Source organism: Demequina pelophila (assembly GCF_000971175.1).
Lineage (GTDB): Bacteria > Actinomycetota > Actinomycetes > Actinomycetales > Demequinaceae > Demequina > Demequina pelophila.
Genome location: NZ_BBLY01000001.1, coordinates 1 through 56,566 on the forward strand (window position 1 = coordinate 1; position 56,566 = coordinate 56,566).

A 56,566-nucleotide genomic window follows, 5' to 3' on the forward strand; every position below is an offset into this window, starting at 1 on the left:
GGGGCCTGCCTCATCGGCGGCGTCGTTGCGCTGTTCAACGGGCGCTGGGTCGACATGATCGTGGCGTTGGTCGTGGCGATGCGTGCGGGCTTCATCGGCAACTGGGCTGTCAAGGCGCAGGAGGGCATCAGCGAGTCGGGGCGCGAGACACTCCCGGACATCGACCGCGCGATCGACTGGCTGCACGCGGGCGAGTTCCAGTCCGCAAATGTGGCGGCGCGCGGCGCCGCAACTCGTTCCGTCTTGGTGGCGACAAGGGGCTGCTGGCCGTAGCGCTGACGATCCAGTCGGTGACATTGGCCGCGACGCTCGACACCTCCGGTGCGCGGAAAGCGCTGGACGAGGCCATGCGGCTGCTTGCAGCTGCCCCCCCCGCCGGATGCCGGTCGGAATCGAGCGGTTGGAGGACTTTCACAGCCTCATTCAGCGAGAACTCATTCGCGGGTTGCCCAGCCCTGAGCGCCTGGTGTCGGAGTTCCTCGCGCAGAACGAAGAGTAGGAGGTCGCGCGACAGGTCAGGCGGAGTCGACAGGGCTCGAGCCAACTAGGCTCGCGTCTCCGAGACGAGCCTGTCGCGTTCGCCTCTGCACTGCTCAAGCTCGATCGTCGCGAGGGACAGGCTCTCCTCGACCCAGTCGTCCGACTTCGCTGCGGTCTTGGACCGAGCGGCGGTGTCGTCCCCGCTCAACTGCGTGGTCAGCTCGAGCCAGACCGGGAGGGCCCCGAGGTCTGCGACCAATCCGACCAGTCGCAACTCGAGCGCGAGCGCATCCTGTACCCGCTTGGGCAGCGAGGCGAAGCGGATCCGCGCGCCGGCGGCGGGTGCGAGGACCGTAAGCGCGGGCTCCACGATCGTGTTGTGCAATTCGCGGCCTAGGGCCATCGCGTCCTGGACCGCCCTGAGCTGGCGATCCTCCCACCCGTAGGCCTTGGCATAGGCGCGCTGAAGCTCCTGCAACTGTGCCTGCTTCTGGTCGAGGCGCTCCGACTCCTCCGCAGCCTCCTCGCGATACTTGCGGCCCTTGAAGGCCAGCACCGAGCCCGTCGCGAGCAGTACCGGAAGCGCGGCCACAGAACCGAGCACGATCGTGCCGCCCGCGATGCCGGCGCCGCCGACCGCCAATGAGCCTCCTCCGAGCCAGGCCAGGGTGGCGCTCGTGGCTGCGGCGCCTGAGAGCCCCGCGATGGCGGTGCCAGTCGACGCCGTCGCCGCGGCGGAAACGGCGGTGAAGAGGCCGGCCGCTGCACCAGCGCCAAGGCCTGCTCCCGCTACCGCGCCCGCGGCGCCCTCGGCGAGGGTGCGCTTGACGAAGGAGTTGGTCTCAGCGCGGTGGGTCCCGATGCGTGATGCGGTCGTGTCGCCGACCGCCGCGTGATCGGCGCTGCCGACTCCTGGCAGGGTTGCCGGCCAATCGACTCGGGCCGCGGCCTCGACGAAGGGCTCGACCAGGCGCACGACCGCGCGGTCGAACACCGTGCTGACATTCTCGAGCTCGAGACGCACCTGTTCGCTCATAGCCTGCGCCGTCTTCTCGAGTTGCATCCGACGCACCTCGTTCTCGACGTGGACCTCTCCGGCGAGCAGGCGGAGGGCCGTGTTGCCCTTGATGTTGGACACGACCTTCGCCTCGGTCGCCTTCTCGAGTGCCTCTTCGGTCTTGCCCAGCGCCTTCAGGAGCATGGACCGGTGGGGGCCGCTCGGATTGGACTTGCCGCTTTCGATTCTCGAGATCGCAACGCCTGCGCTCTTGGGGCTGGTCGCGCTGCCATAGCCGGCCCTCAGGCCCAGTTGCTCCTGCTTGAGATTGCGCTCCAGGCGCCAAGACTTGAGTACTGCGCCCTGGGCGATGAGTCGCGGATCCCGACTCGTGCGTTCGGTCATGTTGACTCCATCTCGCTTAGGGGCTAACTTGATGTTAAGTCGATGTTGGATCGACCCGCGGGGTAGCCCTCGCATATCAGTGAGCATAACAGGAGGCTTGTCATGTCCGTTGTTGCATTCCCGATCGACCCGTCCAACTTCGAGCCGCAGGCCGACCGCGCCGAGGGGGCAGAGCGCCACGCCCGCAAGCACGCCGGCAACGACGGTCGCTTCGCCGAGTTCGTGGACGCGGTGCGGACCATGGTCGCGATGCTCCGCGACTACCGGGCGGGGAAGTTCACGATGTCGTGGACCGAGGTTGTCATCGTGATCGGCGCCCTCGCGTACGTCGCAAACCCGTTCGACGCGGTGCCGGAGGCCCTTCTCGGCCCCGCAGGCCTCGGCGACGACGTCGCCGCCGTCCTCGCCGCGGTGGGCGCGCTGGGAGCGGCGATCCAGCGCTACATGACCTCGAAGCGCTGAAACCGCCAGCCGCCAACCCGCCTACAGAAACGGAGCATGCCATGACCACCACGAACGCCCGCACCGCGGCGCCGGCAGGCGCAGCCCACAAGTCCCTCACGTTGCTCGACGCCGCCATCGAGACCCAGCGTCCTCTGGTCGCGCGCCACATCGCGGCGCTCCGCAGGCGGAAGCCCAGCGCCACCCCCTCCGAGGTGGTCCGCGGGCTCGAGAAGGCCTACATCGCGTCGCTCTCCGCCTCTGGCGCCGCGATCGGCGGCACCGCGGCCGCGCCTGGCGTCGGAACGAGCGTGGCGGTGGCCCTGACCGCCGGGGAAACCGTCGTCGCGCTTGAGCAGGGCGTCCTGCTGGCGCTTGCGATCGCTGAGGTCCACGGCATCAGCATCAGTGACGTCGAGCGACGGCGCACGCTGGTCATGTCCGTGCTTCTGGGGAGGGGCGGGCCTGCCGTCATGGCCCGCGCGTCCGAGCGCATCGGCAAGCATTGGGGACGGCAGATTGCCCAGTCCGTCCCGCTCGAACTCATCAAGGAGCTCAACAAGGTCCTCGGCCGCCACTTCGTCACCCGCTATGGAACGAAGCAGGGCATCGTCGTCATCGGCCGGCTCGCGCCCTTCGGAGTCGGAGCAGCGGTCGGGGGCGCTGGGAATGCGGCCATGGCGTGGGGTGTGGTGCAGGGTGCGAGGCGCGCGTTCGGAGCCCCGCCGCGCGCCTGGTCCGTCCCCGTCTACCGGCGCGGTTCCGCGACCCCCGCGACCTCCGCCTTCGGGTTCAGCGCGGCGTGACCACGAACACCGCGCCGGCGTCGTCGTGGGGAAGGCTGGGGCTTGGATTTCAGCCGAGGGGGAATCGGCGCCCACCGACGCCGAGCGCCGCCTGGACTCCGCGCTCGATCATGCGCTCGCGGATTTGTCCTCGGGCGGAGCCTGCGACTTCAGCGCTTTCGGCGGCCTCCGACGCGGCGCTCATCGACCGCGTCCCGGACTCTCGACCTATTGGACCTACCGAAATGAGATTCGCCTAGGCCTCCACGGCCACCGGCGGCCGCACCTGGCCGGCGACCTCGACGATCGCGCCGAGCGTCACGTCGCGCACGCTCACGTCGAAGCCGATGCGGCGGCTCACCGCGGCGCCGATCGCGTCCAGATCGACCCGAAGCTCGAACTCCTCGGACGAGAGCGGCCGAGACGTGAGCGCGTGCTCCGGCAGCGATGCCGCGTCTCTCACGGTCGCCAGCTTCTCGGCCACCCCGTCGGCGAACCGGTCCGTGGGGATGTGCGGGTGCCACAGGAGTTCAACCTTCGCCACGAGCCTGGCGGTGAGGATTCCCCGGTGCGTACGCGTCTCGCGCACCACCGCGAGCACGGGCAAGGTCAGGTCGAGCGGCGGGAAGGCGCGCTTCAGCGCATGGTCGAACGCGACCTCGACCTCGTCGGCGGAGTTCACCCGCAGGTCCTTGACGTCCGACTTCTCGAGCAGGAACGTGCGCAGCTCCTCGATGGAGAACTCGATCCTCATCGCGCGGCCTCCTCGGCGATCACGAGCCCCTCCTCGACCGCCAGCCGCCCCTCCGCGGTCGCCCACGCGAGCACGCCCTCGAGCCGGCCGCGCACCCGCGCGGTGAGCCGGCTGAAGTCGAAGACGCGCGCCGTCTCGCGCATGAGTTCCTCCGCCTCGATGCCGTGCGCGCTCCGGGCGACGGACGCCATCGCGTTGGCGAGCTCGTGCGGGGAGACCTCGTCCAGCGGGCGGTCCACCCCGTCCGGTGTGGGCCGGAAGCCCGCGTAGGACTCCGGAGTGACCCCCTCGGGCCACACGAAGGTGCCCAGCGGGGTGCGCTCGCGGCGCTCGCGCGGCAGCGCGGCGAGGATCGCATCGATCCGGGTGCGCCGCACCGTGCCCAGCCCGCAGCGGTTGGCGACGATGCGCGCCAGGCGCGCCTCCTCGACCGGACCTTCGATCTCCACGACCGCGAAAGCGGCCTCCCTCACCCGGGCGGTCGCCGACCGGGAGGGCAGTTCGTCGAGGATCGACACGTCGAGGCCGGGCTGAGGCTCGTCCGAGGCGGGCACGAACCCGGCGTCCGGCGAGTCCTCGTGGACAGGGGGAGCGGAGGCGGCGGCGGGAGCGGGAGCCGCGACGTGGGCTCGGATCGGGGCGTCCGCCGATGCGTCCAGCGCAGCGTCGCCGGCGGCGGCCTCAGCGGACTGCGCACCGGACTCACCGGCACCGGCGTCTCCGGCGCCGGCGTCACCGGCACCGGCGTCACTCGTCGGGCCGGCCGCATCCGCATCCGCCTCCGCAGCGGCCTCGGCCTCGCGCGCGTCCTCGTCCCGCGCGGCCGCCTGGGCGGCCGCGACGAGCCGCGCGAGCACGTCCTCGCGGGCGTGGAGCCACGTGGGCAGGTAGACGCGCTCGACGCGCCGCCAACCCATCCGCCCCACCAGCACGGCCTGGGGGAGCGCGTCGCGGTCGCCCACCGTGCGGCGCGCGCGCCATCCGGGCCCGTCGAGCAGCACGGCCACCCACGGCGAGCCGGCGTCCACCCGCATCGCGAGGTCCACCGTGAACGAGGACAGGCCCACGTGCTCGCGCACCTCGAGCCCTCGCTCGCGCAGGGCGTCCCGCACCTCGTCGCGGTGCAGGTCGGACGCGCCCAGCGCGCCCAGTCGCGCCTGGTCCGAGCCCGCCTCCTTGGCCCGCGCCAGGTAGTCCTTGAGGTCCAGGAGGGCGGCGGCGGAGGTGCGGCGCTCGTCGATGTCGTGCGGCTCGAAGGACGCGAACATCACCACCTCGCGACGCGCGCGCGTGATGGCGACGTTGAGCCGCCGCTCGCCGCCGGCCCGGTTGAGCGGGCCGAAGTTGAGCGGGAGCCTGCCAGTCTCCGGATCCACGGAGAACGCGAGCGAGAACATCACCACGTCGCGCTCGTCGCCCTGGACGTTCTCGAGGTTCTTCACGAACAGCGCATCGGCCTCGTCCTCGCGCTCCAGCGCGGCGGCCACGCGCGGGTCGCCGCACTCCTCGAGCCGGGTCAGCAGCAGGTCCGCCTGCTGCGCGTTGAACGTGACCACGCCGATCGAGGCGTCCGGGTCGTCGGCGAGGCGCGCGCGGATGTCGGCGACGATCGCATCGGCCTCGATCGCGTTGGTGCGCGTGCGGCCGCGGTCGAACACACCGTCCACGCGGCGGAAGGACACGCCCATGCCGGCGCGGCGCCCGGGCGGGCCGGGGAAGCTCGACAGGCGGCCGTCGTAGTAGCGCTCGTTGGAGAACGCGATCAGGGACTCGTCCTCGGAGCGGTAGTGCCACGTGAGCCACAGGCGCGGCATCCGCACCTCGACCGCCTCGGACAGGATGGACTCCTGGTCCGGCGGCGCGAGCACGTCCGCGGCAGGCTCGAAGCCGGCGTCCGGATCGTCGATGTTGACCTGGGCGAAGGACGTGGGCGGCATCTGCCGCGAGTCGCCCACCACGATGACCGAGGCGCCGCGGCCCATCGCGCCCACCGCGTCCGCGACGCGGATCTGCGAGGCCTCGTCGAAGATCACCACGTCGACGTCGAGCGCGCCGTGCGGCAGGAAGCGCGCCACCGAGTGCGGGCTCATCAGCAGGCAGGGCGTGACCTCGCCGATCACGGAGCCGTACTTCTCGAACATGCCGCGGATGGTGAGGCCGCCGCGCTTGCGCGACGCCTCGCGGTCGAGCTCGCCCACGCGGCCGCGGAACCGGCCCGGCTCGAACGAGCGGGCGGCGACGATGCGCGCCGGGAGCTCGGCCAGCAGCTGCTTGCGCACGTCCTCCCCCGAGGACAGGAAACGCTGGGCGAGGCTCGCGCGCCGGGCGGCGTCGAAACCGGCCAGCCCGGTGGTGTCGAGCCGCTCCTCGAGCGCGGCGCGGGCGATCGCGAGGCGCGCGAGGCGGTCTAACTCCTCGGCCTCGACCTCGCCCGCGAGGACCGCGTCCGCGAACGCGCCCAGGTGGCACGCCCGCAGTCCCGCGCACGCGTCCATGAGGCTCACCCAGCGGGTGAGGCGCACGAACGAGGCGCCCGCCGCATCGGCCTTCCAATCGCCCAGATCCGCCTCGAGCGCGGCCAGCAGCGTGCGGTCCCCCTGCCAGCGGGCGATGGCGGCGTCGTCGGCGCCCACCAGGGTGGTCAGGCGGTCCCACGCGTGGGCGAGGCGGGCCAGGACGGCGCCGCCGGCGGCGGTGGGGGCGGGGGCCGATGCGGGGGCAGCGGCGGAGCCCGCCGCGCCCGGGCCGTCGAGGCTCGGCAGGGTCGCGAGCGGGGCCGGGGCCGCGGGCATGCCGGTGCGCGCGGCGAGGAAGCGTTCGGCCTCCTGGGCCACATGGTCGCCCGCGTGCGCGAGCGTCGCCGCGGCGTGCAGCGTGCGTGCACGGTCGTGGGGGAGCGAGGCGGTGGCGGGGTCGAGCGGGTTGAAGTCGCCGGGCAGGCCGAGTCCCGGCACCTCGAGCACCTGCCGGGCCGCGGCGCGGGCCACGGACTGCGCGTCGAGCGCGGCCCGCAGCATCGCGGTCAGGCCGGCCAGATCCGGCTGGGCACCCTCGGCGAGCACCGCCCGCAGCGACTCGACCACGGCGCGCCGCCGCCGCTTCTTGAACAGCTTGCCGTCGGCCTCCTGGGCCGCGGCGAGCGGGCCCTCGAGGTCGAAGCCGAACACGCCGGGAGTGAAGGCGGCGAGGGGCTCGCCCGCGTGGGCATGAGCCGCTGCCAGCGCACGCTCCGCCTCGCCGAGCAGGCGGCTCCACTCGTGGGTGACCAGCGGCCGCGCCTCGCGGGGCGTGGGAACGGGGCCGCGGGCGAGCGCGTCGAGCCAGGTGACCAGCGCGCCCCATTCCTGCGACGTCCTCAACTGGCGCACGATGTCCGCACACGCATCGGCGGCGAGCGCCGCAGCGGCCGCGGCCACCTCGTGGACGCAGGCCTCGAGGTCCTCGGCGTTCCCGCGCACGTCGACCCCGCCGCCCGCGAGGGCCCACCGGTGCCGCGCGGGGTTCTCGGCCAGAATCTGCAGCGCCTCCGCGGCCGTGGGCGCGGCCGCCCTCGCCGCCGCGGCGGCCTCCGCATCGTGCGCGACGGCCGGGTCCGCGGCGGGTCCGCGCGCCTCCTCGCCGAACGCGCCGAGCGCGAGGATGGTCTGCCGCGCGGTCCACGCCGAGTCGCCCGCGGGGCCCTCCGCGTGCAGCGCGTCGGGGTACTGCGTGAGACCGGAGACCAGCGACGCGTACTGCGACCGCAGCGCCTCCCAGGCGGCCGGGTTGGACTCGGCCGTCGCGTTGAGGGCCTCGCGCAGCTGACGGCGCACCTCCGCGGGGGTCTGCGTGCGGCCGTGGACGTCGAGCGCGAACGCGCCGATCCCGCTGGACTCGAGGCGCCGCTTCACCACGCTCAGCGCCGCCTGCTTCTCCGCGATGAAGAGCACGCGCTTCCCGGTCGCGAGGAGGTGGGCGATCATGTTGGTGATGGTCTGCGACTTGCCCGTGCCGGGCGGTCCCTCGAGCACGAACGAGCGGCCCTCCGCGGCCCACTGGATCGCCTCGAGCTGCGAGCCGTCCGCCGGGATGGGCAGGAACGCCTCCGATTCGAGGGACGCGTCGAACGCCGCCTCGTCGACGCCGTCCCCGAACGAGTCCGTGGGCGTCTCGATCATGTGCCGGACCACGGGGTTGGCGGCGAAGGCCTCCCAGTTGGCGCTGAGGTCCTGCCACATCTGCAGCGTGGAGAACTGGATGATCGCGAGGCGCGCGACCTCGTCGACCCGGAAGTCGAGGCGCGCGTCGAGCAGCGCGAGCCGGATCTGCTGGAGGGCGTCCGGCAGGTCGATGCCCGAGGCATCGGTCTGCGGCTCCTCGTACGCCGGGATGGTGAGGTTGAACGTGAGCCGCAGCTTCTCCAGCAGGCACTGGTTGGGCACCGCGTACGCGCCCTCCTCGATCTGCAGCGAGAAGCCGCGGGTGCGGGAGCCCACCAGGCGCACGGGCAGCAGGAACAGCGGCGCGTCGACGCGCTCGCGCGAGCCGTCCGTCCAGTTGAGGCTGCCGAGCGTGAGGAACAGGTTGTTCGCGCCCGTCTCCTCCTCGACGGTGCGCGCGCGGCGCTGCAGGTTGGTCAGCTTCGTGGGATACGCGTCCTGCGTGACCGAGCAGTAGGCGGCGCGCTCGTCGCTCAGGATGCGCGCGAGCTCCTCCGCGCTAACGTCCCGCGCCGACCGCGCGCCCTGCGCCCGGTGCACGTCCGCGATCTTGTCCTGCGGCACCAGCCGGTACTGCGCGCCCGCGGCGATCCCGTCCTCGAACGAGGGCAGCGAGCCGCTGGGGATGTGCAGGTCCAGCCCGGACGTGCGCGTGCGCAGGTTGAGCAGGGGGTTGCGGAAACTGAGGTCCAGCAGCGCGTTGCGCCACTTGTCCACGCGGGGCGGGTAGGTCTCGGCGGCGCGCTCGCCCGGTGTGGGCTGGGGGCGCTCGGGCTCGTCCGGCCGGCGCAGGACGGAGGCGGGCGCGCGCGGGGGAGCCGCGGGCGTCTCCGGGAGGTCGCGGACCTCGACGGGGGCCGATGCGCCGGGCAGCGGCCGGATGCGGCGATGGGCCGCGCGCACGTCGAGCAGGTAGCGCAGGTCGTCGAAGCGCCTGGACGTCCACTCGCGTGTCCTGGCCCGCGCGGTGTCGAACGAGCGGGGCGTGTCGCTCGCGGTGGTGTCCGTGGTCTCGACCGCGATGAGCGAGCCCGAGTCGACCAGGTTCGCGATGGTGTTGGCGTGGGTTGCCACGGGCAGCGCCAGCTCGTCGAGCTGGCCCTCGTCGGCCAGGAAGCCCGCGAACGCGTGGCCCTTCGCGAGCACCAGGACGGGGTTGAGGCCGATGAACTCGAGCGCCGCGGCATACGTGGTCGCCAGGTCGAGGCAGGTGCCGAACCGGCCCTCGAGTACCTCCGAGTGGTCGCGGATCTTCTGCCCGGTGCCCTCGAAGGACGGCGGCGGATCGATGTAGCGGATCCGGCGCGCCACCATCGCGTGGAACACGGCCCGCGCCTCCTCCACCGCACGGGTGGAGCCGCCCTGGTAGCCCAGGAAGGAGGGGTTCTGGGTGCGCTCGGCCAGGAGGTCGGACGCCTCGCCGGCGAGGTGCGCGATCACCGGGTCGCCGGGGCGCACGAAGGCAGCCAGCGCATCGTGCACGCTCGCCGCCCACCACTCGTTCCACGCGAGCACCGTCACCGGTGCCGTGCCGTGCAGGCGTCCGCGCGAGGTGTGGACGGTGAGGGAGAGGCTCGACGCCGGCAGCGCCTCGGCGACCGCGGCGAACCCGCGCGCCTTGAGGCGCATCGCGAGCTGGGTACGCTGGGCCGTGATGCCCCTGCCCGGCTCGAGCATCGCCTGGCCCAGACGCACCGGGTCCGCCAGTGCATCGTCCACCGGCGCGACCAGGTCGATCTCGATCGAGGTGACCTCGACGGGCTCGTCCGAGACGTTGCCCACCGACAGCCCGAGCAGCGGGCTCACGCGGTTGTGCGCCAGCGCGAAGTTCACGGCGTCCTGGTGGGCGAGCTGAACCTCGACGCCGAAGCCCTCGAGGGTCAGGGCCGCGGGGGTGAAGGCGCCCTGGTGCACGCCCGCGGGCTGGTGGCGCACCTGCACGGCGGGGGTCGAGGGGTGGGCATCGGCGGACTGCGCAGGCGTGGGCTTTCCGGGCGCCGACGCCGTGGGCGGCACCTCGTCCAGCAACGAGGCGAGGCCGCGGATCGCGACCGCGGCTTCGACCGCGCCCGTCCCGTGTACCAGCAGCGCGGCCGTGTCGACGCCACGGCGGGCCGACTGCCGGTCGAGTGGCTCCCGGTGCGCCCACTTGTTGCCCAGCGTGCGCAACTCCGACGCCCAGGCGAACGCCTCGTCGGGCACCTTTCCGCGAAATACGACGCGGTTCTCGGTGAGCACGCGTAGTAGGAAGCGAGGGTCCTGGGGTGAGTGATGAACGGGCTTGCCCCGCTGCGCCTCGTCGCGCGCTTCAAGGAGTGCGACCCAGTCCTTGCCCGGCGCCGATGCGGCCATGACCTGCTCGACGAAGGCGCCGACGGGCTCGATGATCGCATCGAGCGTGCGTCCGACGATGTCGACGGGTGTGGTCACGTCTGCCCCCAAAGGTTGGCCGGCTCGCCCCTCGCTCGCCCTTGTCCGGCAGGGTAGTGGGGGTGCCTGACAAGGGGCAAAGTGCCGACCTCGCGGGCCCGTCCAGGCCCAGTTAGAGTCCCGTCATGAGCATGCGTGCAGGGGGTGTGGAGTCCCGCTGGCAGGGCGCGTTGACGCTTGGCGACATCCTTGGCGCGGCGGGCTTGGACGAGGCGGACTCCGCCCTGGTGATTCGTCACACCTTCAAGGAGGAGGGGCTTCAGACGCCCAGTGACGCGACGCCCGAGGGCGTCCTCGAGTACACACGACGACAGTGGGTTGCGACACTCAAGTTTCCGAAGGACCCGCCGCGATGGTGGCTCGTGTTCCTCGCAGACGGGCGACGCCGGTCCCGGTTCTACCGCGCGTACGAGAACCGCGGTGAGACACACAGGGATCATGAGTATCGCTGGTTCGACCTCGGCGAGGCGGACCTGCTTGGCTCGCTCGCCGGGCGGCTCGTGATCGACTGGTCGAAGGACACCATCAACTGGGCGAAGCGTGGATCGCGCGCTGAGGGCTTCCCCGTGATCGAGATCTCCGATCCGGAGACGGTGCCGTTCCCCGGTTTCGATCGGATCGAGCTCTCGTACGCCCGGTTGCGCGAGGTCATGGAGGACTCGCGATACGCGTCATGGCGCACCGCACTGGGGGCCGTCCAGGGGATCTACCTCATCGCGGACCGTCGCACCGGCAGGCTCTACGTGGGCAAAGCGGAGGGAGCCGAGCGGCTCCTGGGGCGCTGGCGAACGTACGCGCAGACCGGTCACGGCGGCAACGCCGCGCTGAGGGACGCGCTCGGGGTGGACCCGGAGCACGCGCAGCACTTCACCTGGAGCATCCTGCGCGTGTTCGGCACCAACACCACGCCGGACGAGGTCGACGCGGCGGAGTCGCACTTCAAGCGCACGCTCCTGTCCCGGGAGTTCGGCTACAACCGCAACTAGCGGCTGCGCCCGTGGCCACGTCCGCACCCCCGGACCAAAGTCCCTTTCATCCCTTTCCTCGAGTCGTAGCGTCGAACGAGGAGGCGTGTCATGGACGACATCCGGGTGCTCGAACCGTCAGGCCTCGACGCCCTCATCGCGGAGCTCCGCAATCGGGGCTTCCGCGTCGTCGGGCCGACCGTCCGCGGAGACGCGATCGTCACGGCAGACCTCACCACCGCCGAAGACCTGCCGCGCGGCATCGGCGACGAACAGGAAGCCGGCAAGTACCGGCTGAGGCGCCGCGACGACGACGCCTACTTCGGCTTCGCCGACCCCGCCCAGTCGACCAAGCCGGTGTTCTTCCCTGCCGAGGAGGTCGTCTGGCGCGGTCGGCGCGAGACCGGCGAAGGCGAGGGCGACGCCGGCCACTTCACCGTCGAGCGCGACACCCCCGAGCAGCGGCCCGTCGCGCTCCTGGGCGTCCGCAGTTGCGACCTCCGCGCCGTCCAGATCCACGACAAGGTCCTCGCGAACCGCACGTTCCGCGACGCCCACTACGAGGCCCGCCGCGCTGGCACCTTCACCGTCGCCGTCGCCTGCGGCGAGCCCGCCGCCACCTGCTTCTGCACCTCGATGGGCACCGGCCCGCGCCCGGCCACGACCAGCCCCGAGACCGGTGAGCCCGCCTACGACCTGCTGCTCACCGAGGTGCTCGAGCCCGAGCACCGCTTCATCATGGAGATCGGCACGGAGCAGGGCAGAAGCGTCGCCGATGCGATCGCCGCCGCCCCCGGCGCCGCCGAGGACAAGCGCGCGGCCCTGGAGGTCACCGACGCGGCCGCCGCCCGCCAGACCCGGGCCATCGACACCGGCACCATCCACGACGTCCTCCGCGCATCGGCCGAGAGCCCCCGCTGGGACGACGTCGCCAGCCGCTGCCTCGCCTGCACCAACTGCACGCTCGTGTGCCCCACCTGCTTCTGCACCACCATCCAGGACACCAGCGACCTGGCCGGCGCCAGCGCCGAGCGCCACCGCGTGTGGGACTCGTGCTTCTCCGAGAACTTCAGTTACATCCACGGCGGCCCGCTCCGCGGCGACGTCAAGGCCCGCTACCGCCAATGGATCACCCACAAGCTGTCCAGCTGGCAGGACCAGTTCGGCATGCTCGGCTGCGTGGGCTGCGGGCGGTGCATCGCCTGGTGCCCTGTGGGCATCGACATCACCGAGGAGGCCGCGGCGCTGGGGAGGATGGCTGTCGCGAGCGCGTGAGCGAGGCCCCCGATGCGCTAGTGCGACTGCAGCTCGGCGGCGCGGATGCGCGAGGACTCGTACAGCGGCACGAACTCGGAGACAAAGAGGTCCCAGTTCTCGAGTAGTTCCTCGCACCCGACATTCGGGCGCTTGTACGACGGCTCGGTGCCGCGGATCCGGCTGAGCAGGTCGCGAAGGCGGCCCACCTCGTCGGCCAGGCCCAGGTCGCCCATGAATCCCACGTACATCTCGATCGCGTTGTTCGTGGGATACCAGGTGATGAGGTTCGCCGTCGGTGCTGTCACGTAGCGCCTCGACTTGGCGGCCTCCTGAATATCCCAGCCGCGTCGGCCTGCCAGCGCGTGGAGGAGGTCGCCCACCCTCTGCGTGGCTGGGCTGGAACGTCGTACGTGCTCGCTCAGCGGAAGGTCGTCCTTGCCCTTGACTGCGTCGGCTGCCGTGGTCTTGCCGATCACTGTCGGCGCGATCACGTGCGCCGAGCCCGACGAGTGACGACGGATCGCGATGCCCAGGACCTCGGTGTCCTGCATCTGCTCGTTGAGGAACTCGATGATGCGGGCCAGTTCGCGGGGAATCTCATCCGCCACGAACAGTAGCCGGAGCCTGCCCGCCTTGAGATTGCGGTCGACTCTGCGCCAGAAGTCCTCGGCCACCGCTGCGGACTTCTCCGCCGGCACCTGCAGGAGTTCCGCAATGCGCCTCGCGGCGGCTTCCTCTCCATCGTGCTGCTCGGCAAGCCACCCGCGAAGTCGCGACACCGGCCAATAGCGCACGCTGTTCGCCGCGTAGTCGAACATCTGGCCGACCACCTCGCGGCGGATCCTGGTGTCCGAGCTGCGCTTGACCTCCACGATCGTGGGAATGCCGTCCTGGTCGACAAACAGATGGTCGACGCAAAACCGGTCGGGCTCCCCATGCCCCGTCGCGAGCCCCGGCTCCCGGGCGATCGGCAGCCACCTCCGCGGGTCCTCCGGGTCGAGCAGGGCGCCCGGAATCAGGTCGGGGTATCGGGCGATCAGTGACTGAAGCTCGTCCTCGTTCACGTAGGCACCCGGGGACATCTCGCGCAGTTCGCCGTCATCGATCAGGAACATGCCTTCGGTCATCGTCGAACCCCCTCGCGGACACCGTAGTGGGTGCGGACGGGCTGCCGATACGTGGGCCTGCTCAGGGCTCAGAGGCGACCTTCGGGCGATCGTCCACGGCCGCCTGAAGCGGTCCGAGCGCCTTGCGAAGTGCCGTGATCTCCTCGCGGAGGAGTTCAACCTGAGCGCGTGTCGCGGCCTGCTCCGCCTCGTTCTCGGCCGCGACGCGCTCGACCAGCCACGAAGCAATCGACGCAGTGACGACACCGAGCACCGCGATGCCGCCGATCATCAGGGCGATCGCTACCGCCTGTCCAGTACCGGTGACGGGCACGGAATCGCCGTAACCGACGGTCGTGATCGTGGCGATGGCCCACCACAGGCCATCGCCGAAGCCCGAGATGGTCGCGTCGTTCGCGCCGCGCTCGGCATCCGTCACGGCGAGAGCCGCGACGAAGACGAGAAGCACGGTGCCGCCGACGACGTACGTCACCACCCGGCCGCGCAACGAGTTGGCGCCCGCCCGGGAGAGGATGGTGACGAGGGCGATGAGGCGGAGCAGGCGGAGGGGTCGGAGGACCGGAAGGACGATCGCGAGCAGGTCGACGACGTTCGAGCGAACGAACCGCCAGCGGTGCTCGGAAAGGAGGAGGCGAACCACGTAGTCGACGCCGAACCAGACCCATGTAGCGGTGACGACCAGCTCGCATGCCTGGGCGGCAACCGGGTCGATCTGGGGCCACATGATTGGAATCGCGTAGGCCGCCAGGAACACGAGTGCGGCGCCCGCGAGCGGCCATTCCATGCGCCGCTCCCACGTCTGGAGTCTCGACATCGGGCGATTGTCCCAGCGAGGGGTCGCGCACAGGCGGGACCTTGGCCGTCGACCGAGGTGCCGCTACCTCTCGACCGCGCGCCGCAGGTCCTTGACCAGCGCCACCAGGTGCATCGGATCCGACGGGCTGGATATGAAGCCCGGGAGGGCGCGCAGGTAGAAGGCGCGCGCCGCATCGTCCTCCGCGTGGACCAGCAGGCCGCGGTAGCCGATGCGCATCGACACCTCGACCGTGCGCAGCACCACGTCCGCCAGCAGCGCGTGCCCGAGCCCCCGCCGCTCGTGGTCGATGTCGACCGCGAGGCGGGCGAGCAGGGCGAACGGCTGGGGATGCCGCCCGGCGCCGCGCGCGGCCCGCGCCGGGACGTCGGCGAATGCCACGCTCGCCATGGCCCAGGCGTAGTACGCGACCACCTCCGACGAACCCGCCGGGGTCACCACCATGGTGTGCGCCGTGCGCGCCGCATGGGCCTGGCGCGCGTGGTCGCGCAGCCACCCGGTCTGCTCCTCCGACCGCGACGTGAAGCCGTCGAGCACGTCGTCCGGGCGGAGCGTGCGAGGCCGGAGATACACGGCGGTCAGTCGACGAACGGTGAGGGGCGGTCCAGCAGCGCGCGCAACCCGGCAAGGTCGCGCGGCGGACGTGACAACAGCTCCTCCCACGCCTCGGTCTCGACGGCGGACAGCGTGAACTGCGTGCGGTCGGCGAGCGCACGCTGCGCCGCGAGCCTGAGGTTGGTCGTGGCGAAGGTTGACAGGTCCGTGCCTGCGGCGGCCGCGGCGCGCGCGAAGAGCTCGCGGTCGACCGCGGACACCCGGAACTCGACGCGCTGGTCCTTCCGGGGTGCGGTGGCGGTCATGGTGACTCCTGGATCTCGCTGTACGGACAGTGTACGGCGACCAGCGCAGGGCGAGGAGGGGCTGTGGAGGCACGCCGCGAGCGCGCGCCCGGATGCCCGACCGGCCCCGGACCAAGGTCCCTTTCGTCCGAATCCTCACGACGTAGCGTCGGACGAGGAGGCATGTCATGGGCGACATCCGAACACTCGCGGGGACGTCCCCGGCGACCACAGCATCGGCCCTGGTTCCCGGCCCGGACCCCATGGTCCCGCGCCGCTACGTCATCACCCGCGTCCGCCAGGACACCCGCGACACCTTCACGCTCCTGCTCGACCCCGCCGACGGCGCACCGCCGCTCGAGTTCGCGGCCGGCCAGTTCACCATGCTCCACGCGTTCGGCGTGGGGGAGGTGCCCATCAGCATCTCCGGCGCCCCGCTCGAGCACACCATCCGCAACGTCGGCGCCGTCACCCGCGCCCTGGTCGAGGCGGCGCCCGGCACGGAGATCGGGGTGCGCGGCCCCTTCGGGACCACCTGGGCGGTGGACGATGCACGGGGCCACGACGTCGTCTTCGTCACCGGCGGCATCGGGCTGGCGCCGCTGCGGCCGGCGATCCTCGACGTCCTCGCCGAGCGCGACGCCTACGGCAAGGTGCTGCTGCTGTACGGCTCGCGAACGCCCGACGACATCCTCTACGGCGACCAGATGCGCCGCTGGGCCGACCTCAACGGCGTCAACGTCCAGATGACCGTCGACAACGCCCCCTACGGCTACAAGGGCCGGGTGGGGTTCGTGACGGAGCTCATCGCCAAGGCCGGCTTCGACCCGCGGAACGCCTGGGCGTTCGTGTGCGGGCCGGAGGTGATGATGCGGTCCGCCGCGCAGTCGCTGGTCGCCCGCGGGGTGCCCAAGGCGCGGGTGCGGCTCAGCATGGAGCGGTCCATGAAGTGCGGGATCGGGCTGTGCGGGCACTGCCAGCTGCGCGAGCTGTTCATCTGCGTGGACGGGCCGGTGCTGCCGTGGGAGCGGCTCGAGCCGCTCATGAGCGTGAGGGAGCTGTGACATGGCCGAGCACACGCACGAGCACGGCCACGAGCACGGCCACGAGCACGCGGCCGTCGCCACCGACACCCGCCCCAAGCTCGCCGTGTGGAAGTTCGCCTCCTGCGACGGCTGCCAGCTGAGCATCCTCAACTGCGAGGACGAGCTCCTCCAGATCGCCGAGTCCGTCCACATCGCCTACTTTCCCGAGGCCACCCGCGCGGTGGTGGAGGGGCCGTACGACCTCTCCCTGGTGGAGGGGTCGATCACCACCCCGGGCGACGTGGAGCGCATCCACGAGATCCGCGCGCAGTCGGGCACGCTGGTGACCATCGGCGCGTGCGCGACCGCCGGCGGCATCCAGGCGCTGAGGAACTGGGCGGACGTCGACGAGTTTCGGTCGATCGTCTACGCCCACCCCGAGTACCTCTCCACCCTGGACACCTCCACCCCGATCGCCAGCCACGTGGACGTCGACTACGAGCTGCGCGGCTGCCCGGTCGACAAGACCCAGCTGGTCGAGGTGCTCGCCGCCTTCCTCAACGGCCGCAAGCCCCGCATCCCCACCTACTCGGTGTGCGTCGAGTGCAAGCTCAAGGGCAACGTGTGCGTGCCCGTCGCCACGGGCACGCCCTGCCTGGGCCCCGTGACGCAGGCGGGCTGCGGCGCGCTGTGCCCGTCGTACGGCCGCGGCTGCTACGGCTGCTTCGGCCCGCAGGACAGCCCCAACACGGAGGCGATGACCCGCCAGCTCGCGGAGCTGGGCATGACCAACGCGGACATCGTCCGCGTCTACCGGACCTTCAACGCGGGCTCGCCCGAATTCGCGGCCGCGAGCGACAAGGCGGCGGCGGTCGGGGACGCGGCCGCCGCATCGTCCCCCGGAGGTGCGCCATGACCCACCAGCTCAAGGACGGCGGGCAGGTGATGCACGTGGGCATGCTCGCGCGCGTCGAGGGCGAGGGCGGCATGCACATCGAGTTCGAGGACGGCCGCGTCAAGGACGTGAAGCTCAACATCTTCGAGCCGCCGCGCTTCTACGAGGGCTTCCTGCGCGGCCGCAAGTTCACGGAGCCGCCGGACATCACCGCACGCATCTGCGGCATCTGCCCGGTCGCGTACCAGAGCGCGTCCACGGAGGCGATGGAGGCCATCTGCGGCGTCACCACCACCCCCGAGATCCAGCTGATGCGCCGCCTGCTCTACTGCGGCGAGTGGATCGAGTCGCACGCGCTGCACATCTTCATGCTCCACGCGCCGGACTTCCTGGGCTACGAGAGCGTCCTCGAGATGGCCAAGGACCACCCCGACGTGGTCCAGATGGCCCTGCGGCTCAAGAAGGCCGGCAACGACCTCATGACCGTGGTGGGCGGCCGCGCGATCCACCCCGTCAACGTCAAGGTGGGCGGCTTCTACCGGATGCCCACGGTCGCCGAGCTGCAGCGGCTCCGGCCCGACCTCGAGCGCGGACGGGACGATGCGCTGGCCGCCGTCGCCCTGGTCGCGGGCTTCGACTTCCCGGACATGGAGCAGGACTACACCTACGTGGCGCTGCGCCACCCGGACTGGTACCCGCTCGAGCGCGGCACCGAGGTGGTCGCGACCAGCGGGGTGCGGTTCCCTGTCGCGGAGATCCCCGACCACGTCGAGGAGTTCCACGTCGCGCACTCCAACGCGCTGCACGCCCGCTTCGACGGCGGCACGTATTTTGTGGGGCCGCTCGCGCGGTACACGCTGTGCTTCGACCAGCTCTCGCCCGCCACGCAGGAGGCGGCGCTGGCCGCCGGGCTGGGAGAGACGTGCCGCAACCCGTTCAAGTCGATCATCGTGCGCGCGGTCGAGCTCGCGTACGCCTTCGAGGAGGCGCTGCGCATCGTCGACGGCTGGCGCGACGGGCTCGCGGCCTCGGTGCCGGTGGCGCCGCGGGCGGGCGAGGGCGTGGGCGCGTCGGAGGCGCCGCGCGGGCTCATCTGGCACCGCTACCGGATCTCCGAGGACGGGATCATCGAGGACGCCCAGATCGTCCCGCCCACCTCCCAGAACCAGGCCTCCATCGAGGCGGACCTGCGCACCGCCGCGGAGAAGTGGACCCACCTGGACGACCACGCCCTCACGCACCGGTGCGAGGAGGCCATCCGCAACTACGACCCGTGCATCTCCTGCGCGACGCACTTCCTGGACCTGAGGGTGAAGCGATCATGACCGACAAGAACGTGCTGGTGGTCGGGCTCGGCAGCCCCGACCGGGGGGACGATGCGGTGGGCGCCGCCGTCGCGGCCCGCCTCGAGGAGATGGCCCTGGACCGCGTCGACGTGGTGACGCGCGAGGACCCCACGCAGCTGGTCCAGCTGTGGGAGGGGCACGGCGCGGCGCTCGTGATCGACGCGGTGATGTCCGGTCGGCCGCCGGGGACGCTGCACATCCGCGAGGTGGGCGACGCGGGCGAGCCCCTGCCCACCCACGCGTTCACGGCCGCGGGCCGCGGCGGCAGCCACGCCTTCGGGCTGGCGGGCGCCGTCGAGCTGGCCCGCACCCTGGGCACCCTGCCCACGCACGTCACCGTCGTGGGCGTCGAGGCCGGCACCTTCGACCACGGGCCCATGTCCCCGGAGGTGGAGGCCAAGCTCGACGACGCCGTCAAGACCGCCGCCGCCGAGCTCCTCGAGCTCAGGAAGGAGCTGGAGTGATGTGCCTGGGAAGCATCGCCAGGGTGGTCGAGGCGCGCGACGACGGCCGGCTCGTGGTACTTGAAGGCGGCAGGCTTGAGCGCGGCGGGCTCGAGCGCGGCGGGGTCGAGGGCGGCGGGGGCGAGGGCGGCGCGCGTCGCGAGGTCCTCGCCATGACCCTGGCCGGGGACGATTCGGTGGGCGGCCCGGGCGGCGCGCCGGCCGGCCCCTGCCGGCCCGGCGACTGGGTGGTGATCCAGTCGGGCTTCGCGCTCGAGCGGGTCTCCGAGGCGGAGGCGCTCGAGGCGCTGCGGATCAGGGGGCATGAGATCCGGGGGCTGGACCCGGTGAAGGCTCACGAGGAGGTGGCGCCATGATGACGACCCGTTCGCGCGGCATCGCGCTCGCCGGCGGCACGGCCGCCATCAGCGGCGTGGCCGTCTACGTCAACGGCTTCGGGGTGGCGGCGTACGGCGACGCCACCGCGTACACGACCGCCAAGAACGCCATGGCGGCCCTGGTGATCGGTCTGGCGTTCGTGGCGGCCCGCGGGATGGCGGGCGCGCGGTCCGTGGCGCTGACCCGGCCCGCCCGGCCCGGCCACTGGTGGGGGCTCGCGTCCGTCGCGATCCTGGGCGGCGCGGTGCCGTTCGTGCTGTTCTTCGAGGGTCTCGCCTCCACCGCCTCGACGCAGGCGGCGTTCCTGCACAAGACGCTGGTGATCTGGGTCGCGCTGCTCGCCGTGGTGGTGCTGAGGGAGCGGCTCACGTGGTGGCACCTGGGGGCCATCGGCCTGCTGGTGCTCGCGCAGTGGGGGCTCGCGGGCGAGGTGAGCCTGATCGCGGATCCGGGCCTCGCGCTCATCGCCGCCGCCACGCTGATGTGGGCGGTCGAGGTCGCGATCTCCAAGCGGCTGCTGCGCGATGTGACGCCGTGGACCGTGTCCGTGACGCGCATGGGCGGCGGCACGCTCGCGCTGCTGGCGTGGTGCGCGGGGACCGGCCGCGCCGGGGCGGTGCTGCCCGCGACGGCCGCGCAGCTGGGCTGGGTGCTGCTCACCGGCGTGCTGCTGGCGGGGTACGTGCTCACGTGGCACCAGGCGCTCGCGCGGGCGCAGGCCGTGGACGTCACCGCGGTGCTGGTGCTCGGCGCTCTCGTCACGGCGGCGCTCGCGGGCGCGCTCGACGGCGTCCCGCTCGCGGCCAAGGCGCCGTGGCTGGTCCTGCTCGCCGCCGGCGGTGCGATGATCTGGCTCGCGCCGCGCTCGCGCACGGCGGGCGGCCCCGCCCGGGGCGCCGCGGGCGCCCTGCCCGCTGGGACCCCGCGCGGGAGGCGAGGGACGTGATGACCCGGCCGGGGCATCGTCCACCGTCAGGCGAGACCGACGGTGCGGTGCTCTTCGGCCGGTACGCCTTCCCGCCCAACGACCTGGGCTATTGCGGGCCCGACCGCGCGGGCGAGCTGCTCGAGCGCGTCGGCGCCGGAGCGTCCGGCCGGGCGCTCGAGGAGGTCGCGCGCGGCTTCGAGGGCGCGTGGCCGTACCTCGAGCTCATCTCGGAGTGCCTGGGGCGTGCCCCGCTGGACCCCGCGGTGGTCGAGGCCTACTGGCTGGGCGGACCCGAGCTCGCGCGGTGCGGCGGGGCGGCCTTCGCCGGGTCCCTGGAGACCCGCTTCCGGCCGCGGCTGACGCGCCTCGAGTACGAGCGGCTCGCCGAGGCCGTCGCGCGGGGCGCGACCCCGCATCACAGCTTCCACGTGTTCGGGGTCTACCCCTGGGTGGGCCTGCTGAGGGGAGGGCGGGTCGAGGAGCCGCTCGAGGTGCTGGACCGCTGCCGGATCCGCTGGGGTCGGGTCGCGGACGTTGAGGGAGACGTGGCGCTGGTGGAGACCCGGCGCCTGGCGTGGGACGGACGGGCGCTGAGCCTGGGACCGCCCGCCGCCGAGACCGCGCGGTTCCGCCGCGACGGTCACGCCCTCGCCCGGCCGTTCAGGCGCGGCGACCTCGTGTCGCTGCACTGGGACTGGGTGTGCGACCGCATCGGGCCCACGGGGCTGGCCCGGCTGCGGACCACGACGCTCGCGGAGCTGCGGGCCGTCAACGCGTGCACGTACTCGGCGCCGGCGACGGTGCTCGCCTGAAAGGAGAGGGCCATGCACATCCCCGATGGAGTTCTGGATCCTGGAGTGCTGGCGGTGTCCGGCGTCGCGGCCGCGGGCGCGGTCGTCGCGGCCGGCTGGACGATGCGACGGGGACTGTCCGGTGCGCGCGGCCGGGTCGGGCTGGCGCTCGCCGGCGGGGCCGGCGTGCTGGTGGCGCACCTGGTCGACGTGTCGCTGGGCGGGGCGCAGACCGCGCACCTCATGGGCGGCGCGCTGCTCGCGATCGCGCTGGGCCCGTCGCTCGGGCTGGCCGTGATGACGGCCGTGCTGGCGCTCGAGGCGCTCGCGTGGGGCGACGGGGGAGTCGCGGCGCTGGGTGCGAACGTGCTGATCATGGGTGTGGCCGGCGTGTGGGGCGGCTGGTTCGCGTACCGCGGGGTGCTGCGGGCGGTGGCGCGGATGCGGGGCTCCGGCGCGCTGCGTGGCGGCGCGCCCGGCGACCGGTGGCGCGTGGCGGCGGCCGCGGCGGGCGGCCTCGCGAGCGTGCTCGCGTCGACCGTCACGCTGGTGGCGGTGAACGCCGCGAGCGGGCTCGCGGTGGGCGCGGTGCTGCCGCACCATCTCGCGTGGGCCGTCCTGGAGGCCGCCGTGACCGCCGCGGTGGTGGCGCTCGCGCTCGGGTGGGCGGCGCATCGTTCCCGGGCACGCGAGGTGGTGCACCGGCACGTCCACGTGCTCGACGGAGACCTGGAGGCGTTGGGGTAGAGCCGGCGTGCCCGCAGCCTGCGCCGCGGTGTCGGACCCATCCGGGACAATGGCGATCGTGTCCGCGACCGCCCGCGCCCTGCGCCTCCTTCAACGACTGGAGGAGGACGCCGCCTGGCGCCTGCTGCGCGCGGACAACGCCCCCATCGTCGCGGCGCTGCTCAAGGAGCACCTCGACGGGGACGCGACCCGCCTCGACGCGGAGGACCTGTACGAGCGCCTCGACGCGGACCTCGAGGACCTGCGCACCCACGGGCTGAGCCTGCCGCAGACGGCTCAGGCGTACGTCAAGCAGTGGCGCGACGCCGGCTTCCTGGTGCGTCGCGCCGCCGGGGACACGCGCGTCGAGACCCTCGAGCTCTCCGGCGCCGGCGTCGCGGCGCTGCGCTTCCTCGAATCCCGCGACGCCCCGCGCCGCTCGCTCACCGAGTCCCGCCTCGCGAGCCTGTCGACTCAGCTGCGTCAGCTGGCGATCGACACGGACCCGTCCTCCGCGCGGCGCCTCGAGCGCCTGCTCGAGGAGCGCGACGCGCTCGACGCCCGCATCGCCGCCATCCAGGAGGGAAGGGACGATGCCCTGGCGGGGGAGCGCGCGATCGAGCGGGTTCAGGACCTGCTCGCCCAGGCGGCCGAGGTGCCCGACGACTTCGCGCGCGTCAGAACCGAGTTCGAGGAGCTCAACGGGCTGCTGCGCCGCCGCATCCTCGAGTCGGGGGAGTCGCAGCGGGCGGTGCTCGACGACGTGTTCCGGGGCGTCGACCTGATCGGCGAGTCCGACGCTGGGCGTTCGTTCGCGGGCTTCAGCGCGCTGGTGCTGGACCCGTCGCTCGGTGCGGCCTTCGAGGAGGACGTGCGTCAGGTGCTCGAGCGCGACTTCGCCCGCTCGCTCACGGTGGCCGAGCGGCGGGCGCTGCGCGAGTTCCTCACCACCCTCAAGGATCGCAGCGCGGAGATCCACGACGTCATCACCCAGTTCGCGCGCGGGCTGCGGCGCTACGTGCGCTCCCAGGATTACCAGCGTGATCGCGTCCTGCGGGGGCTCATTCAGGAGGCGCTCGGCTCGGCCCGCGAGGTCGCAGACTCGATCAAGCCGTGGGCGCCGCTGGGCATCGACCAGCCGCTCACGCACGTCGCGCTGCGCAGCGTGGGCGCGCTCGCGTTGCACGACCCCTCCGAGTTCCATGCGGCGCGCGAGATCGAGACCCACGACGGCGAGGTCGCGAGTCTCGAGGACCTGCGCGCGCTCGCCCGCGCCACCGAGGTCGACTTCGATGAACTCACCGCCAACGTCAACACGGTCCTGACCGCGGCCCGCGCCCGGGGCGACGCCCGTGCATCGGTCACCGTGGGCGACGTGCTCGCCGCGCACCCGGCCACCCAGGGCGTCGCCAGCATCGTCGGGCTGCTCGCGCTCGCGGCCGCCCACGGCGAGGTTCCCGAGGGCGCCGAGCCCGAGCCGCTCGCCTGGACCGGCGCCGACGGCGCCGCCCGGCAGGCGCGCGTCCGGCGCCACCTGTTCACCGCGCCCATCGGCGGGGCGTCCGCGCGCACCGCCTTCCCGTCCCACACCAGGAGGCCCCTGTGACCCACGACGACCCGGACCTCGCCGCCGCGGGCGAGGCGTTCGACGCGCGGCCGCGGCTGTGGCCCGGCGACACCGGCGCGCTGGTGGATGGCTCGCGTCGCGCGCTGCTGTCGCTCGTGCGCGGGCCGTACCTGTCGCGCGACCGCGAGCCCGCGAACTGGGCGGCGTTGCTCGCCGACGAGCCCGCGATCCGCTCGCGCCTGCACGACCTGTTCCTCGACCTGGTGCTGGACCCGGACGCGGAGGTCGCCTTCGTGCGGTCCGTGGCCGGCGAGGGGAACGACGCTCCGGTCGCCGTGCGCTCGGAGGCGCTCACGTATCTGGACACGGTCATGCTGCTCGCGCTGCGTCAGCGGCTCATCCACGACGAGGGGCAGGGTCGCGTGATCGTCGGTCAAGACGAGCTCTACGAGGAGCTTCAGGTGTTCCGCAGCGCCGACCGCGACGAGGCGGACTTCACCAAGCGGCTCAACTCGTCGTGGGGCAAGATGCTCAACAAGCTGCGCGTGCTGCACACCGTGGAGGAGGGGCGCGCGGAGATCTCGCCGGTCGTGCGCCTGCTGGTCGACGCGGACCGGGTGCGCGAGCTGCGGGCGGCCTTCGAGGCGGCGCGATGACGCTGCAACTGGACCTGGGCCTGGTCGAGAGTCATCCGCAGTGGCGCCTCGCGCGCGTCGAGGTGGTCAACTGGGGCACCTTCGACGGGCACCACACGGTCGACGTCGCGCGCCAGGGGCACCTGTTCACGGGCGCCTCGGGGTCGGGGAAGTCGTCGCTCCTCGACGCGATCGCGGCGGTCATCACGCCCGACAAGTGGGTGCGCTTCAACGCGGCCGCCGTCGACTCCGCGGCCGGTCGCGAGGACCGCAACAAGGTCAGCTACGTGCGCGGCGCCTGGAGCAAGGAGGCCGACGAGGTCGAGGATCGCACCGTCGCGTCCTACCTGCGCCCCGGCGCGACGTGGTCGGGGATCCTGCTGCGCTACGAGGACGACGAGGCGGAGCCGGTCACGCTCGTGCGCCTGTTCCACGCCCGCGGCACGGGCACGGATCCCAAGGCGCTCTCGGACGCGTGCGTCATCACCCGCGGGCGCGAGGGGCTGTTGGACTTCCAGGAATTCGCCGCCCGCGGCATCGAGGTGCGGCGGCTCAAGCAGGAACTCAACCCCGTCGTGGTGACCTCCGGCGGCTCGCACGGCGGCTTCTACGCGCGGCTGCGGACCCTGTTGGGCATCGCGAGCGACAACGCGCTCAAGCTGTTGCACAAGACGCAGGCGGCCAAGAACCTGGGCACGCTCGACACCCTGTTCCGGGAGTTCATGCTCGACGAGCCGCGCACGTTCGAGCGCTCCGACAATGCCGTCGCGCAGTTCGGCGAGCTGCGCGAGGCGTACGAGCACGTGGTGGACCTGCGGCGTCAGGCGGATCAGCTGCGGCTCGCGGTCGAGTCGGCCGACGCGTTCGAGGAGGCCGCGGGGGCGGCCGCCGAGGCCGAGCGGCTCGGCGACCTGGTGCAGGCGTACGCGGACCGGGTCAAGCGCGACCTGGCCGAACAGGCCCTGCACGATGCGGAGGTCGCCGTCGCGACCACCGGCCAGGAGTGGGAGCGGGCCCGCGCCGTCGCGGGCGAGGCGAACGATGCGTGGGACGCGGCGCGCGTCGCGACCGCCCGGGTGGGCGGCACCGACGCGTCGCAGCTGCGCAAGCGCATCGGCGAGGCCGAGGACCGCGTCCGCGTCGTGGGTGAGGCGAGGACGCGGCTGGAGGGGCGGCTGCGCGCCTCCGGGATCGACCTGCCCGGCTCCGCCGCCGACTTCGCGGAGCTGGTGGTGGCCGCGCGGCGCGAGCTCGACGCCCCGCCGCCGTCGCCCGTCGCGCACGAGCTCCACGACGCCCACGCGGGGGCACGCAGGTCCGTGTCCAGGCTCGAAACGGAACTGGAGGCGCTGCGCCACCGTCGCTCCAACATGGACGCCGCGCTGCTGGCCATCCGCGAGCGGCTCGCGGCTGACCTGGGCGTCCCCGAGAACGCCCTGCCGTTCGCGGGCGAGCTCATCGACGTGCGCGAGGAGCACGCGGACTGGACCGGGGCGATCGAGCGCGTGCTCGCGCCGCTGGCGACGGCCCTGCTGGTGCGCGCGGACAGGATGCAGGCCGTGCGACGGCTCGTGGACGGCCGGCACCTGGGTGTGCGACTCGTCCTCGAGGAGGTGCCGCTCGAGGTCGAGGCCCCGCCACGGGTGCGGGACGCGAGCTCCGTGGTGCACAAGGTGAGCGTCGCCGAAGGGACGTATGCCGCCTACCTCCACCGGCGCATCGGCCGCGACTTCGACATCGCGTGCGTCGACGGTCCCGACGCGCTCGCCGGGGTCGCCCGCGGCGTGACCATCGCGGGCCTGTACAAGCGGTCCGCACACCGGTACGAGAAGAACGACCGCCGCCGCGTGGACGACCGCGCCGCGTGGGTGCTGGGCGGGTCCAACGACGGCAAGATCGAGCTGCTGCAGGAGCGCCTGGTGGCCGCCCGGCGCGAGCTCGCGTCCCGCGGTGCGGAGGTCGAGTCGGCCGATCGCGCGCGCCAGGCCGTGCTCGACCGGCGCAGGACCCTCGAGGACGTGGCCGCCACCGACTATGCGCGGGTGGACGTGGCGCAGGCGGAGCGCGTGGTCGTGGCGTTGCGGGCCGAGCTCGAGACGCTGGTGCGGCCGGACAGCGACCTCGACCGGGCGATCCGTGCCGAGCAGGACGCCCAGGAGTCCTACGAGCGGCTCGCGGCGGCCGCCTCGCAGGCCCAGACGGCGCATCTCAAGGCCGAGGCCGAGTGTGAGCGCATCGGCGCGATCCTCGCCGGCGTCGCCGATGCCGCCCCGCTCGAGGCCGCCGACGCCGACGCGATCGACGCGCGCTTCACCGCCGTGCGGCGCTCGCGCACCATCGACACCATCGACCGCACCGCGACCGAGGTGGGTGCCACGCTGGCTCGCGAGGCCAAGGAGGCGCAGCGCCGGGTCCAGGGCGCGGCCGCGGCGTTCGCGGCGCGGGCGGCCACCTACACGACCACGTGGCCGGCGCAGGCGGCGGACCTGGCCCCCGAGATCGACGACCGCCACGGCTTCCGGGCGCGGCTCGAGGGCATCGTCTCGCAGGGCCTGCCCGCCCACGAGGCCAACTTCCTGCGCCTCCTGCGGGAACGCTCGCGCGACACGTTGATCCACCTGCGCGACGAGATCATGAACGCGCCGCGGCGGGTCGAGGAGCGCGTCGACCCCGTCAACGAGTCGCTGCGCCGCTCGCCGTTCGACGTGGGCAGCCACCTCGAGATCAAGGTCAAGACGCGGCGCTCCGGGGAGGTCGAGGACTTCCTGGGCGACCTTCGCGCGATCGTCGACGGCACGTGGGCGGAGGAGACGCTCGCCTCCGCGGAGAGGCGCTTCGCGGTCCTCGCGCGCGTGATGGTCCGGCTGGGCTCGTCGGAGTCGGCCGACCGCGCCTGGCGCCGGCGGGTGCTCGACACGCGCGAGCACGTCACGTTCCTCGCCCGCGAGCTCGAAGCGGACGGGTCCGTCAGGTCCGTGCACGACTCCTCCGCGGGCCTGTCCGGCGGCCAGCGCCAACGACTCGTGGTGTTCTGCCTCGCCGCCGCGCTGCGCTACCAGCTCGCCTCCGAGGATCAGATGATCCCGCGCTACGGCACCATCGTCCTCGACGAGGCCTTCGACAAGTCGGACTCGAACTACACACGCATGGCGATGGACATCTTCGTCGAGTTCGGCTTCCACATGGTGCTCGCGACGCCGCAGAAGCTGCTCCAGACGCTCGAGCCGTACCTGGGCGCCGTCACCTCGGTGTCGAACCCGACGCGTCGGGCCTCGTCGATGGCGCACGTGAGGTTCGAGGCGGTCGAGGCGGCCGAGGCGTGAGCGGCAGTCCCGGCGCGGCGCGTGCGGTGACGCCGGAGGACCTGGCGACCCGGGCATCGTCCCTGTACAAGCGAGAGGCGCGAGGCTGGGCCGCTGACCCGGACGCCGCCGTCGCCGCCGAGCTGAGCCTCCCGCTGAGGCCGCCCACCGAGCGGACCGTCCTGAGCGACCTCGACGGGGCGCTCGCGTGGGTGGCGCGGTGGCGCGAGGCCGAGGCGATGGGCCTCGCGACCGTGACATGGGTGACGCGCAGGTGGATCTCCGTGGGTGCGCAGAGCGTGCCCGAGCGGGCGACGGCGGCGGGCGCCGATGCGATTGCTGCCGTGGCGGGCCTCGCCACGGAGTGGGCGACGATGCGAGACCGGTGCGCGGCCCTGCGCGCGGCGCTGCTGCCCACCGCCGGGTGGCCGGACGCGGTGGTGACGGCGCTGCGGCGACACGCGGGAGCGATCGCGGGCCTCGAGGCCCGCGACTTCGACGTGCTCGCCGGCGTGGTGACGTGGCTGGCCGCGCACCCGGTGTCGGGGAGGCACATTCGTGAGCTCCCCATCCGCGGTATCGACACCAAGTGGCTCGAGGCTCACCGCGCGGTGGTCGAGGGGCTGGTCGCCGCGGTCACCGGCCGCGAGGGGCTGGGCCTGAAGCAGGCGCCGGTGCGCGTGCGTCTGCGGGCGCTCGACCCGGACCTCGCGTGTGGTGGGTTGCGCGACATCACGGCGCCGGTGGACGAGCTCGCGGGCCTCGCCTGTCGGCCGCGCGCGGTCCTGGTGACGGAGAACCTCGCGAGCCTGCTTGCTCTGCCGGACATGCCCGGGGTGATCGGCGCGCACGGCGCCGGCTACGCGGTGGACGCGCTCGCGGGCCTGCCGTGGGTGCGTGGCGCGCGGGTGCTCTATTGGGGCGACCTCGACAGCCACGGGTTCGCGATTCTCAACCGTGCCCGGGCCGCAGGTCTCGACGCCGAGTCCGTGCTGATGGACGCCGCGACCCTCGCCGAGCACCGCGACCTGTGGGTGCCGGAGCCCCGGCCCTCGACGGCCACGCTCGCGCATCTCACGCCGGGGGAACGCGAGGCGCTCGAGGCGCTCGAATCGGAGGGCTACCCGCGCCTCGAGCAGGAGCGGGTGCCATGGGAGACGGCGCTGGCGGCGCTGCGCGAGGCGGTGGGCGAGTAGGGATTGTGGTGCCGTGCCGGTTGTCGCGGTCGAGGACCCCCGCGTCCTCGCCACCATTCGCGCCGACCGGCACGCAGAGGTGCTGGAGTACCTCGCTCGGCTCGCAATCGACGACCCGCGAGACCTTCCGCCGCTGATGCTCCCGTTGCTGGTCGAACTCCCGCCTGCCTGAGTGGGCCTTCACGCGCTCGATCGCGTGGTCACCCGGGCGCGATGACACGGTGCGCAGCTCGTTGCCCCCTCGTCGGCGGACCGTCGACCACGTTGCTCACAGGGGGTGACGCGGAAAGGAGGGGCCGATAAGGTTGCCTTATGACGTTGGTCGATGAGTACCTCGGTGCCCGGCGCGACGAGGACCGCGCTCGCCTGCGGCGAGCGCTCGCGCTTCGGGCGATGGCGGCCGGGGGAATGTCGCAGCGGCAGATTGCGGAGCGTCTCGGGATCTCCCAGCCGGCGGTGAGTCAGCAGTTCCGGTCCGTGTCCCGTGTCGACGGCGTGGCCCCACACGAACTCCTCGACGCTGCAGCGCCGGTTCTCAAGGCGCTCGCGGCCGAGCACGGCTATACGCGCCTCGCCGTGTTCGGGTCGGTGGCGCGACGCGAGGCGCGGCAGGACTCCGACATCGATCTCCTGGTCGAGGCTCCGGTGGGCACCTCGTCGTTCGAGTTCGTAGCCTTCGCTCGCCTGCTCGAAGAGGTCCTGGGGCGCGACGTCGACCTGGTCCCCTATGGAAGCATCCAGGCTGGCCACGACGATGACATTCTTCGCGACGCCATGGAGTTGTGATGGAGGCGCGAGTCGCGAAGGAGCTGCTCCACATCCAGTCGTGGCTCGAGTGGGTCGACGCGATCGTGGCGCGGGGCCGCGACGCGTACCTGGCCGACCCCCTGCTCCAGGAAGCCGGCGACTCGCTGATGATGAAGGTGGGCGAGGCGGCGAACCGACTCGCAAGTCTGGGGCTGGCCGCACCTGCGGGGGTCGACTGGGCGTTGGCGGTCGCGAACCGCAACTTCATCGTCCACCGGTATCACCGGGTCGACCGCGCCATGACCTGGCTCACGCTCAGCGTGGATCTGCCGCGGTGGCGGATCGCGCTGGCGTCCCTCTTCGTCGAAGCGGCGGCGAGCGTCTCGGGCGACTAGGACCGAGCCGTTCCCGGTCCGGCGCTCGCCCGGCGGGGGCCGGCGATCAGTCCACCGCACCCGCCTTCGCGACCACGCGACTCGAGCCGTCCGCGGCCTTCGTGACCTCGAGCCGCGCCGGGATCGCGTCGTGCATCGCCTCGACGTGGGAGATGAGTCCGACCGTGCGGCCCGAGGCGCGCAGGTCGTCCAGCGTCGACATCGCGACCTCGAGCGTGTCCCCGTCGAGCGAGCCGAAGCCCTCGTCGATGAACAGCGTCGACAGCTCGATGCCGCCCGCCTCACTCGTGACCGTCTCCGCGAGCCCGAGCGCGAGCGACAGCGACGCCAGGAACGTCTCGCCGCCGCTGAGCGACCGCGTCGAGCGCGACTGGCCCGTGTGCGCGTCCGCGATCCGCAGTGCCAGACCCGTCTCCTTGTTGCGGTACTGCGACGAGTCGTCGTGCTCGAGCCGGTACTGCCCGCTCGACATGGTCTGCAGGCGCCCGTTCGCCGCCGCGACGATCCGCTCCAGCTTGGATGCGAGCACGAACGACTCGAGCCGCAGCCGCCGTTCGTTCGGCGCCTTGCCCTCGAGTGAGTCGGCCAGCGTGAGGACGGCGTCGCGCTCCGCGCGCGCCCGGGCGGTGGTCGCGCCGAGCTCGTCGTGTTCGGCCCGGAGTTCGCCCAGGGCGGCGGCGCGGGACCATGCCGCGGTCGCCTCCTCGATCGCCCGGTCGCGGGCGTCGGCGGCCTCGATCGAGGCGAGCTCGAGCGCCGGGAGGTCCGCGACCTCCTCGGGCAGGTCGCGGTCGGACAGCTCCGCGACGACGCCGCGGGCGGAGGCCAGCTCGGTGCGGTAGCGGTCGGCGGCCTGCTCGAGGCGCGCGAGCTCGGCCGGGTCGAGGGCCGCGGCGCGGGCCTCCTCGGCCCCGCCGGCCTCCGCGGTGGGGAATCCGGCGGCGGAGAGCGCCTCGTCGAGCGCGGTGCGGGCCTTCGCGTCCGCGGCGGCGGCGTCCTCGGCGCGCTCGTTGGCGTCGATGAGCCGCGCCAGCAGGGACTTCGCGGACTCGAGCGCGGCGACGTAGGCGGCGACGCTCGCGTAGGCATCGGGTCGCTGGGCCGCGGCGTCGCGTGCCGCGGCCAGCGCGGTGGCCGCCTCCGTGACCGAAGCCTGGGCGTTCTCGAGCTCGGCGGTGTGGGTGTCCGCTTTCGCCTTGAGGGTCTGCTCGCGCGCGGCGAGCCTGTCGAGCTCCTTGTCGAGCCGGACGCGCTCGGCGGTGGCCTCGACGGCGGCGCGGTGGGTGTCTCGGGCGGCCTCGAGCGCGGCCGCGGCGGACTCGGCGTCGCCCTCGCCGGCCTTCTCGCGGGCGGCGCCCAGGCGGCGGTCGACGTCGGCGCGGGCCTCGCGGGCCGTCCCGAGCGCGGCGTCCGCGGCGCGGACGGTCTCGAAGGCCTCGTCGACCTGCTCGTCCGTGACGTGATCGTCGGACGGCTGGGCCGGGGAGGGGTGGTCGACCCCGCCGCACACGGGGCAGGGCTCGCCGTCGACCAACTCCTCGGCGAGGTGGGCGGCCTGCGAGCGCAGCCGCCGCGTGACCAGGTCCGCGTGCGTGGCGGAGGCGGCCGCATGCTCCTGAGCGCGGGTGGCCTCGGTGGCGCTCGCGGCGGCGAGCTGGGCCTCGAGCGTGGCGACCAGGGCGTGCGCCTCGACCGCGTCCGTGGCGCGCGTGACCGCGGCCGCCAGGTCCTCGGCGCGCGCCGCGACGCCCGCGGCGGCCTCGCGTGCCTCGCGCAGCCGCTGCTCCTCCTTGGGGAGGGCGTCGATCTGCTCGCGGGTGGCGCTCTGCGCCTCGCGGGCCGCCTCGACGGACTCGACGGCGCGGGCGTGGGTGGCCTCGAGTGCGGGGATCGACCTCTCGGCGGTCAGCGCGGCCGTGGTCTCGCCCAGCTCGGTCGCGAGCTCCGACGCGCGCGCCCTCAGCTCGGATTCCCCGGCCCCGGCGATGTCGCCGGACGGCCACGCGAGGCCGGCCGACGCATCGTCCCGTGCCCGGTCGCGCTCTTCGGCGAGCGAGGTGGAGGCGTCGGAGGCGGCGCGGGCGGCGCGATCGGCCTCGCGCAGCGGCCCGGCGACTGGGACGGCGCGGCGGGCGAGGGCCACACGGGCCTCGCGCTCGGCCTGCGTCGGCGCGTCGTGCCCGAGTTCGGTGACCGTCACGGTCGCCTTGGCGAGGCGGTCGCGGATCCGCTCGGTCTCCCGGGCCTCGTGGAGCGCGGCGGCCGCGGCCTCCGCGGAGGCCGTCGCCAGGGTGCGGGCGTGCGCGGACGTCTCCCGCGCATCGTCCACCGAGACGCGGGCCGCCTCCCAGAAGGCGGCGCGCTCGGCGGCCGGCGGGACGTCGACCGCGACGAGCGTGGCGGCGCGGCGGACCAGCTCGGCGAGCTGCGCATCGGCCGCCTCGACCTGCGCCTGGCGGGCCTTGGCGACGTCGCGGATGCGCTGCTCGAGGTCCTCGAACCGCTGCGTGCCGAACAGCGAGCGCAGCACGGTGCGGCGCTCGCTCGTGTCCGCCTTGAGGAACTCGGCGAAGCGGCCCTGCGCGAGCAGGATCACCTGGAGGAACTGATCGCCGGTGAGGGGGACCGTGTGGGCAACGTGCTCGGCGACCTCGCGGGGCATCGCGGCGAGGATCTCCCAGCCGCCGCGGTCGACGTAGAGCTTCGCGGACGCCTTCTCCTCGGTCAGGCCGGTGCCGCGCTTCTTGGCGCGCCAATACGAGGGGGAACGCTCAATGCGGTAGCGGGTGGTGCCCAGTTCGTACTCGAGCGCGACGCGCGTGACGTCATCCTCGCCGCAGAAGTGGCTGCGCAGCACGGGCTCGGCCTTGTCGTAGCGCGGTACCTTGTCGTAGAGCGCGAAGCAGATCGCGTCGAGGATGGTCGACTTGCCGGCGCCGGTGCGGCCGGTGATCGCGAACAGGCCCTCCTGCTCGAACGCGGTGAAGTCGATGGTCTGGGCGTCGCGGTAGGGGCCGAAGCCCTCGATCTCGAGTCGCAGGATCCTCATCGGGTGGCCTCCTTGGCCTCGAGGGCGCCGAGCGCGTCGGTGACGAGGCCGCGCTCCTGGTCGTCGAGGGCGGCGCCGTTGCGGACGTAGGCGAGGAACTCGTCGACGATCTCGAGGTCGGTCCGGCCCTCGACGCGCTGCGCGTACGTGGCCTCGCCGTGGTCGTGGACGGTGGCGGGCCGGTGCGTGAGCGTCACCGCGTGCGGGTAGACGGTCTGGAGGGTGCGCATGGCGTCGCGGGGGAGCTGGTCGTCGGTGAGGACCGCGTCGACCCAGGCGTCGTGCGCGCCGGGGTGGGCGTCGGCGTCGAGAAGTTGGGCGAGCGTGCCCTCGAGCCGCACCGCGGGCCGCGGCGTGGGCAGCTCGAGCCACTCGACCTGCGGCTCCGTGCCGGGGGCGCCCAGGTCGACGATCCACGCGCCCTTGGCGCCCGAGATCTCCCCGAAGGAGAACCGCAGCGGCGCGCCCGAGTAGCGGATGTGCGGGCGCAGGGTCGCGTGCGAGTGGATGTGGCCCAGCGCGACGTAGTCCGCGCCGTCGAAGGTGTCGAGGCCCACGATGTTGAGGCCGCCGCGCGAGATGTCGCGCTCCTCGGCCCGGCCCGACTCCTCGGTGGTGTCGGAGACGCCGGAGGCGAAGCAGTGGGAGGCCACGACGTAGCGGGCGTCCGCGCCGCCCCGCTCCCGTGCATCGTCCCTGATCAATCCCATGGCGAAGGTGAGCGCGTCCTGGTGCGTCGAGCCCTCGAACTCGGGGAAGGCCGCGCGCAGGAACTCGGGGTGGACGTAGGGGATGCCGTAGAGGAGGACGTCGCCGTGGGCGTCGGCGAGCGTGACCGGGACGGCGATCTCCGTGAGGCGCGTGCGCAGGTGGACGCCGCCGAACGCGGCGAAGTCGGCCAGGTGGCCCAGGCGCGCGGGGCCGTCGTGGTTGCCGGAGGTGAGCAGCACGGTGGCGCCGGCTGCTCGGATCGCGGCGACGGCGCGGTTGAGCATGGTGAAGGCGTCGGCCTTGGGGGTGGAGCTGTCGAAGACGTCGCCGGCGACCACGACCGCGTCGATGCGGTGCTTCGTGACCGCGGCGGCGAGCGCGTCGAGGACCTGGGCGAGGTGCTCGTCGGTGGAATGGCCGTGGAACGTGCGGCCGATGTGCCAGTCGGAGGTGTGCAGGAGGCGCATGACCGGAGGCTAACGCGAGCCACCGACAGCGTCGGTCCTCAGCCCTCGAGCACGTGGGCGCCCACCACCGGGATCCCGTACTCGCGCGCCTTCCGCGCCTTGCCCGAGTTCGACCCCGGGTCCAGCGCGATCACCGCGGCGACCGCCTTCTTGACGCTCGGATGGACCCCGAGCCCTCGCGAGGCGGCGAGCGCGCCCAGGCGCGCCTTCTCGTCGGCCCCGAACCCCGTGAAGACCACCAGGTCGCCCGGGTTCAGGTCGATGCCCGCGCTCACGCGCGAGACCAGGGACGATGCATGGGCCAGCAGTGCCTCGACCTCCAGATCGCTCCGGTCGAGCAGGCGCGCCAGCTTGATGATGAGGGCGCGCTCGCGCGGGGTGATGACGTCGTCGGCGCAGACCGCGTCGACGACGCCCAGCAGGTAGCGGCGGTGGAGCGCGTCCTGCTGCGCGGTGCCCAGGCCCAGCCGTCGCGCGAGCGCCGAGAGCGCGGCGCGCTCGTCCGAGGTGATGCGCTCGTCGACCAGCACGCGGCCCAGGAGGTCCAGGTATTCGGCGCCGCCCAGGATGTCGGTGGACAGGTCGAACCCGGCGATCACGCGCGCGAGCAGGCCCGAGCCGGGCGCGGCGGCTCCCCGGACCACGGGCGTGGTGGCGCGGGGCGCCGGGGCGGGCCAGCGCATCGTCCCTGCACAATCCCGCCAGGGGTGGGCGACGGCGGCGTCGACCGCGAGGTACCGCTGAAGCACCTGGGCCGTGGCCTCGGCGTCGTTGAGCGCGGCGTGGGCGCCGTCGAGGCGGATCCCGAAGTGCCGGCAGCACTCGCCCAGCTTCGCGGGCGCGCCGAAGGCGGGCGCGAGGCGCATGGTGCACAGGGCCGCGTCGCGGAGGTCGACCGGGAAGCCGGCGCGGGCGTACTCGGCGGTGAGGAAGGCGGTGTCGAAGGTCGCGTTGTGGGCGACCAGGACGCGGCCCGCGAGGAGTTCGGTGAGGTCGCCCACGACGTCCGCGAACAGGGGAGCGATGCGCGCGTCCGTGGCGTCGATGCCGTGGACGTGCTGCGCGCCCAGGTCGCGCTGGGGGTTGACCAGGGTGGTGTAGGCGTCCTCGCGGCGGCCGTCGGCGTCGAGCAGGACCACGCCGATCTCGCAGATGCGGTCGCGGGTGTTGTACGCGAATCCGGTGGTCTCGAGGTCCACCACTGCGAAGCCGGTCACCAGGAGATTGTCCCAGCGGCGGGGTGGCTGTCAGGCCCCCTCTGGGGTGGCTGTCAGCCCCCCTCTCTAGCGTGATTCTCATCAGTTGCCGAGCACCCGGCCCGGCCCGGAGAGGAGAGTCATGAACCGCATTGCACGCCGCCTGATCGTCGTCGACCTGGAGAACCTGCTGGGCTGCTCGCCCGAGGTCGCCTCGGACTCGTGCTGGGAGCGCGCGCTCGCCGGCGCCCTCGAGGCGGTCGAGTACCGCGCCGAGTCGGACCACCTGGTCATCGGGGTCGGCCCCGACTGGGTCTTCACGGCCGCCGCGCTCGCCCCGCAGGCCCGCCTGGTGACCCGCGCCGGGCGCGACGGCGCGGACGACGTCCTGTGCGAGTGGCTCGAGGACGTCGACGACGTGGTGGCGCGCTACCGCGACGTGGTCATCGCCTCCGGCGACCACGCGTTCATCCGGCCGATGCGCCGGCTGGCTGCCGTCGGGCGGCCCGCGATCCTCGCGGCCCTACCCTCGCAGGCGGCCATGGGCATCGACTACTTCGCCGATCAGGTGCTCTGGCTCGAGCGCCCGGCGAACGTGCTCGGCGACGCGGCGTACGTGTCCATCGCGGACGGCATGCGCCGCGTCGCCACGGCGCGGCACCGCGGCGCGGACGCGCTGGCGCTCGCCGCGTAGGGGGAGGAGGCGCGGTCCGAGACGTTCGTGGGGGCCGTCTCGGGCCGCGCGAACCCCCAGAACGGGGGATTGTGGCAAGCCGTGCATTGGGCCATGCTCGCGGTGGAATCCGCCCGTCCCCCCGGAGTGCTCATGTCTCTGCCGTCCCGGCTCCTGCGCGCCGCGCTCGTCGTCGTCGTGATCCTCGGGGCCGCGCTCGTGACCGGTGCGGGTCTGCTGTGGGTCGCCGGCCATGTCCCGTACTTCTACGGGACCGAGCGCGCGCTCACGCTCGTGGTCGCCTCCGCCGTGCTGCCGCTCGCGGGGTACGCGCTCGTCCGGTCGTTGAGGCGCGTGCTGACCGGCGGGCCCGCCTTCGTCATTCACTCCTGACGGGGGCCGGGACGTGCCGCGAGGTTCGTCGCGGCGTCATGCGTCGCGGCGTCACTCGTCGCCTAGGTGAACCGGCTCCAGGAAGGTCGCGATCGCGTGGGCAAGTTCGGCCGCATGGGTGAGGGCGAGCGAGTGGTCCGCGTGCAGCACCACCACTTCGCTGGCCTTGGGCAGCGCCTTCATCAGCGCCGCGCGCTCCGAGCGGAACCAGTCGCGCGAGTCCGCCGCCCCGACCAGGAGGGTGGGCGCGGCGACGGCTGCCGCATCGTCCCCGGTGAACGACCAGTCGAGCAGGGCCGGGACGTCGGAGTCGAAAAAGGCACTCGCGTCCTGGTCGACGCGCGCCACCGAGCCGGGCACGAGCCGGTCGAGGTCGAGCCGCCAGTGGCGGTCGGCATAGCCGTGCATGAAGCGCTCCGTGGCGACGGCGCTGCCCAATTCCGCATGCTCGGCGAGCAGCCTCCGGCCCGACTCGACGAAGTCGCCCCGTGCCTTCGACAGCATGGGCGGCGGCTCGACGAGGCAGAGGCGGCGGACGCGGTCGGGGGCGTCGGCCGCCAGCTGGAGCGCGACGGCGGCGCTGTAGGAGACGCCGACCACGTCCGCGGCGTCGATCTCGAGGGCGTCGAGCAACTCCACGGCGTCCCGGGCGTCGCCGGCAATGGAGCGCGGCTCGGGCCGCGGCTCGCTCGCGCCGTAGCCGCGCCGCCGCAGGGCGTGCACGGTGCGGGCGGAGGACAGCGTGCTGTCGCGGGCGACCGGGAGAAGCTCGTCCACGGTGAGCGCCGTGCCGATCGCGAGCAGCGGCGGGCCGGAGCCGAACGAGCCGACCTCGAGCCGGGCGTCGTCGGTCTCGACGAGCCGCCAGGTCTCCGTCGCGGTGCTCATACAGTCTTGGGCACGGAGCCCGTCAGCTTGCCCCAGCCGCACATGAAGCCGTGGAAGCCGTCCTTGGTCGGACCGAACATGAGCGGACATCCGCCGTCGATGACGGTCAGCCCGTGGTCACGGCCGTACGCGGCGGCCTCGGGCTCGACGCTGCCGGGGCCCGTGCCGCGGTGCATCCAGACTTCGGAGATGCCCGCGTCGATCGCCTGCTTCACGGTGGCCATCGCGTGCTCGGGGCGGGTGCCGATCACCACCGCCTCGACGCCGCCGGGCACGGAGGCGAGGTCCGGGTAGCAGGGGTCGCCGTCGATCGCGTCGGCGTGCGGATTGATGGGAACGGCCTCGTATCCGCGTTCCTTGAGGCGTTGATAGACGGCGTTGCTGCCATGTCCTGCGGGCTTGCGCGACACCCCGGTCACCGCGATCCGGCGGTGGGCGAGGAAGTGCTCGGCGGCTTCGGCGATCGTGGCCATCGCGGGCTCCTTCGATGCGGCGGGGACCTCCCTCCATCCTGTGCCCGGTGCGGTGTTGGTGCAACGCGAGCGGGTGGCTCGTTCGGCGACCGGCAACCAGCTACCCCTCAGGCGCGGGAATCTCGCGAGAGCGACTATCAGATACCCATTCGGGTTCTGGTGGGGCGAGACGTCACTCGGAGTCGGTGGCCTCCCACGGGGTCCCCTCGATGTCCGTCGGGGTGCCGCTCCCTTGTACCGCGTTCCAGATGAAGCCGTCCGGGTACGGGTGGGCCACCCAGGTGTGGGTGAGGAGCCCGTCGTCGTTGTAGAACTGGATGGCGACGCCCGCCAGGGCGAACGGCTCGTCCTCGGCGTTGGTCCCGCTCCAGACGAAGAGGCTTCCCGTGGTCGAGCCGTCGGGGTCGATCCAACTGTGCACGTTGTCGATCGTGGCCTCGGCGGTCGTGAAGAGGGTGCCCCTCATCCCGAAGCGCCAACTGGTGCTCCCCAAGGTCTCGTTGTGCAACCTCGCGCCGTCGATCACGTAGTACGAGAGCTCGTCGAGGAGCGCGTCGGGGTCGGCGCGCAAGGAGTCGTCCGCGAGCAGCGCCTCCTGCTCCGCATCGTGCTTGACCACGAGCACGTACCTGAGGAGGACGGCATCGACGTGGTCCTGCAGTGCGTCGCGCTCGGCCGTGATGTTCTCGAGCTGGTGCTCGAGCTCCGCGACAGCGGCTTCCTGTCGAGCGCGCTCCTCGCCATCGCCGCAGCCGGAGACCGCGCCGAGAGCGCCGAGCGTCGCGAGCGCGCCGAGCCCCGCGACGAGGGGCTTCGTGATTGTCGCGCGCGATCGCATGGTGGCGCGCCCTCCCTTCCTCAGGCCCCGCCGGAGTCCGCTGCCGCGACCTCGTCCCACGGCGTCCCGGTCGCGTCGGTCGGGGTGCCGGCGCCCCTGATCGCCTCGCGGACGAACTCGTCGGTGTACGGGTACCCCACCCACTCGTGGGTGATGAGCCCGTCGTCGTCGTAGGTCATGACGGACACACCGATCAGTGCGAAGGGGTTGCCCTGCGCGTTGGTGCCGTGCCAGACCCACAGGCTCCCGGACGTGGAGCCGTCGGGGTCGGTCCATTGGCGCACCGTGTCGATCCGAGCCTCGACGTCGCCGGAGAGCGTGGAGAACCACGCGGAGCGGTAGCCGATCGACCCGAAGACGTCGTCCTCCATCTGTGCGCCGTCGGTGGCGAAGGCGGCGAGCCGGTCCACCATCGTGGCGATGTCGTCGTAGGCGGACTCGTCGGCCAGCACCGCCTCGACCTCGGCCTTGGCCGCGACCACCTTGTCGTACCGGGCGGCGGCGCCGTCGAGTTGCGCCTGCAACTCGTCCCGCTCCGCCGTCATCGCAGCGACCTGCTCTTCGAGGTCGGCGATCGTGGCGGCCTGATCGTCGCCGCTGCATCCGGCGAGGCCGACCAGTGCGAGCGCGCCTACGAAGGCCACCGCCGCCGTCCTCCGCGCGGACACGATGCGCCTCCGCTCCCTGCCTCGCCCGGAGGTGTTTCGGGGCACGGGCGAACGGGGCAATATCGCGATCTTCCTGCCCTTTCAGGATACGCCCGGCCGTGCGGTGGTGCAGATTGAGGGTGAAGGGCGGCGCAGGCTAGGGGCGGGGCAACAGTCCGAACGACAACCAGCTACCCCTCACACACAGGAACCTCGCGAGAACGACGGTGAGCTACCCATTTCGGGTCGGGGGGGCGTGCGGGGCGGGGTGGGGCAAGTGCGGGGCGCCCCCGACACGACGCCGGTAGCGAACACCTGTTGCCCACATCGCGCGCCCCCGCGACACTGGATTCATGGCCTCGCGGCGTCCCCGCAGCACCCGGGCCGCGCGTCCCGAGGTGCAGGCGTTGCGTGCCCGCCCGTCCTGTGACGTGCTCGTGATCGGCGGCGGGATCAACGGCGTGGCGACGTTCCGCGACCTCGCGATGCAGGGGGTCGACGTCGCGCTGGTCGAACGGGGCGACATCGCGGGGGAGACCTCGGCCGCGAGCAGCCGCATGATCCACGGCGGCCTGCGTTACCTCGAGAACGGCGAGTTCCGCCTGGTCCGCGAGGCCGTCGCCGAGCGCAACGACCTCCTGTCCACCGCGCCCCACCACGTCCACCCGCTCGCGACCACCATTCCGCTGCGCCACACCTGGTCGGGCCTCGCGAGCGCCCCGTTGCGGTTCCTCGCCGGCCGGGGCCCGCAGCGTCGGCACGAGCGCGGCGCCGCCCTGGTGATCGCCGGCCTGAAGATCTACGACTCGTATTCGCGCGTGGGCAGGGCCCAGGACGGCACCGCGGTGCCGCGCCACCGCATCGTCGGCCGCGAGGACACCTTCGCGGAACTGCCCGACCTCCACCCCGAGACCCGCATGTCCGCCACCTATTGGGACGCGGCCGTATGGGCGCCCGAGCGGCTCGCGCTCGAGGTCGCGCTCGACGCCCTCGCCGCGGAGTCGCGCGCCCGCCTCGCCACCTACGCCGAGGCCGTCGGCGTCCCCGAGCCCGGCGTCGTGACGGTCCGCGACACGCTCACGGGCGAGGAGATCCCGCTGCGACCGCGCGTGGTCGTCAACGCGGCGGGCCCGTTCGTCGACCTGGTCCACGGCGCGCTCGGCGAGCAGACGTCGCACGTGGGCGGCTCCAAGGGCTCGCACATCGTGGTCGACAGCCCCGCGCTCCACGCCGCCTGCCGGGGGCGTGAGATCTTCTTCGAGAACGACGACGGCCGCATCGTCCTCGTCTACCCCCAGCACGGCCGCGTCATCCTCGGCACCACGGACATCCCCGCGAGCCCGCTCGAGCCCGCGCGCTGCACCGAGGGCGAGGTCGACTACTTCATCGAGCTCGCCGCGCGCGTGTTCCCGGGCATCCCCGTGCGGCGCGAGCAGATCGTCTACCGCTACGCGGGCATTCGCCCGCTTCCCAGGGACGATGCTGCGGATCCCGGGCGTGTCAGCCGCGACTACCGCGTGGTCGAGTCGGCGCTGCCGGGCGGGGTGCCGCTCCTGTCCGTGGTCGGGGGGAAGTGGACCACCTTCCGGGCGCTGGGGGAGTCGGTGGCCGATGCGGTGCTTCCCATCCTCGGTCGCGCCCGGGTGGCGTCGACGCGGGGAGCGGCGATCGGCGGCGGTCGGGGCTTCCCCTCCGCGGACGATCGGCCGGCGTGGATCGCCGAGCACATGCCGGGCCTCACGGTCGAGCGCGCCGACACCCTCCTCACCCGCTACGGAACCCGCGCGGAGCGGATCGCGCGGGCCGAGCGCGGGCGCTGGGCCGACAACACCGACTCGGTGCTCGGCTGGCTCGGCTGGGCCGGCGAGCGGATCACGCATGGCACCCCCCTCAAGCACGCCCCCGAGTACACGCGCGAGGAGATCCGGTGGATCTGCCGCCACGAGCGCGTGGTCCGGCTCGAGGACCTGGTGCTGCGGCGCACCACCCTCGCGTTCGAGGGGCGGATCAGCGGCGCGCTGCTCGTGGAGCTCGCGGACGTGGTCGGCGACGCGCTGGGGTGGCGTGGCCGGCGCCGGCGCGAGGAGGTCGCGGCCGTGCGGGACGTGCTGCGCGAGGCCCACGGGGTGGACCTGGGGGCGCGGGCGCTGCCGGTGTGATCGCCGCGGCGACAACCACCTACCCCTCAGGTGCAAAGATTGGCCAGAAGCGACCGTGGTCTACCCATTCGCGGAGGTACCCATTCGCGGAGGTACCCATGCGCGAGGGTGGGGCACGGGCGGGCGGTAGGTTGAGCCGCATGGGCGAGGGAGCTTCATGAGCGGCTATGTGATCGCGATCGATCAGGGGACCACCTCGACGCGGGCGATGGTGTTCGACCGCGCCGGAGCGGTGGTGAGCTCGGGGCAGATGGAGCACGCACAGCACTTTCCGCACGCGGGCTGGGTCGAGCACGATCCGGAGGAGATCTGGCGCAACACCAGGCTGGTGATCGGTCAGGCGCTGTCGCAGGCGGAGATCACGCGCCACGACATCGCGGCCGTGGGCATCACCAACCAGCGCGAGACCACCATCGTGTGGGACCGCGCCACGGGCGAGCCCGTCTACCCGGCGATCGTGTGGCAGGACACGCGCACGCAGCCGATGGTGGACGCGCTCGCGCGGGAGGGTGTGGGCCCGGCCGAAGCCGGCACCGACCGCTTCCGCGCCGCCACCGGACTCCCGCTCGCGACCTACTTCTCCGCGACCAAGATCGCGTGGATCCTCGAGAACGTCCCGGGCGCGCGCGAGCGGGCCCAGGCAGGCGAGCTCGCGTTCGGCACGCCCGACTCGTGGCTGGTGTGGCACCTCACGGGCGGGGTCGACGGCGGCATCCACGTGACCGACGTCACGAACGCGTCGCGGACGCTGCTCATGGACATCGGCACGCTCGAGTGGTCCGATGACCTCCTCGCGGCGTTCGGCATCCCGCGCGCGATGATGCCGCAGATCCGCTCGAGCTCCGAGGTCTACGGCCATGTCACGGGCCGCTCGCTCCTGCGCGAGGTGCCCATCGCGGGCATCCTGGGCGACCAGCAGGCCGCCACGTTCGGCCAGGCGGCGTTCCGCGCGGGGGAGTCCAAGGCCACCTATGGCACCGGCAGCTTCATCCTCGTGGGCACCGGCGAGCACCGGGTGGAGAGCTCGCACGGGCTCATCACCACGGTCGCGTATCGCCTGGGCGACGAGCCGCCGCGGTACGCGCTCGAGGGGTCCATCGCGGTGACGGGCGCGCTGGTGCAGTGGTTGCGCGACAACATCGGCGCCATCCGCGACGCGGCGGAGATCGAGGCGCAGGCCGCCGCGGTGCCCGACAACGGCGGCGCCTACTTCGTGCCCGCCTTCAGCGGCCTCTACGCGCCGCACTGGCGGGCCGATGCGCGGGGAGCCATCGTGGGTCTCACCCGGTACGTGACCAAGCACCACCTGGCACGCGCCGTCCTCGAGGCGACGGCCTACCAGACCCGCGACGTGCTCGAGGCGGTCGAGGCGGACACGGGCCTGCACATCGACACCCTCATGGTCGACGGCGGCATGACGGTCAACGAGCTGCTGATGCAATTCCAGGCGGACATCCTGGGCGCGGACGTGGTCCGGCCCGAGGTGCCCGAGACCACGGCGCTCGGCGCCGCCTACGCGGCGGGGCTCGCGGTGGGCCTCTGGCAGGGCCTCGACGAGCTGCGCGACAACTGGCGCGAGGGCCGCCGTTGGCACCCGGCCATGCCTGCCGAGGAGGCGGAGCGCCTCTACCGCAACTGGCACAAGGCGGTCGCCCGCACCCTCGACTGGGTCGACGACGACGTGACCTGACGGCGAGCGCACGCGCCTGGTCACGATCTGGCCACTCCGGTTGCGGCGAGCGTGCCGCTCCGCTGAGATGGAACCAGGAGGAATCGTGACAGTTCCATACATTTCGGTCCCCTCGTGGCACGTGCGGCGGCCCCGCGCGGTGGCGGCGCCGCGGCCGGCAAAGATGCCGGCCCGGCCCCGTGAGCACGCCCGGGACAGGCGCATCGCATGGATCGACGTGACGATCCAGGTGGTGGGCCTGGCGATCGTGGGCGCGCTGCTGTGGGCGGTCGTCTGGGTCGGCGCATTCGACCGCGGCATGGGTGCCTTCTCGGGCTGGTACGTGGACGCGGTGGCGCCGGAGTTCGACCCGATCCCGCACCTGCCGTGGCGGCAGTTCTGGGACGGCTACTTCGTCGACGAGGCGCAGCTGCCGATCGGCCTGGTCCGGCCCGAGCACCTGGTCGAGCCGCGCACCAGCCTGCTCGCGGGCGGCTGAGGCAGGCCGGGGTGGGGCCCGGCGGGTGAGCGCCAGGGGTCGGGTGCGGCCCGACATCGTGGGCGGCGCCCGCCCCGCGAGGCTCCCCCCGCTGCGCGGGGCCGAGCGGTAGCCTGACGGACGTGTACGAGCGTCCCGAGGTGCCCGAGCTGCAGTTCACGGACGCCGAGGGCGAGCCGATTCCCTACGGCGACCGCTGGGGCGCGGGCGGCCCTCCCGAGGCGACGTACTCCCGTACCCGTCACCCGGAGCGCTTCGCGCCGCTGATCGATCACGCGCGGGCGCTGGTCGACTACCTCGCGAGCACCTACGACGTCGACGTCACCGTCACCGAGGGCCTGCCCGCGGATGCGCCCGTCGCGCTGGCCCGGTACGAGCACGGTCAGGTGGCCGTCGCCCGCACCACGTCGGTGGTTCCGCGCAACTCGCTCGCCGCGCCGCTGCACCTCGCGGAGACGACCTTCCCGACCGTCGTGCTCGCCGTCGGGGCCGCCGGCGCGGAGCGCGCGCCGGCCTGCGGCTGCGACGCGTGCGACGAGTCGCTCGAGGGCTGCATCGAGGAGCTCGAGCACCTGGTGCTCGCCGTCGCGGACGGCCGCTTCCAGGAGCGCTACACGTGGACCGACGGAATCGAGACCTCCTTCGCGGGCGCGTGGGGAGGCCAGGCGAGCCGCACCCCGCGCCAGGCCGCGAGCAAGGAGAGCATCGAGGCGCTCAAGCACGGCCAGCGCGCGCGCCACGGCGAGCGCTGGCAGCCGTGGACCCGGCTCGAGGACCTCGACCGCGACCCGAGCCCCCTGGGGCACGAGCGGTCACGGCCGCGTCGCATCGTCGACGAGGACCGTGTCCTGCGCCTGCTCAAGGAGCGCGCGGCGCGCGGCTTCGGCCGGCACCGCGGCACCCGGTCCGCCTGAGGCGGACCCGCCGAGCAAGAGGCCGCGAGGTCCCGCGGTTCCCTGAGCGCCGCACGATTCCAGGCGGTCCCGGATTGCTCCGCGACCGCCTGGAATCGGCCCCCCGCGCTCGCCGCGGCCCTCAGGTGTCAGTGATCGGGCGGTGCGTCTGTGTGCCCTCAGCCACCTCAGAATGCGACGTTCCCGACGCTACCCCGGCATCGGTTTGCGCGCAATGTCTGTTTTCTTGCGTGCGCGCCCGTCGCTACGCAGGCATCCGCGAACGCTGGTGCTCGTCGATGTCCGCGAGCCACGCGACGGTGCGGTCCTCGAACAGGTCCGCGCAGTCCGCGTCGTAGTCCGCGGTGGAGGTGTCCATGAACAGGTGCCCCGCGCCCGAGTAGCGGTGCAGGCGCGCGTGGGGCGCGTGATAGAGCAGCGCGTCGATCTCGGACTGCTCGACCCACTCGTCCGGGTCGGCGACGTGGACCTGGAGCGCCACCTCGTGGCGCCACACGCCGCCGAGCGCGGCCGGCGGCAGCGCGCCGCCGGCGAGCAGGCAGGCGCGGAAGCGCCGGCGATCCTGCGCGAGAAGCTGGGCCTGCATCGTCCCCAGCGAGAAGCCCATCACCACGTCCGCCCCGCGGTGTCGGCGCGCCGCCATGTGGGCGGCCTCCTGCAGCGCGTCGTGGCCGATCGCCTGGGCGTGGCGCACGCCCTCGTCGATGTCCGTGAACGTGACGCCCGCGTAGGAGTCGGGACAGTGGACCTCGTGGCCGCCCGCGCGCAGCCGCTCGGCCAGCGCGAGCAGGCCTTCCGTGAGCCCCAGCGAGTGGTGGAACATCAGGATCTCTGCCATACCCCAGTTTTGCGCCCCGGGGCCGTGCGCGCCACCCGAACGCGCCGCCGATGCGAAGGTTCCGTGGCGCGTCGCGCCTCCGAGGTGGTTGGCTGGGATCGCGCCGGAGGGCGCCTGCACCAGGGAGGTCGTGGATGGACGAGGCATTGCTCGTCGGGGTCGTGGCCGTGGTCGCGATCGTCACCGTGAACGCGCTCGCGTCGCGGGTCAAGGTCGCGCCGCCCCTGCTGCTGGTGCTCGTGGGCGTGGCGGTGAGCCTCATCCCCGGATTCCCCGCGGTGGAGATCGAGCCCGAGGTGATCCTGTTGGGGATCATCCCGCCGCTGCTGTACTCGGCGGCGGTGGCGGTGCCCGCGACCGAGTTCCGGCGCGACTTCTGGGCCATCTCGAGCCTGTCCGTGGTGCTGGTGATCCTCAGCTCGCTGCTCATGGGCCTGTTCTTCGTCCAGGTGATCCCCGGGATCGGGTTCGCGATCGGCGCCGCCCTGGGCGCGGTGGTGAGCCCGACCGATGCGGTGGCCGTCCAGGTCATCAAGAAGATGGGGGTCTCGCCCCGGGTGGTGACGGTGCTCGAGGGCGAGTCGATGCTCAACGACGCCACGGCGCTGGTGCTCACCCGGACGGCCGTGGCCGCCTCGGTCGCGTCGATGTCCCTGTTCGAGGCGGCCTGGGACCTCAGCCGTGCGGTCGGCATCGCGGTGGTGATCGGCCTCATCGCCGGCGAGGCGAACGTGCGGCTGCGGCGCGCGGTGCCGGGCGCCGCATCGTCCACCGCGATCTCCTTCGTCGCGCCCTTCGCGGCCGCCGTGCCCGCCGAGCTGCTCGACGCGTCCGGCCTGGTCGCGGCCGTGGTCGCGGGGCTGGTCGCGGGCTTCCGGGCGCCCATCTTCCTGCGGCCCGCGGACCGCATCTCCGAACGCGCCAACTGGCACACGGCCGAACTGCTGCTCGAGGGCGCCGTGTTCCTGATCCTGGGGCTCGAACTCATCACGCTGCTCGAGGACGTGGAGGAGACGCACGGGTCGATCGCGGCGGCGGTGGGGCTGGGCGCCGCGGCGCTCGTGCTCGTGCTGCTGGTGCGCACGGCGTACATCGCGCCGCTGGTGATGATCGCCGCGCGGCGCGCCCGGCGGGCGCGGCGTCGTCTCGCGGAGCGCGCGGGCGGGGCGGGTCAGGCGGGCGGGACGGGCGGCGCGGACGGGGCGAGCCGGGCGGGCCTGCGCCGGGAGCAGCGCCACGCCGACGCCGCCTACCAGGAGAACCGGCCGCTGGGCTGGCGCGAGGGGAGCGTGCTGGTCTGGGCGGGACTGCGCGGTGCGATCACCCTGGCCGCCGCGCAGACGCTGCCGAGCGACACCCCCATGCGCTCGACGCTGGTTCTGATCGCGTTCGTGGTCGCGGCCGGGTCCCTGCTCATCCAGGGCTTCACGCTCCCGCACCTCACGCGCCGGCTCGGGATCGCGGGGGAGACCCCGCACGACGAGTGGGAGAAGGCCGAGCTGCGCGGCCTGGTCGCCGGGGTGGCCGATGCGATGCTTGCCGACCCCGCCCTGCGCCGCGCCGACGGCTCGCCCTACGAGCCGCGTGTGGTCGAGGCCGTGCACCGTGCCGTGGTTCACGCCCGCGACGAGGAGGACGACGAGGTCGACATGGGCGCCCAGTTCCTCGAGCTGCGCCTCGCCGTGGTGGAGGCGCAGCGGGCGCGGCTGCTCGAGGCCCGGAAGGTGGGCACCTACGGCGGGCACGCGCTCGCGGAGGTGATGCGCATCCTCGACGCCGAGCAGATCAGCGCCCACCTGCGCGCCGAGGACCCCGACGCGGACTGAGCGCCACGGCTCCACCGCGCGTCCCTACGGCTTCACCGCGCGTCCCTACAGCTCGACGACCGCGACCTCGTCCGACGTGGGCTGCTCCGAGCCGCCCCTCGGCTCCACCGTGACCGCGATCGCGGCGAGGCCGTCCATGTCCGTGTCGACCAGCGTCATGTACGCGCCGTCGTCGTCCGGCATGAACGTGGGCCCGGCCATCTTGGTGCCGTCGTCCATCACCAGCCACAGCTGGTACTCCATGCCGTCCTTGGGGTACGGGCAGTCGTCGCCCATGACCACCGCGCTCGCCATCCGGTCGCTCATCACCAGGTGCGAGCGGCCCAGGTCCAGGTCCATCGAGTGCGCGTCGGGCGCGCTCGCGACCATCATCGCCTCCTTCTCGAGGGCGAGCTCGGCGTTGCGGTCGGCCAGGATCGAGCCTCCCACCACGCCGCCGAGCGCGAGCACCAGCGCGCCGGCAGCGGCCAGCGCGAGGCGCGGCCAGCGGCGTCGGGTCCGCGCCTCCGCCACCGTGTCCAGGGACGATGCGCCGGTTCCGTTCTCGATCGAGGGCGGCACCTGGGCGGTGCGGGCGACCTCGTCGAGCACTCGGCCGCGGAGCGACGGCGGCGGCGTGGCCGCCTCGGCCTCGCCGAGCACGGCGGCGGTCTCCAGCAGGCTCGCGAGCTCGAGACGGCACTCCTCGCACGTGGGCAGGTGCGCCTCGAATGCGGCGCGCTCGGCGGGCGTGACGGCGTCGACCGCGTAGGGGCCCAGCAGCCCGTGCACGTTGTCGGTCATGGTGTCACCTCCCACTGGTCGCGCAGCCTGATGATGGCATCCCGCACCCGGGCCTTCGCGGTGCCCAGGGGGATGCCGAGCGATTCAGCCAACTGCCTATTCGTGTATCCCTTGTAGTACGTGAGCTCGAGCGCCTGGCGCTGGAGCCCGGTGAGCGAGGCGAGGCCCTGACGGACCCGTGCCCCGGCCCACTCCCGATGGAGCCGGTCGTCGACATCCTCGACGGCCTCCACCTGCGGCTCGTGGCGGGCGCCGTGCGCCCGCAGCCGGTCCGCGTGCGCCTGCTCGGACCTGACCCGGTCGACCGCCCGGCGGTGCGCGATGGTGAGCGCCCACGCCTTCGCCGAGCCCTGCGCGGGCCGGTACCGCGGCGCCTGCCGCCACACCTCGACGAGGGCCTCCTGGGCGACGTCCTCGGCGAGCTGGGGATCGCGGACGATGCGCAGGGCCAGCCCGTAGACCGCGCCCGCGAGGGCGTCGTGCACCTTCTCGAATGCTTCCGTGGAGCCGCGGCCGGTGTCGACCATGAGGGTCGCGAGGTCCTGAGGAGTCGGGGAGGCGGGGGCGGCCGGGGGCGGGGACGCGGCGGCCGGGGGTGGGGACGCGGCGGGGTCCGGCGGCGGGGACGCGGCGGCGTCCGCGGGCACCGCCCGCAGCCGCCGCTCGCGATCCGCGCTCACCTGGGCCTCCGCATCGTCCCGGGGCGTCAGCCCTCGTCCTCCATGGCGTCGTCGGTCATGGCGTCGTCCGACTCCATCGCGTCGTCGCTCATCGAGTCGTCCTCCATCATGGCGTCCTCGGACTCCATCGTGTCGGATTCCATCGCGTCGGGCGAGTGCGTCGCCTCCATGCTGTCGTCCTCCATGGCGTCCTCGGATTCCATGGTGTCGGGCGCCATGGTCTCCTCCATGGTGGCGCCGTCGGACTCCTCCGCGGCGGGCTCGGTGTCGCCGCACGCCGCGAGCATCGTGCCCGCGAACAGGCCGATCGCCGGGATCGCGAGCTTCCGCATGCCGTTCATGTTTCCTCCTGTGCCGGGTTGGTTGGGGACTGCTCCCGACGCCTCCTGTTCGGTGCGCCGGGCGGGCTGGATGGGTCATCCGAAGGTGAAGGCGTACGCCTGCACGCCGGGGGAGAACTCGAGGCGCAGCGTGTCCGTGCGCGCCTCGCCCTCCCACAGCGGGTAGAGATCCGAGGTGCCGTCGACCTCGACCGTGGTGGTCGAGCCCTCGTCGGCGAGGGAGACGGTCACGGTGCCCTCGCCCGCCATGACGAGGTTCACGGAGGCGGCGTGGAAAGCGATCTCGAGCGCAGCATCGTCCCCCGCCTCGATGTACTCCTCCGTGACGGTCCACGTGCCGCCCAGCGACACGACCCCCTCGTCCGCCGGCGCCGTGTCCGCGAAGTCGTGCGGCTCGTCGCGCGGGAAGTCGGGCTCCGCGTTGTCGTTGCGGCCGCGGCGATACCCCAGGTAGGTCTCGCGGGTGCGGTCGGCGGTGTGCGCCTGCGGGTTCTCCTCGACCATCTGCGGGGCGGTGTCGAGCAACTCCTGGATGAGGCGCTCGGTCTCCTCGTACGCGCCCTCGCCGTAGTGCACCTGCCGAACCGTGCCGGTCTGGTCGATGAGGTAGTGCGCGGGCCAGAAGCGCTGGTCCCACTCGCGCCACGTGGCGAAGTCGTTGTCGATCGCGATGGGGTACTCGATCCCGTAGCGGCTCGCGGCGTCCTCCACGTTGTCCACCACCTTCTCGAACGCGAACTCGGGCGAGTGGACGCCGATGATCGTGAGTCCGTCGTCGCGGTACTTGTCGTCCCATGCGGTCAGGTAGGGGAACGTGCGCTGGCAGTTGATGCACGAGTAGGTCCAGAAGTCGACGAGCACCACGTTGCCGTCCGCGGTGATGTCCTCGATGCTCAGGGCCTCGCCGTCGGTGTTGAGCCATGCCTCGATCCCCACGATGTCCCTCGCAGGTCCGCAGTTCTGCAGGATCGCGGCGTCTTCCTCGCATGCGTCGAAGCCGATCGCGTCGCCGGTCACCGTGGTATCCATGGGCTCGCGGCCGGACAGCGTGTCGAGCTCGTCGCGCACGGCGTCGTTGTCCTCGATGCCGGCCTGGATCTGGGCCAGGAAACCGGGGACGATGCGCTGGAGCGGCTCCGCGACATTCGTTGCGATGACCAGCGCGGTCGCGAGCAGCACGCCACCCGAGATGGTGCGGATGAGCTGGAGGCGCTCGCGGACGGCCTTGATGCGCGCGAAGATCGCCTGACCGGCGAGCCCGAAGACCAACAGCGGGATCGCGATGCCGACGCTGAAGGCGAGCGTCAGCGCGACGAGGCCCCAGCTCACGCCGTTGGTCGCGGCGAGCACGGTGATGGACGCGAGGATGGGGCCGGCGCACGGCACGAACACGAGCCCGAGCGCGAGTCCCATGACGAAGCCGTTGCCCTGGCGGTCCATCTGGAGCGGTCGGACGCGCTCGAAGGGGCGCTGCAGCAGTTCGCCGAGCTTGGGGATCATGAGCCCGATGCCCACCACGGCGAGCAGCACGATGCCGGTCCACCGCAGCAGGTCGTCCGGCAGGCCCAGGCTGGACAGGATGATGCCGCCCAGCAGGGTGAAGAACGCGAAGCTGGTCACCAGGCCCGCCACCACGATGATGGGTCGGCGCCGGCTGGACGCCCCGTCCTGGATCGAGGACGAGAGGATGGCCGGCAGCACCGGCAGGACGCAGGGGCTGACGGCGGTGATCACACCGGAGACCACGCCGACGAGGATGAGGGTGAGCATGCCCGTGGTTCGGCGCGGCCCCGGCGGTGGATGGGCCCAGCCCCTAGCCTGGGCCTATGACCATCGCGTTCGTGCTGGGCGGCGGGGGAGTGCGGGGCGCCACCGAGGTGGGGATGATGCGCGCGCTGCTCGACGTCGGCATCGTCCCGCAGCTCATCGTGGGCACGTCGATCGGCGCGATCAACGGCGCGGCGCTCGCGTACGACCCCACGCCGCACGTGGTCGACGGGCTCGAGAAGGCGTGGGCCTCGCCCACCGCCGCGGCCATCTACGGCGAGAACTGGTACCGCCAGCTGCGCCGCCTCGCCAAGTCGAAGGTCCACCTCAACGACCCGGAGCCGCTACGGCGGCTCATCGGGCACGTCGTGGGGGACGATGCACGGTTCGAGGATCTCGCCGTGCCCCTCGCCGTGTGCGCGGCCTCCATCGAGAGGGCGTCCGAGCACTGGTTCGATTCCGGTCCGCTGGTGGAGGCGGTGCTCGCGTCCGCGTCGGTGCCGGCCGCGCTGCCGCCCACGAGGATCGGCGACGAGCACTTCATCGACGGCGGCATCGTCAACTCCATCCCGCTGGGGGAGGCGGTGCACCGGGGTGCGACCACCATCTTTGTGCTCCAGGTGGGGCGCATCGAGGAGCCGCTGCACGCGCCCCGCAAGCCCACGGACGTCGCCCGCGTGGCCTTCGAGATCTCGCGCCGCCACCGCTTCCAGCGCGAGCGTGCGCTGGTCCCGCCTCACGTGGACCTCCACGTGTTGCCCTACGGCGGGCCGCAGCGCGGCGATCACAAGGTGAGCGCGTACCGCCGGCTCGACCGGACGCACCTGCGGATCGAGGCCGCGCGCTCGGCGACGGCGGCGTACCTGGTCGAGCAGGGGCTCGCGTGAGCGGCGACCTCCCCGGGGAGGGCGGCCCGCGCGGAGGCAGCTCGCGAGGAGCCGGCCCGCGCGGGGGCGTCCCGCGCGAAGGCGGGGGAGGCGTAGGCGGGGGAGGCGCGAGGCCCGCCGGTGCATCGTCCCGTCGCACCCACTGGTGGCGGCTTCCTCCTCGCTGGGTGCGGCGCGCGGTGCTCGCGCCCGCGTTGGTGCTGGTGGCGTTCCTGTGGCTGCCGTTCGCGTTCTGGCTGATCGTGGCGGTCGCGGCGATCGTGAGTCTCGCGCTCCCGGGACGACTGCGGATCACTCGCGTCGTGTGGCTGACGGGGCTGTACCTCCTGTGGGACGCGGTGGCGATCGTGGCGCTCGCGGGGCTGTGGGTGTGGCACGGGTTCGGCACGCGGATCGACTCGGTGGCCTCGCAGCACCACCATTACGCGTTCGCGCGCGGGATGCTGCGGTTCCTGTTCGCGCAGGCGCGGTGGACGCTGCGCCTCGAGGTGGAGATCGCGGACGCGAACGTGGACCGGATCGCGGACGCGCGGCCGATCATCGTGGTCTCCCGGCACGCGGGGCCCGGCGACTCGCTCATCCTGGTGCACGCGCTGCTCAACAAGTTCGCGCGCGAGCCCGCGATCGTGCTCAAGGACACGCTCCAGTGGGACCCGGCGGTGGACATCCTGCTCAACCGCATCCCGTCCAAGTTCGTGACGCCGCGCGCGCACCGCGGTTCCGGCGCGCCGGACGGCCGGGCCGCGGTCGGGGCGCTCGCCGGGGCGTTGGGGCCGGACGGTGCGCTGCTGATCTTCCCCGAGGGCGCGAACGCCACGCCCCGACGCCGTGCCCGGCGGATCGAGGCGCTGCGCGCGGCGGGGCGTGATCGGTTGGCCGCCCGCGCCGAGGCCATGCCGCACGTGATGCCCCCGCACCCCGGTGGCGTGCTCGCGGCCATCGAGGCGAGGCCCGATGCGGTCGTGCTGGTGGTGGCGCACACCGGGCTTGAGCGCCTGTCCACCGTGGGCGACGTGTGGCGGGAGCTTCCGGTGGACAAGCGCATCGTTCTCAAGGGGTGGGCGACGGATGTCGCGGAGCTGCCCGCCGATCGCGCCGGGCGCGAGGCGTGGCTCTACGACCGCTGGGAGCAGGTCGACGCGTGGATCGACGAGCACCAGCCGCGCGTCTCGGGCGTGGCGGAGCAGAAGCGGCGCGTGGCCAGCGCGGAGTGAACACCCGTGGTTCGCGGGGTTGTTAGCCTGGCGCGGTGGCAGCGACGCAGACCCGACTCCTGGGCGCACTCATGGTGGGCGTTCAGGGCGTGCTGTTCCTTGCGGTCGCGCTGACGGCATTCCTGCCCGGACCTGCGGTTTTCGGCTCGTGGTGGGCGGGGTCGATGCTCATCATCTTCGGATCGTTGGGCGTGTTCTGGGGCGCGAAGGACCTGGGCCGCGCGCTGACGCCCATGCCGATTCCCAATGGGGAGGGCCTGGCCTCGGGCGGGATCTACACCCACATCCGCCACCCGATGTACGGCGCCGTGCTGACCGGGGCGTTCGGACTCGCGGTGGGGTCGGGGAAATTGTGGACGTACGCGCTCGCGGTCGTGCTCGCGGTGTTCTTCGAGGTCAAGACCCGCATGGAGGAGTCCTTCCTGCGGGAGGCGTACCCGGGATACGCGGAGTACGCGGCGCGCACGGCGAAGTACGTGCCCCTGTCCTTTCTGCGCAGGGGCTGAGTCGGCCCTCTCTCGCAGGGGCTGAGGCGACCGTCGTCGCCTCCGGTCGAGCCAGCCCGCCTCGGGGTCGGCGCCGCCCCGCCTGGGGCCCCAACCAGCCCAACCCGCCCCGGGGTCCGCGCCAGCCCCCGCCTCTCCTGCGGAAGCACAGTGGGTCGCTTCCGGCGCGGATCCTGAAGCGAGAGGAGACCTTCTTCGTTTCGCGTTCTACAGCGTCGGCTGAAATAGGCCTCGCGCTGTAGCTGGCGCCCCGTTGGGCGCGCGCTCGGGATGGCCCTTCGGAGCGCGCTGATTCAGCGTGGACTGTAGAAGCCGAAACGAAGAGAGGCCTCCTCGCTCGCTACTTGTCCACCGCCCCTTCCCGTGAGGGACTTGGCCCATTACGTTGTGTTTCATGCGATTCGTCCTTGGGGGCGCGGCGATCGCCGTGAGCGTGGGGGTGCTGTCGGGCTGCACCGGCGCGCCCGGCCCGATCGTGTCGGAGACGCCGGTGCCGACCGCGGCTGGATCAGTGTCCGGGCCCGCGTCGCCTGAGCCGGCGGTGTCCGAGGCGGGGGCATATCCGACGCCATCACCGTCGGCGGCGGCGTCGCCGTCGCCGTCCGCGGATGTCCAGCCGTCGGTGTCGGCGGCCGCGCCGCTCAGCAACGAGGAGTTGTTCGCACTCATGCCCGAAGGCGCGGACTCGCCGGACCTCGACGGCGCCGTGATCACGGCGGTCTTCTTCTTGGAGCAGCACGCACCGATGTACAAGACAGGCGACACAAGCCTCTGGGATTCCTTGTCAACCGATGCATGCCAATACTGCGTCGACGCCTCCTCATCTCTCAATGAGACCGACACCTCAGGGCTGTCCTACCGCGGCGGTGGTGTAGTGGCGTCAGAGATGGATGCCAGGGGTGTCCTCGCTCCAGACAACGAAACGCTCGCGACAGTCGTCGTTGAAATGCCTGTGCTCGAGGCGGCGTGGGTTGACGCGAGCAACGATGTGGTTCAACAGTTCCCTGCCGCCGAAATGACGTTCGCGCTCGAACTCGCACGAGTGCATGGAGCTTGGAGGGTGCAACAGTTTGCCGCGGAAGCGCGGCAATGATCATGCACGAGACTTGGGCGCACGTGCTTGTCGGCCTCGTCGTCGCCGCTTGGGCAACCGACCGGGCGCTTCCAGAGGGTAGCGACCTCACCAACGAAGTCACCGGTCCGGAATTCACGGTGGGGGCGGCGATCTCACGCCTCCCGAGCGGCGCGACAACGAGAACAGGTGAAGCTCTTCGTGAGTACCTCCGTTCGTACGCCTGCTACGAGGAAGGAGTCTCGGGGCCGTTGGAGGCGGCCGCAGTGTTTCCAGGGCTTCTTGACCCGGGCAACTGTGCCGCCTATGTCCTGCCCGCGCTTTGTGAGGGCGAGTTCGAGTTCGTGCAGCAACTGTGGATGCGCGAGTTCATCGACGGCGTTTGGACTGATTGGACCATCGTGCAGAATGCGCCTGGGTGTCCCACCCCAGAGCAGATTCGCGCCGCACTCGAGCGCGAGTGGACGTCGCTGCGACCCGAGCCCACCCAGGTCACCCTCCAGCCCGACACCGGCTGGGTGTACGCGACCATGCCGACCATCGCGATCGCGGAGGACAACCCGCGACTGCATACTGCGACGGTCCTTGGGGCGCCGGTTGAAATCCGTGCGACGCCGTCCTCCTTCACCTGGGAGTGGGGAGACGGCGAGAGCACCACGACCACGGACCCGGGCCGTCCCTACCCGAACGCGACGGTGACGTACGCGTACCCGTTGTGGGTGGAGCAAGCATCAGTCGTGCTCACCACCACGTGGACCGGCCACTACCGAATCTCGGGCGGGGACTGGGAGCCCTTCAGCAGCACCATCGCGAGCGCCTCGCCCACGATCGACCTCGACGTGATCAGGCCGCGCGCGGTCTTGGTGGAGTAGTGGCCGAGCCATGATGAGGCCGCGCGCGGTGCTCGTCGAGTAGCAGCGGGGTAGTGGCGCGGCAGGGGTGGAGTGGCGGCGGGGAAGCTACAAAGACGAAAGGGCGCGCCGGCAGATGCCGGCGCGCCCCGCATCGTCCCCGGTCAGGCGGGAACGAAAAAGAGAACTCAGCCCAGGACGATCTTCCGCAGCGTCTCGAGCGGAACCGCGCCGTGGCGCAGCACCGTGTCGTGGAAGTCGCGGATGTCGAAGCCGTCGCGCTGCTCCGCCTCCGCGCGGATCGCCTGGATCTCGAGGCGGCCCACCATGTACGCGGTCGCCTGGCCGGGCAGGCCGATGTACCGGTCGATCTCCTGCTCGATGTGCTCGCGGTCCATGGGCGAGTGGTCCAGCAGGTACTGGATGGCCTGCTCACGGCTCCAGCCCAGCGCGTGCATGCCCGTGTCGACCACCAGGCGGCAGGCGCGCAGCGAGTCCGCGGACAGCATGCCGATGCGCGACAGGTCCGAGGAGTACATGCCCATCTCCTCGCTCAGGCGCTCGGTGTACAGGCCCCAGCCCTCGGAGAACGCGGTGTTGTGGAACTCGCGCTGCACCTGGTGCACGGACTCGTTCTCGGCGGCCAGCGCGAGCTGGAGGTGGTGGCCGGGGATGGCCTCGTGGTACGTGATCGCCTCGAGCTCGTAGGTGGCCCACGCGTGCGGGTCCGAGGTCTTGAAGTAGAACTGCCCCTGCTTGCCCGTCTTGGGGTCCGGCGTCGAGTAGTAGGCCATCGCGCCGAACTCCGTGGCGTGCGCCGTGCACTCGGAGACGGGAAGGTGGCGGAACCACTTGGGCGCCTCGGCGTTGGCCTTGGCGAGGGCCTTCTCCGCGTCGGCCACGATCGCGTCCGCCGAGTCGTACCGCAGCGACTCGTCGTCGCGCAGGCGGGCGTAGATCTCCGCGATGTCGTCGGTGCCCAGCAGGGGCCCAGCGAGCGCACGGTACTCGTCCTCGAGCTTCGCCACCTGGTCGAGGCCCATCTGGTGGACCTGCTCCGGGGTGATGTCGATGAGCAGGTTCGACCACATCTTGCCGCGGTAGACCTGGGCGCCGCCCTCGAGGTGGACCAGGCCGGGCTTGTCGTCGGGCATGCCGCGCTCGGCGAGCGCGGAGACGCGCGCCGCGAAGTCGCGCAGCGCCGGGCGGACCAGCTCGGCGACGATGCGGTTGCGCTGCTGCGTCCACGCGCGCCTGCCGGCCTCGTCGAGGCCGGTCGGCGCGGCCTGGCAGCACAGACGCTCGGACGCGCCGGCGGCGGTGTTGAGGTAGCCCTC

52 protein-coding genes (1 of these 52 cut by a window edge) are annotated in these 56,566 nt (G+C 72.6%); 32 read left to right on the plus strand and 20 right to left on the minus strand.

All coding sequences use genetic code 11. The annotated features are described in order from the left end of the window. Positions 1-273: hypothetical protein (locus AOM03_RS12775; RefSeq protein WP_162197246.1), on the plus strand; the 273-nt coding region annotated here is incomplete at its 5' end. Between the two features lie 271 nt (positions 274-544). Here AOM03_RS12775 and AOM03_RS12920 read toward each other — a convergent pair. Then, positions 545-1,882 (minus strand): helix-turn-helix domain-containing protein, encoded by a 1,338-nt coding sequence (locus AOM03_RS12920; protein ID WP_062377033.1) that lies wholly within the window; start codon positions 1,880-1,882, stop codon positions 545-547. Between the two features lie 102 nt (positions 1,883-1,984). On the opposite strand from AOM03_RS12920, the gene AOM03_RS00015 reads away from it, so the two are divergent. Both AOM03_RS00015 and AOM03_RS00020 read left to right on the plus strand, forming a co-directional pair. Next, a complete protein-coding gene (locus AOM03_RS00015; protein ID WP_062377035.1) occupies positions 1,985-2,344 on the plus strand; it encodes a YkvA family protein in 360 nt (119 codons plus the stop codon). A 41-nt stretch (positions 2,345-2,385) separates the two neighbouring features. Beyond that, positions 2,386-3,129, plus strand: coding sequence for a hypothetical protein (locus AOM03_RS00020; RefSeq protein WP_062377037.1), 744 nt, complete (start codon positions 2,386-2,388; stop codon positions 3,127-3,129). Positions 3,130-3,364: 235 nt separating this feature from the next. Here the strand turns inward: AOM03_RS00020 and AOM03_RS00025 are convergent, their stop codons facing one another. After that, entirely contained in the window at positions 3,365-3,862 is a 498-nt protein-coding gene (locus tag AOM03_RS00025) for a hypothetical protein (protein WP_062377039.1), read from the minus strand. After that, the gene (gene proA, locus AOM03_RS00030) at positions 3,859-10,491 is read right to left on the minus strand and encodes an anti-phage protein ProA (RefSeq protein WP_062377042.1); all 6,633 of its coding nucleotides are present in this window, start codon (positions 10,489-10,491) and stop codon (positions 3,859-3,861) included. Before proA ends, AOM03_RS00025 begins: the two co-directional genes overlap by 4 nt. 125 nt (positions 10,492-10,616) lie before the next feature. On the opposite strand from proA, the gene AOM03_RS00035 reads away from it, so the two are divergent. Together AOM03_RS00035 and AOM03_RS00040 are read left to right on the plus strand one after the other, a co-directional pair. Next, positions 10,617-11,477, plus strand: a complete 861-nt coding sequence (locus AOM03_RS00035) for a GIY-YIG nuclease family protein (RefSeq protein WP_227589814.1) — start codon at positions 10,617-10,619, stop codon at positions 11,475-11,477. A gap of 90 nt (positions 11,478-11,567) precedes the next feature. Further along, a complete protein-coding gene (locus AOM03_RS00040; RefSeq protein ID WP_062377044.1) occupies positions 11,568-12,731 on the plus strand; it encodes a 4Fe-4S dicluster domain-containing protein in 1,164 nt (387 codons plus the stop codon). A gap of 17 nt (positions 12,732-12,748) precedes the next feature. On the opposite strand, the gene AOM03_RS00045 is transcribed toward AOM03_RS00040, so the two are convergent. From AOM03_RS00045 to AOM03_RS00060, 4 genes are all read right to left on the minus strand, one after another. After that, the gene (locus AOM03_RS00045; protein WP_156157548.1) at positions 12,749-13,840 is read right to left on the minus strand and encodes a PDDEXK family nuclease; all 1,092 of its coding nucleotides are present in this window, start codon (positions 13,838-13,840) and stop codon (positions 12,749-12,751) included. A gap of 61 nt (positions 13,841-13,901) precedes the next feature. Then, complete coding sequence (locus AOM03_RS00050) at positions 13,902-14,624, minus strand: potassium channel family protein (RefSeq protein WP_227589816.1); 723 nt, start codon at positions 14,622-14,624, stop codon at positions 13,902-13,904. Positions 14,625-14,717: 93 nt separating this feature from the next. Beyond that, a complete protein-coding gene (locus tag AOM03_RS00055; RefSeq protein WP_227589818.1) occupies positions 14,718-15,227 on the minus strand; it encodes a GNAT family N-acetyltransferase in 510 nt (169 codons plus the stop codon). Positions 15,228-15,232: 5 nt separating this feature from the next. Next, a complete protein-coding gene (locus AOM03_RS00060; RefSeq protein WP_062377052.1) occupies positions 15,233-15,514 on the minus strand; it encodes a type II toxin-antitoxin system TacA family antitoxin in 282 nt (93 codons plus the stop codon). A 167-nt stretch (positions 15,515-15,681) separates the two neighbouring features. On the opposite strand from AOM03_RS00060, the gene AOM03_RS00065 reads away from it, so the two are divergent. The 15 genes from AOM03_RS00065 (at position 15,682) to AOM03_RS00130 (ending at position 29,888) form a co-directional block, all read left to right on the plus strand. Next, positions 15,682-16,557 (plus strand): FAD/NAD(P)-binding protein, encoded by an 876-nt coding sequence (locus AOM03_RS00065; RefSeq protein ID WP_082091972.1) that lies wholly within the window; start codon positions 15,682-15,684, stop codon positions 16,555-16,557. A 1-nt stretch (position 16,558) separates the two neighbouring features. Next, positions 16,559-17,434 carry an NADH-quinone oxidoreductase subunit B family protein gene (locus tag AOM03_RS00070; protein WP_082091973.1) on the plus strand — a complete coding sequence of 292 codons (876 nt, stop codon included), beginning with the start codon at positions 16,559-16,561 and terminating at the stop codon, positions 17,432-17,434. Then, positions 17,431-18,738 carry a Ni/Fe hydrogenase subunit alpha gene (locus tag AOM03_RS00075; RefSeq protein ID WP_062377056.1) on the plus strand — a complete coding sequence of 436 codons (1,308 nt, stop codon included), beginning with the start codon at positions 17,431-17,433 and terminating at the stop codon, positions 18,736-18,738. Before AOM03_RS00070 ends, AOM03_RS00075 begins: the two co-directional genes overlap by 4 nt. Further along, a complete protein-coding gene (locus tag AOM03_RS00080; protein WP_062377059.1) occupies positions 18,735-19,223 on the plus strand; it encodes a hydrogenase maturation protease in 489 nt (162 codons plus the stop codon). The genes AOM03_RS00075 and AOM03_RS00080 overlap by 4 nt, the downstream gene beginning before the upstream one ends. After that, on the plus strand, positions 19,220-19,579 hold the full coding sequence (locus AOM03_RS00085; protein ID WP_062377061.1) for a HypC/HybG/HupF family hydrogenase formation chaperone: 360 nt from the start codon (positions 19,220-19,222) through the stop codon (positions 19,577-19,579). The genes AOM03_RS00080 and AOM03_RS00085 overlap by 4 nt, the downstream gene beginning before the upstream one ends. Further along, on the plus strand, positions 19,576-20,547 hold the full coding sequence (locus AOM03_RS00090; protein ID WP_062377063.1) for a DMT family transporter: 972 nt from the start codon (positions 19,576-19,578) through the stop codon (positions 20,545-20,547). The genes AOM03_RS00085 and AOM03_RS00090 overlap by 4 nt, the downstream gene beginning before the upstream one ends. After that, a complete protein-coding gene (locus tag AOM03_RS00095) occupies positions 20,547-21,341 on the plus strand; it encodes a DUF6390 family protein (RefSeq protein WP_062379021.1) in 795 nt (264 codons plus the stop codon). Before AOM03_RS00090 ends, AOM03_RS00095 begins: the two co-directional genes overlap by 1 nt. A 12-nt stretch (positions 21,342-21,353) precedes the next feature. Then, entirely contained in the window at positions 21,354-22,067 is a 714-nt protein-coding gene (locus AOM03_RS00100; RefSeq protein ID WP_082091974.1) for an energy-coupling factor ABC transporter permease, read from the plus strand. Positions 22,068-22,125: 58 nt separating this feature from the next. Next, on the plus strand, positions 22,126-23,652 hold the full coding sequence (locus AOM03_RS00105) for a DUF3375 domain-containing protein (protein WP_082091975.1): 1,527 nt from the start codon (positions 22,126-22,128) through the stop codon (positions 23,650-23,652). Further along, complete coding sequence (locus AOM03_RS00110) at positions 23,649-24,269, plus strand: DUF4194 domain-containing protein (RefSeq protein ID WP_227589819.1); 621 nt, start codon at positions 23,649-23,651, stop codon at positions 24,267-24,269. The genes AOM03_RS00105 and AOM03_RS00110 overlap by 4 nt, the downstream gene beginning before the upstream one ends. Further along, positions 24,266-27,571: an ATP-binding protein gene (locus AOM03_RS00115; RefSeq protein ID WP_062377068.1), complete on the plus strand. Its 3,306-nt coding sequence runs from the start codon at positions 24,266-24,268 to the stop codon at positions 27,569-27,571. Before AOM03_RS00110 ends, AOM03_RS00115 begins: the two co-directional genes overlap by 4 nt. Further along, on the plus strand, positions 27,568-28,746 hold the full coding sequence (locus AOM03_RS00120) for a Wadjet anti-phage system protein JetD domain-containing protein (protein WP_082091976.1): 1,179 nt from the start codon (positions 27,568-27,570) through the stop codon (positions 28,744-28,746). Before AOM03_RS00115 ends, AOM03_RS00120 begins: the two co-directional genes overlap by 4 nt. A gap of 13 nt (positions 28,747-28,759) precedes the next feature. After that, positions 28,760-28,918: a hypothetical protein gene (locus AOM03_RS12575; RefSeq protein ID WP_156157550.1), complete on the plus strand. Its 159-nt coding sequence runs from the start codon at positions 28,760-28,762 to the stop codon at positions 28,916-28,918. Between the two features lie 140 nt (positions 28,919-29,058). Continuing rightward, positions 29,059-29,532 carry a nucleotidyltransferase domain-containing protein gene (locus tag AOM03_RS12315; protein ID WP_082091977.1) on the plus strand — a complete coding sequence of 158 codons (474 nt, stop codon included), beginning with the start codon at positions 29,059-29,061 and terminating at the stop codon, positions 29,530-29,532. Beyond that, positions 29,532-29,888, plus strand: coding sequence for a HepT-like ribonuclease domain-containing protein (locus AOM03_RS00130; RefSeq protein WP_062377071.1), 357 nt, complete (start codon positions 29,532-29,534; stop codon positions 29,886-29,888). The genes AOM03_RS12315 and AOM03_RS00130 overlap by 1 nt, the downstream gene beginning before the upstream one ends. 46 nt (positions 29,889-29,934) lie before the next feature. Here the strand turns inward: AOM03_RS00130 and AOM03_RS00135 are convergent, their stop codons facing one another. Genes AOM03_RS00135 through AOM03_RS00145 form a run of 3 tightly spaced genes read right to left on the minus strand, consistent with a single transcriptional unit; the run spans position 29,935 to position 35,332 of the window. Continuing rightward, positions 29,935-32,937 (minus strand): AAA family ATPase, encoded by a 3,003-nt coding sequence (locus AOM03_RS00135; protein ID WP_062377074.1) that lies wholly within the window; start codon positions 32,935-32,937, stop codon positions 29,935-29,937. Further along, positions 32,934-34,115, minus strand: a complete 1,182-nt coding sequence (locus tag AOM03_RS00140) for an exonuclease SbcCD subunit D (protein ID WP_062377077.1) — start codon at positions 34,113-34,115, stop codon at positions 32,934-32,936. Before AOM03_RS00140 ends, AOM03_RS00135 begins: the two co-directional genes overlap by 4 nt. Positions 34,116-34,153: 38 nt before the next feature. Continuing rightward, entirely contained in the window at positions 34,154-35,332 is a 1,179-nt protein-coding gene (locus tag AOM03_RS00145; RefSeq protein WP_062377079.1) for an exonuclease domain-containing protein, read from the minus strand. A 121-nt stretch (positions 35,333-35,453) separates the two neighbouring features. Here AOM03_RS00145 and AOM03_RS00150 point away from each other — a divergent pair, with 121 nt between their 5' ends. Together AOM03_RS00150 and AOM03_RS00155 are read left to right on the plus strand one after the other, a co-directional pair. Beyond that, positions 35,454-36,005 (plus strand): hypothetical protein, encoded by a 552-nt coding sequence (locus tag AOM03_RS00150; RefSeq protein ID WP_062377081.1) that lies wholly within the window; start codon positions 35,454-35,456, stop codon positions 36,003-36,005. Positions 36,006-36,137: 132 nt separating this feature from the next. After that, the gene (locus AOM03_RS00155) at positions 36,138-36,377 is read left to right on the plus strand and encodes a hypothetical protein (RefSeq protein WP_156157551.1); all 240 of its coding nucleotides are present in this window, start codon (positions 36,138-36,140) and stop codon (positions 36,375-36,377) included. A 51-nt stretch (positions 36,378-36,428) separates the two neighbouring features. Here the strand turns inward: AOM03_RS00155 and AOM03_RS00160 are convergent, their stop codons facing one another. From AOM03_RS00160 to AOM03_RS00175, 4 genes are all read right to left on the minus strand, one after another. Continuing rightward, complete coding sequence (locus AOM03_RS00160; RefSeq protein WP_062377085.1) at positions 36,429-37,265, minus strand: alpha/beta fold hydrolase; 837 nt, start codon at positions 37,263-37,265, stop codon at positions 36,429-36,431. Then, entirely contained in the window at positions 37,262-37,738 is a 477-nt protein-coding gene (locus tag AOM03_RS00165; RefSeq protein WP_062377088.1) for a CoA-binding protein, read from the minus strand. The genes AOM03_RS00160 and AOM03_RS00165 overlap by 4 nt, the downstream gene beginning before the upstream one ends. Positions 37,739-37,910: 172 nt before the next feature. Beyond that, positions 37,911-38,576, minus strand: a complete 666-nt coding sequence (locus AOM03_RS00170; protein WP_062377090.1) for a hypothetical protein — start codon at positions 38,574-38,576, stop codon at positions 37,911-37,913. A gap of 20 nt (positions 38,577-38,596) precedes the next feature. Then, positions 38,597-39,220, minus strand: coding sequence for a hypothetical protein (locus AOM03_RS00175; RefSeq protein WP_062377092.1), 624 nt, complete (start codon positions 39,218-39,220; stop codon positions 38,597-38,599). Between the two features lie 356 nt (positions 39,221-39,576). Between AOM03_RS00175 and AOM03_RS00180 the strand changes: the two genes are divergently transcribed. From AOM03_RS00180 to AOM03_RS00195, 4 genes are all read left to right on the plus strand, one after another. Next, on the plus strand, positions 39,577-41,382 hold the full coding sequence (locus AOM03_RS00180) for a glycerol-3-phosphate dehydrogenase/oxidase (RefSeq protein WP_062377095.1): 1,806 nt from the start codon (positions 39,577-39,579) through the stop codon (positions 41,380-41,382). 157 nt (positions 41,383-41,539) lie between these two features. Continuing rightward, complete coding sequence (gene glpK, locus AOM03_RS00185) at positions 41,540-43,072, plus strand: glycerol kinase GlpK (RefSeq protein ID WP_062377097.1); 1,533 nt, start codon at positions 41,540-41,542, stop codon at positions 43,070-43,072. Positions 43,073-43,289: 217 nt separating this feature from the next. Continuing rightward, positions 43,290-43,550, plus strand: a complete 261-nt coding sequence (locus tag AOM03_RS00190) for a hypothetical protein (RefSeq protein ID WP_062377099.1) — start codon at positions 43,290-43,292, stop codon at positions 43,548-43,550. A gap of 122 nt (positions 43,551-43,672) precedes the next feature. Next, entirely contained in the window at positions 43,673-44,464 is a 792-nt protein-coding gene (locus tag AOM03_RS00195; protein ID WP_062377101.1) for a DUF6226 family protein, read from the plus strand. Between the two features lie 244 nt (positions 44,465-44,708). Here the strand turns inward: AOM03_RS00195 and AOM03_RS00200 are convergent, their stop codons facing one another. After that, the gene (locus tag AOM03_RS00200) at positions 44,709-45,302 is read right to left on the minus strand and encodes a dienelactone hydrolase family protein (RefSeq protein ID WP_062377104.1); all 594 of its coding nucleotides are present in this window, start codon (positions 45,300-45,302) and stop codon (positions 44,709-44,711) included. Positions 45,303-45,436: 134 nt separating this feature from the next. Between AOM03_RS00200 and AOM03_RS00205 the strand changes: the two genes are divergently transcribed. Next, positions 45,437-47,128 (plus strand): cation:proton antiporter, encoded by a 1,692-nt coding sequence (locus AOM03_RS00205; RefSeq protein ID WP_062377106.1) that lies wholly within the window; start codon positions 45,437-45,439, stop codon positions 47,126-47,128. Between the two features lie 45 nt (positions 47,129-47,173). Here the strand turns inward: AOM03_RS00205 and AOM03_RS00210 are convergent, their stop codons facing one another. The 4 genes from AOM03_RS00210 to AOM03_RS00225 form a co-directional block, all read right to left on the minus strand. Then, on the minus strand, positions 47,174-47,911 hold the full coding sequence (locus AOM03_RS00210) for an anti-sigma factor (protein ID WP_062377108.1): 738 nt from the start codon (positions 47,909-47,911) through the stop codon (positions 47,174-47,176). After that, complete coding sequence (locus AOM03_RS00215; protein WP_227589821.1) at positions 47,908-48,591, minus strand: sigma-70 family RNA polymerase sigma factor; 684 nt, start codon at positions 48,589-48,591, stop codon at positions 47,908-47,910. Before AOM03_RS00215 ends, AOM03_RS00210 begins: the two co-directional genes overlap by 4 nt. Positions 48,592-48,617: 26 nt before the next feature. Then, positions 48,618-48,932, minus strand: coding sequence for a hypothetical protein (locus AOM03_RS00220; RefSeq protein WP_062377111.1), 315 nt, complete (start codon positions 48,930-48,932; stop codon positions 48,618-48,620). Positions 48,933-49,007: 75 nt separating this feature from the next. Next, positions 49,008-50,702 carry a cytochrome c biogenesis protein DipZ gene (locus tag AOM03_RS00225; RefSeq protein WP_062377114.1) on the minus strand — a complete coding sequence of 565 codons (1,695 nt, stop codon included), beginning with the start codon at positions 50,700-50,702 and terminating at the stop codon, positions 49,008-49,010. A gap of 56 nt (positions 50,703-50,758) precedes the next feature. Between AOM03_RS00225 and AOM03_RS00230 the strand changes: the two genes are divergently transcribed. The 5 genes from AOM03_RS00230 (at position 50,759) to AOM03_RS00250 (ending at position 55,250) form a co-directional block, all read left to right on the plus strand. Beyond that, positions 50,759-51,586 (plus strand): patatin-like phospholipase family protein, encoded by an 828-nt coding sequence (locus AOM03_RS00230; protein WP_062377116.1) that lies wholly within the window; start codon positions 50,759-50,761, stop codon positions 51,584-51,586. 167 nt (positions 51,587-51,753) lie between these two features. Next, a complete protein-coding gene (locus tag AOM03_RS00235; RefSeq protein WP_062377119.1) occupies positions 51,754-52,800 on the plus strand; it encodes a 1-acyl-sn-glycerol-3-phosphate acyltransferase in 1,047 nt (348 codons plus the stop codon). Positions 52,801-52,835: 35 nt separating this feature from the next. Then, positions 52,836-53,306 (plus strand): methyltransferase family protein, encoded by a 471-nt coding sequence (locus tag AOM03_RS00240; RefSeq protein ID WP_062377121.1) that lies wholly within the window; start codon positions 52,836-52,838, stop codon positions 53,304-53,306. Between the two features lie 394 nt (positions 53,307-53,700). Further along, a complete protein-coding gene (locus AOM03_RS00245; RefSeq protein WP_062377124.1) occupies positions 53,701-54,399 on the plus strand; it encodes a DUF6318 family protein in 699 nt (232 codons plus the stop codon). Continuing rightward, positions 54,396-55,250 carry a hypothetical protein gene (locus tag AOM03_RS00250; RefSeq protein ID WP_062377126.1) on the plus strand — a complete coding sequence of 285 codons (855 nt, stop codon included), beginning with the start codon at positions 54,396-54,398 and terminating at the stop codon, positions 55,248-55,250. Before AOM03_RS00245 ends, AOM03_RS00250 begins: the two co-directional genes overlap by 4 nt. 167 nt (positions 55,251-55,417) lie before the next feature. Here AOM03_RS00250 and AOM03_RS00255 read toward each other — a convergent pair whose 3' ends face one another. Further along, positions 55,418-56,566, minus strand: partial view of a DUF885 domain-containing protein gene (locus tag AOM03_RS00255; RefSeq protein WP_062377128.1) — the 3' portion only. Its footprint extends 489 nt past the window's final position; only the last 1,149 of its 1,638 coding nucleotides appear in the window; its start codon lies off the right edge, out of view — the gene reads right to left on this strand; the stop codon is at positions 55,418-55,420.

Coding starts and splice junctions, on each gene's coding strand:
- AOM03_RS00160 (WP_062377085.1), bottom strand. CDS start 37,265: ATGAGCACCGCGACGGAGACCTGGCGGCTCGTCGAGACCGACGACGCC.
- AOM03_RS12315 (WP_082091977.1), top strand. CDS start 29,059: ATGACGTTGGTCGATGAGTACCTCGGTGCCCGGCGCGACGAGGACCGC.
- AOM03_RS00060 (WP_062377052.1), bottom strand. CDS start 15,514: ATGACCGCCACCGCACCCCGGAAGGACCAGCGCGTCGAGTTCCGGGTG.
- AOM03_RS00135 (WP_062377074.1), bottom strand. CDS start 32,937: ATGAGGATCCTGCGACTCGAGATCGAGGGCTTCGGCCCCTACCGCGAC.
- AOM03_RS00020 (WP_062377037.1), top strand. CDS start 2,386: ATGACCACCACGAACGCCCGCACCGCGGCGCCGGCAGGCGCAGCCCAC.
- AOM03_RS00045 (WP_156157548.1), bottom strand. CDS start 13,840: ATGACCGAAGGCATGTTCCTGATCGATGACGGCGAACTGCGCGAGATG.
- AOM03_RS00015 (WP_062377035.1), top strand. CDS start 1,985: ATGTCCGTTGTTGCATTCCCGATCGACCCGTCCAACTTCGAGCCGCAG.
- AOM03_RS00065 (WP_082091972.1), top strand. CDS start 15,682: ATGGGCGACATCCGAACACTCGCGGGGACGTCCCCGGCGACCACAGCA.
- AOM03_RS00090 (WP_062377063.1), top strand. CDS start 19,576: ATGATGACGACCCGTTCGCGCGGCATCGCGCTCGCCGGCGGCACGGCC.
- AOM03_RS00075 (WP_062377056.1), top strand. CDS start 17,431: ATGACCCACCAGCTCAAGGACGGCGGGCAGGTGATGCACGTGGGCATG.
- AOM03_RS00035 (WP_227589814.1), top strand. CDS start 10,617: ATGAGCATGCGTGCAGGGGGTGTGGAGTCCCGCTGGCAGGGCGCGTTG.
- AOM03_RS00170 (WP_062377090.1), bottom strand. CDS start 38,576: ATGCGATCGCGCGCGACAATCACGAAGCCCCTCGTCGCGGGGCTCGGC.
- AOM03_RS00150 (WP_062377081.1), top strand. CDS start 35,454: ATGAACCGCATTGCACGCCGCCTGATCGTCGTCGACCTGGAGAACCTG.
- AOM03_RS00200 (WP_062377104.1), bottom strand. CDS start 45,302: ATGGCAGAGATCCTGATGTTCCACCACTCGCTGGGGCTCACGGAAGGC.
- AOM03_RS00220 (WP_062377111.1), bottom strand. CDS start 48,932: ATGAACGGCATGCGGAAGCTCGCGATCCCGGCGATCGGCCTGTTCGCG.
- AOM03_RS00250 (WP_062377126.1), top strand. CDS start 54,396: ATGATCATGCACGAGACTTGGGCGCACGTGCTTGTCGGCCTCGTCGTC.
- AOM03_RS00225 (WP_062377114.1), bottom strand. CDS start 50,702: ATGCTCACCCTCATCCTCGTCGGCGTGGTCTCCGGTGTGATCACCGCC.
- AOM03_RS00115 (WP_062377068.1), top strand. CDS start 24,266: ATGACGCTGCAACTGGACCTGGGCCTGGTCGAGAGTCATCCGCAGTGG.
- AOM03_RS00070 (WP_082091973.1), top strand. CDS start 16,559: ATGGCCGAGCACACGCACGAGCACGGCCACGAGCACGGCCACGAGCAC.
- AOM03_RS00205 (WP_062377106.1), top strand. CDS start 45,437: ATGGACGAGGCATTGCTCGTCGGGGTCGTGGCCGTGGTCGCGATCGTC.
- AOM03_RS00180 (WP_062377095.1), top strand. CDS start 39,577: ATGGCCTCGCGGCGTCCCCGCAGCACCCGGGCCGCGCGTCCCGAGGTG.
- AOM03_RS00095 (WP_062379021.1), top strand. CDS start 20,547: ATGACCCGGCCGGGGCATCGTCCACCGTCAGGCGAGACCGACGGTGCG.
- glpK (WP_062377097.1), top strand. CDS start 41,540: ATGAGCGGCTATGTGATCGCGATCGATCAGGGGACCACCTCGACGCGG.
- AOM03_RS00140 (WP_062377077.1), bottom strand. CDS start 34,115: ATGCGCCTCCTGCACACCTCCGACTGGCACATCGGCCGCACGTTCCAC.
- AOM03_RS00155 (WP_156157551.1), top strand. CDS start 36,138: ATGTCTCTGCCGTCCCGGCTCCTGCGCGCCGCGCTCGTCGTCGTCGTG.
- AOM03_RS00050 (WP_227589816.1), bottom strand. CDS start 14,624: ATGGAATGGCCGCTCGCGGGCGCCGCACTCGTGTTCCTGGCGGCCTAC.
- AOM03_RS00100 (WP_082091974.1), top strand. CDS start 21,354: ATGCACATCCCCGATGGAGTTCTGGATCCTGGAGTGCTGGCGGTGTCC.
- AOM03_RS00210 (WP_062377108.1), bottom strand. CDS start 47,911: ATGACCGACAACGTGCACGGGCTGCTGGGCCCCTACGCGGTCGACGCC.
- AOM03_RS00040 (WP_062377044.1), top strand. CDS start 11,568: ATGGACGACATCCGGGTGCTCGAACCGTCAGGCCTCGACGCCCTCATC.
- AOM03_RS12920 (WP_062377033.1), bottom strand. CDS start 1,882: ATGACCGAACGCACGAGTCGGGATCCGCGACTCATCGCCCAGGGCGCA.
- AOM03_RS00165 (WP_062377088.1), bottom strand. CDS start 37,738: ATGGCCACGATCGCCGAAGCCGCCGAGCACTTCCTCGCCCACCGCCGG.
- AOM03_RS00130 (WP_062377071.1), top strand. CDS start 29,532: ATGGAGGCGCGAGTCGCGAAGGAGCTGCTCCACATCCAGTCGTGGCTC.
- AOM03_RS00230 (WP_062377116.1), top strand. CDS start 50,759: ATGACCATCGCGTTCGTGCTGGGCGGCGGGGGAGTGCGGGGCGCCACC.
- AOM03_RS00025 (WP_062377039.1), bottom strand. CDS start 3,862: ATGAGGATCGAGTTCTCCATCGAGGAGCTGCGCACGTTCCTGCTCGAG.
- AOM03_RS00245 (WP_062377124.1), top strand. CDS start 53,701: ATGCGATTCGTCCTTGGGGGCGCGGCGATCGCCGTGAGCGTGGGGGTG.
- AOM03_RS00080 (WP_062377059.1), top strand. CDS start 18,735: ATGACCGACAAGAACGTGCTGGTGGTCGGGCTCGGCAGCCCCGACCGG.